Source organism: Pseudomonas sp. NPDC089569 (genome assembly GCF_050280625.1).
Classification (GTDB): Bacteria; Pseudomonadota; Gammaproteobacteria; order Pseudomonadales; family Pseudomonadaceae; genus Aquipseudomonas.
This window is the reverse complement of the sequence record NZ_JBNNVQ010000004.1, coordinates 115,343-173,013: the sequence shown is the minus strand read 5'-3', so window position 1 is coordinate 173,013 and position 57,671 is coordinate 115,343. Positions and strand designations below refer to the sequence as shown.

At 59.2% G+C, this 57,671-nt stretch carries 43 protein-coding genes (2 of these 43 running past the window's edge); 29 read left to right on the top strand and 14 right to left on the bottom strand.

The genetic code is table 11. The features are described 5' to 3' along the window. The 3 genes from ACQKP2_RS03910 to ACQKP2_RS03900 form a co-directional block, all read right to left on the bottom strand. A protein-coding gene (locus ACQKP2_RS03910) for a phospholipase (RefSeq protein WP_427574497.1) crosses the window boundary here: on the bottom strand, window positions 1-214 show its 5' end (the start). Its footprint begins 674 nt before the window's first position; only the first 214 of its 888 coding nucleotides appear in the window; the start codon lies at window positions 212-214; its stop codon lies beyond the left edge, outside the window. A 96-nt stretch (window positions 215-310) separates the two neighbouring features. Beyond that, on the bottom strand, window positions 311-1,603 hold the full coding sequence (locus ACQKP2_RS03905) for a glycosyltransferase (RefSeq protein WP_427574495.1): 1,293 nt from the start codon (window positions 1,601-1,603) through the stop codon (window positions 311-313). Window positions 1,604-1,659: 56 nt separating this feature from the next. Beyond that, window positions 1,660-2,025, bottom strand: a complete 366-nt coding sequence (locus tag ACQKP2_RS03900) for a response regulator (RefSeq protein ID WP_427574494.1) — start codon at window positions 2,023-2,025, stop codon at window positions 1,660-1,662. A gap of 248 nt (window positions 2,026-2,273) precedes the next feature. Here ACQKP2_RS03900 and ACQKP2_RS03895 point away from each other — a divergent pair, with 248 nt between their 5' ends. The 5 genes from ACQKP2_RS03895 to ACQKP2_RS03875 all read left to right on the top strand — a co-directional run bounded on the left by ACQKP2_RS03895 (window position 2,274) and on the right by ACQKP2_RS03875 (window position 8,792). Further along, entirely contained in the window at window positions 2,274-5,756 is a 3,483-nt protein-coding gene (locus ACQKP2_RS03895) for a response regulator (protein ID WP_427574493.1), read from the top strand. Then, window positions 5,757-6,572: a CheR family methyltransferase gene (locus tag ACQKP2_RS03890; protein ID WP_427574492.1), complete on the top strand. Its 816-nt coding sequence runs from the start codon at window positions 5,757-5,759 to the stop codon at window positions 6,570-6,572. It abuts the gene before it with no gap. Beyond that, window positions 6,569-7,162 carry a chemotaxis protein CheB gene (locus ACQKP2_RS03885; RefSeq protein ID WP_427574491.1) on the top strand — a complete coding sequence of 198 codons (594 nt, stop codon included), beginning with the start codon at window positions 6,569-6,571 and terminating at the stop codon, window positions 7,160-7,162. The genes ACQKP2_RS03890 and ACQKP2_RS03885 overlap by 4 nt, the downstream gene beginning before the upstream one ends. After that, entirely contained in the window at window positions 7,156-8,337 is a 1,182-nt protein-coding gene (locus tag ACQKP2_RS03880; RefSeq protein WP_427574489.1) for a hybrid sensor histidine kinase/response regulator, read from the top strand. The genes ACQKP2_RS03885 and ACQKP2_RS03880 overlap by 7 nt, the downstream gene beginning before the upstream one ends. Window positions 8,338-8,414: 77 nt before the next feature. After that, the gene (locus ACQKP2_RS03875) at window positions 8,415-8,792 is read left to right on the top strand and encodes a response regulator (RefSeq protein WP_427574487.1); all 378 of its coding nucleotides are present in this window, start codon (window positions 8,415-8,417) and stop codon (window positions 8,790-8,792) included. A 6-nt stretch (window positions 8,793-8,798) separates the two neighbouring features. Here the strand turns inward: ACQKP2_RS03875 and ACQKP2_RS03870 are convergent, their stop codons facing one another. The 3 genes from ACQKP2_RS03870 to ACQKP2_RS03860 form a co-directional block, all read right to left on the bottom strand. Then, a complete protein-coding gene (locus tag ACQKP2_RS03870) occupies window positions 8,799-10,466 on the bottom strand; it encodes an ATP-binding protein (RefSeq protein ID WP_427574485.1) in 1,668 nt (555 codons plus the stop codon). After that, window positions 10,466-11,968 carry an ATPase domain-containing protein gene (locus tag ACQKP2_RS03865; RefSeq protein WP_427574527.1) on the bottom strand — a complete coding sequence of 501 codons (1,503 nt, stop codon included), beginning with the start codon at window positions 11,966-11,968 and terminating at the stop codon, window positions 10,466-10,468. Before ACQKP2_RS03865 ends, ACQKP2_RS03870 begins: the two co-directional genes overlap by 1 nt. Before the next feature lie 114 nt (window positions 11,969-12,082). Continuing rightward, window positions 12,083-13,138 (bottom strand): tetratricopeptide repeat protein, encoded by a 1,056-nt coding sequence (locus ACQKP2_RS03860; RefSeq protein WP_427574484.1) that lies wholly within the window; start codon window positions 13,136-13,138, stop codon window positions 12,083-12,085. 193 nt (window positions 13,139-13,331) lie between these two features. Here ACQKP2_RS03860 and ACQKP2_RS03855 point away from each other — a divergent pair, with 193 nt between their 5' ends. Genes ACQKP2_RS03855 through ACQKP2_RS03845 form a run of 3 tightly spaced genes read left to right on the top strand, consistent with a single transcriptional unit; the run spans window position 13,332 to window position 16,627 of the window. Further along, a complete protein-coding gene (locus ACQKP2_RS03855) occupies window positions 13,332-15,467 on the top strand; it encodes an FUSC family protein (RefSeq protein ID WP_427574482.1) in 2,136 nt (711 codons plus the stop codon). Then, window positions 15,457-15,657, top strand: coding sequence for a DUF1656 domain-containing protein (locus ACQKP2_RS03850; RefSeq protein WP_427574480.1), 201 nt, complete (start codon window positions 15,457-15,459; stop codon window positions 15,655-15,657). The genes ACQKP2_RS03855 and ACQKP2_RS03850 overlap by 11 nt, the downstream gene beginning before the upstream one ends. Before the next feature lie 4 nt (window positions 15,658-15,661). Further along, window positions 15,662-16,627: a biotin/lipoyl-binding protein gene (locus tag ACQKP2_RS03845; protein WP_427574479.1), complete on the top strand. Its 966-nt coding sequence runs from the start codon at window positions 15,662-15,664 to the stop codon at window positions 16,625-16,627. Window positions 16,628-16,977: 350 nt separating this feature from the next. Here the strand turns inward: ACQKP2_RS03845 and ACQKP2_RS03840 are convergent, their stop codons facing one another. From ACQKP2_RS03840 to mexE, 3 genes are read right to left on the bottom strand one after another with little or no spacing between them, the layout of a single operon-like run. Continuing rightward, window positions 16,978-18,399, bottom strand: a complete 1,422-nt coding sequence (locus ACQKP2_RS03840; protein WP_427574477.1) for an efflux transporter outer membrane subunit — start codon at window positions 18,397-18,399, stop codon at window positions 16,978-16,980. Continuing rightward, the gene (locus tag ACQKP2_RS03835; protein ID WP_427574476.1) at window positions 18,396-21,587 is read right to left on the bottom strand and encodes an efflux RND transporter permease subunit; all 3,192 of its coding nucleotides are present in this window, start codon (window positions 21,585-21,587) and stop codon (window positions 18,396-18,398) included. The genes ACQKP2_RS03840 and ACQKP2_RS03835 overlap by 4 nt, the downstream gene beginning before the upstream one ends. 15 nt (window positions 21,588-21,602) lie before the next feature. Then, the gene (gene mexE / locus ACQKP2_RS03830) at window positions 21,603-22,856 is read right to left on the bottom strand and encodes a multidrug efflux RND transporter periplasmic adaptor subunit MexE (protein ID WP_427574474.1); all 1,254 of its coding nucleotides are present in this window, start codon (window positions 22,854-22,856) and stop codon (window positions 21,603-21,605) included. 593 nt (window positions 22,857-23,449) lie between these two features. Between mexE and ACQKP2_RS03825 the strand changes: the two genes are divergently transcribed. From ACQKP2_RS03825 to ACQKP2_RS03805, 5 genes are all read left to right on the top strand, one after another. Then, window positions 23,450-24,097, top strand: a complete 648-nt coding sequence (locus ACQKP2_RS03825) for a gamma-glutamylcyclotransferase (RefSeq protein WP_427574473.1) — start codon at window positions 23,450-23,452, stop codon at window positions 24,095-24,097. 167 nt (window positions 24,098-24,264) lie between these two features. After that, window positions 24,265-25,449, top strand: coding sequence for an efflux RND transporter periplasmic adaptor subunit (locus ACQKP2_RS03820; RefSeq protein WP_427574471.1), 1,185 nt, complete (start codon window positions 24,265-24,267; stop codon window positions 25,447-25,449). A gap of 15 nt (window positions 25,450-25,464) precedes the next feature. Then, window positions 25,465-28,734: an efflux RND transporter permease subunit gene (locus ACQKP2_RS03815; RefSeq protein WP_427574469.1), complete on the top strand. Its 3,270-nt coding sequence runs from the start codon at window positions 25,465-25,467 to the stop codon at window positions 28,732-28,734. 10 nt (window positions 28,735-28,744) lie between these two features. Next, window positions 28,745-30,253, top strand: a complete 1,509-nt coding sequence (locus tag ACQKP2_RS03810) for an efflux transporter outer membrane subunit (RefSeq protein ID WP_427574467.1) — start codon at window positions 28,745-28,747, stop codon at window positions 30,251-30,253. Between the two features lie 264 nt (window positions 30,254-30,517). Continuing rightward, window positions 30,518-32,065: an MFS transporter gene (locus tag ACQKP2_RS03805; RefSeq protein ID WP_427574466.1), complete on the top strand. Its 1,548-nt coding sequence runs from the start codon at window positions 30,518-30,520 to the stop codon at window positions 32,063-32,065. 144 nt (window positions 32,066-32,209) lie between these two features. Here the strand turns inward: ACQKP2_RS03805 and ACQKP2_RS03800 are convergent, their stop codons facing one another. Next, window positions 32,210-33,106 carry a LysR family transcriptional regulator gene (locus tag ACQKP2_RS03800; protein ID WP_427574465.1) on the bottom strand — a complete coding sequence of 299 codons (897 nt, stop codon included), beginning with the start codon at window positions 33,104-33,106 and terminating at the stop codon, window positions 32,210-32,212. Window positions 33,107-33,798: 692 nt separating this feature from the next. On the opposite strand from ACQKP2_RS03800, the gene ACQKP2_RS03795 reads away from it, so the two are divergent. Both ACQKP2_RS03795 and ACQKP2_RS03790 read left to right on the top strand, forming a co-directional pair. Continuing rightward, on the top strand, window positions 33,799-34,443 hold the full coding sequence (locus tag ACQKP2_RS03795) for a glutathione S-transferase family protein (RefSeq protein ID WP_427574464.1): 645 nt from the start codon (window positions 33,799-33,801) through the stop codon (window positions 34,441-34,443). Window positions 34,444-35,280: 837 nt separating this feature from the next. Beyond that, the gene (locus tag ACQKP2_RS03790) at window positions 35,281-36,186 is read left to right on the top strand and encodes a hypothetical protein (RefSeq protein ID WP_427574463.1); all 906 of its coding nucleotides are present in this window, start codon (window positions 35,281-35,283) and stop codon (window positions 36,184-36,186) included. 225 nt (window positions 36,187-36,411) lie between these two features. Here ACQKP2_RS03790 and ACQKP2_RS03785 read toward each other — a convergent pair whose 3' ends face one another. Next, the gene (locus ACQKP2_RS03785) at window positions 36,412-37,326 is read right to left on the bottom strand and encodes a LysR family transcriptional regulator (protein ID WP_427574462.1); all 915 of its coding nucleotides are present in this window, start codon (window positions 37,324-37,326) and stop codon (window positions 36,412-36,414) included. 270 nt (window positions 37,327-37,596) lie between these two features. Between ACQKP2_RS03785 and ACQKP2_RS03780 the strand changes: the two genes are divergently transcribed. The 4 genes from ACQKP2_RS03780 to pgm all read left to right on the top strand — a co-directional run bounded on the left by ACQKP2_RS03780 (window position 37,597) and on the right by pgm (window position 43,912). Continuing rightward, entirely contained in the window at window positions 37,597-38,619 is a 1,023-nt protein-coding gene (locus ACQKP2_RS03780; protein ID WP_427574461.1) for a zinc-dependent alcohol dehydrogenase family protein, read from the top strand. A 581-nt stretch (window positions 38,620-39,200) separates the two neighbouring features. Beyond that, window positions 39,201-40,685: a hypothetical protein gene (locus tag ACQKP2_RS03775; RefSeq protein WP_427574459.1), complete on the top strand. Its 1,485-nt coding sequence runs from the start codon at window positions 39,201-39,203 to the stop codon at window positions 40,683-40,685. 55 nt (window positions 40,686-40,740) lie between these two features. Further along, a complete protein-coding gene (locus ACQKP2_RS03770; protein ID WP_427574458.1) occupies window positions 40,741-42,141 on the top strand; it encodes a PLP-dependent aminotransferase family protein in 1,401 nt (466 codons plus the stop codon). Window positions 42,142-42,265: 124 nt separating this feature from the next. After that, the gene (gene pgm, locus ACQKP2_RS03765) at window positions 42,266-43,912 is read left to right on the top strand and encodes a phosphoglucomutase (alpha-D-glucose-1,6-bisphosphate-dependent) (protein ID WP_427574456.1); all 1,647 of its coding nucleotides are present in this window, start codon (window positions 42,266-42,268) and stop codon (window positions 43,910-43,912) included. Window positions 43,913-44,119: 207 nt separating this feature from the next. Here pgm and ACQKP2_RS03760 read toward each other — a convergent pair whose 3' ends face one another. Beyond that, window positions 44,120-44,815 (bottom strand): pirin family protein, encoded by a 696-nt coding sequence (locus ACQKP2_RS03760; RefSeq protein WP_427574454.1) that lies wholly within the window; start codon window positions 44,813-44,815, stop codon window positions 44,120-44,122. 278 nt (window positions 44,816-45,093) lie between these two features. Here ACQKP2_RS03760 and ACQKP2_RS03755 point away from each other — a divergent pair, with 278 nt between their 5' ends. After that, window positions 45,094-47,562: a UvrD-helicase domain-containing protein gene (locus ACQKP2_RS03755; RefSeq protein WP_427574452.1), complete on the top strand. Its 2,469-nt coding sequence runs from the start codon at window positions 45,094-45,096 to the stop codon at window positions 47,560-47,562. 65 nt (window positions 47,563-47,627) lie between these two features. On the opposite strand, the gene ACQKP2_RS03750 is transcribed toward ACQKP2_RS03755, so the two are convergent. Beyond that, complete coding sequence (locus tag ACQKP2_RS03750) at window positions 47,628-47,930, bottom strand: DUF1652 domain-containing protein (protein ID WP_427574450.1); 303 nt, start codon at window positions 47,928-47,930, stop codon at window positions 47,628-47,630. A gap of 261 nt (window positions 47,931-48,191) precedes the next feature. Between ACQKP2_RS03750 and ACQKP2_RS03745 the strand changes: the two genes are divergently transcribed. From ACQKP2_RS03745 to ACQKP2_RS03725, 5 genes are all read left to right on the top strand, one after another. After that, a complete protein-coding gene (locus ACQKP2_RS03745; protein ID WP_427574448.1) occupies window positions 48,192-49,007 on the top strand; it encodes a helix-turn-helix domain-containing protein in 816 nt (271 codons plus the stop codon). Window positions 49,008-49,057: 50 nt separating this feature from the next. Then, a complete protein-coding gene (locus ACQKP2_RS03740) occupies window positions 49,058-50,464 on the top strand; it encodes an NAD(P)/FAD-dependent oxidoreductase (protein ID WP_427574446.1) in 1,407 nt (468 codons plus the stop codon). Window positions 50,465-50,509: 45 nt separating this feature from the next. Then, window positions 50,510-50,851 (top strand): cupin domain-containing protein, encoded by a 342-nt coding sequence (locus tag ACQKP2_RS03735; RefSeq protein ID WP_427574444.1) that lies wholly within the window; start codon window positions 50,510-50,512, stop codon window positions 50,849-50,851. A 67-nt stretch (window positions 50,852-50,918) separates the two neighbouring features. After that, the gene (locus ACQKP2_RS03730; protein ID WP_427574442.1) at window positions 50,919-52,004 is read left to right on the top strand and encodes a polyamine ABC transporter substrate-binding protein; all 1,086 of its coding nucleotides are present in this window, start codon (window positions 50,919-50,921) and stop codon (window positions 52,002-52,004) included. Between the two features lie 135 nt (window positions 52,005-52,139). Then, window positions 52,140-52,391: a hypothetical protein gene (locus tag ACQKP2_RS03725; protein ID WP_427574440.1), complete on the top strand. Its 252-nt coding sequence runs from the start codon at window positions 52,140-52,142 to the stop codon at window positions 52,389-52,391. A gap of 109 nt (window positions 52,392-52,500) precedes the next feature. Here ACQKP2_RS03725 and ACQKP2_RS03720 read toward each other — a convergent pair whose 3' ends face one another. After that, a complete protein-coding gene (locus tag ACQKP2_RS03720) occupies window positions 52,501-52,725 on the bottom strand; it encodes a YgdI/YgdR family lipoprotein (RefSeq protein WP_427574439.1) in 225 nt (74 codons plus the stop codon). On the opposite strand from ACQKP2_RS03720, the gene ACQKP2_RS03715 reads away from it, so the two are divergent. The 4 genes from ACQKP2_RS03715 to ACQKP2_RS03700 all read left to right on the top strand — a co-directional run. After that, entirely contained in the window at window positions 52,718-52,936 is a 219-nt protein-coding gene (locus ACQKP2_RS03715) for a hypothetical protein (protein ID WP_427574437.1), read from the top strand. The two genes, ACQKP2_RS03720 and ACQKP2_RS03715, sit on opposite strands and share 8 nt — an antisense overlap. Before the next feature lie 44 nt (window positions 52,937-52,980). Continuing rightward, a complete protein-coding gene (locus tag ACQKP2_RS03710; RefSeq protein WP_427574526.1) occupies window positions 52,981-54,585 on the top strand; it encodes a VRR-NUC domain-containing protein in 1,605 nt (534 codons plus the stop codon). After that, window positions 54,582-56,861 (top strand): ATP-dependent DNA helicase, encoded by a 2,280-nt coding sequence (locus tag ACQKP2_RS03705; protein ID WP_427574436.1) that lies wholly within the window; start codon window positions 54,582-54,584, stop codon window positions 56,859-56,861. The genes ACQKP2_RS03710 and ACQKP2_RS03705 overlap by 4 nt, the downstream gene beginning before the upstream one ends. Window positions 56,862-56,987: 126 nt before the next feature. Further along, window positions 56,988-57,671, top strand: partial view of a zeta toxin family protein gene (locus ACQKP2_RS03700; RefSeq protein WP_427574435.1) — the 5' portion only. It continues 219 nt past the right edge of the window; only the first 684 of its 903 coding nucleotides appear in the window; it begins with the start codon at window positions 56,988-56,990; its stop codon lies beyond the right edge, outside the window.

The window sequence follows — 57,671 nt, the reverse complement described above, 5'->3', positions numbered from 1 at the left end:
AGGCACGTGCACCGTTGGCCAGTTGCCCGCTGAATGAGTCGTTCTGGCAGGCCGTCCAGTTGCCGACGACAAGACCGATATCGGGGCCTTTTTTGTCCATGCCGGCGTTATGTGCACCGGGCCAGACGATATCGGTCAGTTTGAGTGTGTCGATCTCCAGTACCTTGCTCATCCAGGTCCGTTTGTCGAGCGATCCAGCTGCGTTGTCCGTCATGGCTTTTCCCTTGGCAGTCCCCCCATTCCCTGGGTGGGTTCAATAGCTTCAAGGTATCCGGCCAGCTGCATCGAAGGCGGTACATATGTAGTGCAATCAGTTGATCCGGTTCTTGGCCTCGATCCATTGCGCCATGTACTGGGTGCTCTTGTGATGATGATGGCGGAGCATGCCGCCGGTGAAATTCTCTCGTCTGATCTGCGCCAGATGCTGCATGCAATGCTGCAGTTTCTCGACCAGCGCCGGACCGTGAATCGACTGCCGGTAACGGCTGTCCAGCAGCGTCCGGGCTTGTTCCTGGGCCTTGAGCCATAGCGCCTTGTCGTTATGCAAGCGCACGGCATGTTGGGCGAACTCGCGGGCCGTGCGAGTGATCGCCCCGGGCCAGGCTTCGTCGCCATGCATCGCTTCGGCGCCGATCGGGGTGGTGACGTTGGGCGTGCCGCAGAGCATTGCGTCGACAATCTTGCCTTTGATACCCGCACCGAAACGCAATGGTGCCAGGCACACTCGCGTCGCGGACATGACTTGCAGCGCGTCTTCTGCCCAGTTCATCACGTGAAAGCCCTGTGACGGATTGTTCAGCGCGGTGGCCTTGGGGGGCGTGTAAGCACCATAGATGTGCAATTGGGCGCCGGGTATTTGCTCGCGGATCATTGGCCACAGGGTGGTTTTCAGCCAGAGCACCGCGTCCCAGTTGGGCGCATGGCGAAAGTTGCCAATGTGCAGGAAGTGCGCGCGCTCTTCGAATGGCACCGGCGAGGCAGCTGGCGGATCGACCATCAGCGGACACCAGTGCAGCAGGCTGCGGGGCAACTTGAACTGCTCGGTGAGCAATTCGATTTCCACTTCGGAAATCATCAGGTTCAGGTCGCATCGATAGATGGCTGCGATCTCGCGTTTGGCCAGATCGGTATCGGCCATGAAATCGAATGTCTCGTGCAATGCCGGCGCGAATAGTTCGTGAAAATCATTGTTGTCGTCGCTGGCCTTCAAGCGCTCCTTGAGTCGCTGATGGCGGGCATCGCGCAGACTTTGCAGGTCGGACGTCTCCAGAACCCGCAGTGCATCGGGGCAGTGCTGCTCGACGCGCCAGCCGAACTGCTCTTCCATCATGAACCGATCGAACAGCACGATGTCCGGAGCCAACTGGCGGATGAACGTGTCGAAGCTGCTGTTGTTCAACTCGATCGGCACTTCGGCGATGCCCAGTGCCGCCAGGTCTGCCCGGTGTTCACCGGAGCGGGCGGGGCTGCTGAAGGTAATGTCCCATCCCTGCTGCACAAAACTCTCGAGGATTTGCATCATGTGGCCGCCCGCAGCGGAAGAGCGTGGCTCGGGCCAGACGTAACCGATGACCAGGACTTTGGTTGCGCGGGGTTGACTCATGAACGGTGATTCCTTGAGGCGGGAAAAGCGGGGGCGTGATTAAACCACAGCGGGCATCAGGAACTCTCCAGGATTGCCAGGACCTTGTCGCGCAATTGATCGATGGAGAACGGCTTGGCGATCAGATACATGCCCTGCGGCACCTCGATGTTTTCCGCATAGCCGCTGGCAAACAGGACAGGCAGGGCCGGGCGCAAGTCGAGCGCCTTATACGCCAACTCCTTGCCGTCCATGTCAGGCAGGCCGAAGTCAGTCATCATCAAGTCAATGTGCCGGGTCGGGTCCTTGAGTATCGCCAGTGCCTGGTCACCGCCATCGGCCTGCAGTACGGCAAATTCCAGCTCCTCCAGTACATCGACAATCAGCATGCGCACGGTGGCATCGTCTTCGACGACCAGGATGGTGGCGGCATTGGCGGACATGATCGGTCTCTCGAAAAGGGATGGTTAGTAGCCGGTCGATGAATCGCCGACCCTCTTGCATGAGTAAGTGGCGGATCCTCGCAAGTTCCCGACGCGCTATAAAAAGAATGCAGAGAAGGATAACCGCTCTTCTGAAAGGGGGAGCAGCCACATGCAGGACTTTGCGCGAAAACCGCTGAGAAAGTTGGATCGTTGTGTCGGTTTTGGGGCAAACTCCTTGAACTTCATCAGTTGGACAAGGCTTGATTATGACCTCTATGTCTTCGGTTGATGAGCAACGTTTTCGTAAACTCCTGAACCGCAACGTCAGCCTGCCGCTGGGGGTTGGCCTGGTCAGCGCGGTTTTTTTCGTATCGCTGATCACCTACCTGCTGACCACCATCCAGTGGGTCGAGCACACGGACCGGGTGATCAATAACGCCAATGAGGCGGTCAAATTGACGGTAGACCTGGAAACCGGCATGCGCGGTTTCCTGCTCAGCGGCGACGAAAAATTTCTCGAACCCTATGAAACCGCCAAGCCTCGAATCGAGGTGGTGCTCGACACACTGATTGAATTGACCGCCGACAACCCTGCCCAGACCGACCGCCTGCGCCGGTTGCAGTCGTTGCAGCAGGAGTGGGCGGCCTACGCACAAAGCATGATCGACTTGCAGCGATCGAGCGGCGATTACCGAAGCGTGGTCAGGAGCGGGAAAGGCAAACGCCTGACCGATGAGATACGCAAGCAATTCGAAGACGTGATCGACATGGAGCAGCAGTTGCGCGCTTCGCGCAACGAGGAAGTGCGTCGCACCACGATCTGGAGCATCGCCCTTTACCTGTTTTTCATCGCCGTGATCAGCGGATTGCTGGCCTATATCGGCCGCCGCGACCTGATCAATCTTTCGCAGCAATACGGTGCGAACCTGGCCAGACAACAGGCCAGTGCCGCCCGACTGGAGCGTCAGGCCTGGCTGCGTGGTGGCCAGACCGAGCTGGCGGGGCAAGTGCTGGGGCAACTGTCGTTGAATTTGCTCGGGCGCAACATATTGCAGTTTTGCGCGCAGTACCTGGGCAGCGTCGTGGCGGCGATCTATGTTCGCGAGGATCACGGTGGCCTGCGGCGCGTGGCGTCCTACGGCTTGTCCCGTGATCAGCAAGACCTTGAACAACTGGTCTACAGCGAAGAAGGCATTGTCGGCCAGGCGGTGCAACAGGCTCGCCTGATCCGCCTGGACAATGTGCCGCACGACTACTTCAAGGTCAGCTCCGGCCTTGGCGAAGGTTTGCCGCGCAGCGTACTGGTCGCACCGACCAGCGACGACGAACGGGTCAACGGTGTCATTGAACTGGGTTTTCTGCGACCGCTGGAGGAGCGCGACATTGAATTGCTGGAGCTGATAGGCGGCAACATCGGCAGTTCGATCGAAGCAGCGCGCTATCGTCAACGCCTGCAGGAAGTGCTGGCCGAAACCCAGCAGCTCAATGAAGAACTGCAGGTTCAGCAGGAAGAACTCAAGACCGCCAACGAAGAGCTCGAAGAGCAGTCGCGGATTCTCAAGGAGTCCCAGGCCCATCTGGAAACCCAGCAGGTCGAATTGGAACAGACCAATACGCAATTGGCCGAGCAGGCGCAGATTCTGGCCGAGCAACGGGACGCCATGGACCTGAAAAACACCGAACTCAGTCAGGCCCAGGCGCAGCTCCAGGAGCGTGCCGAAGAGTTGCAGCGTTCGAGCAAATACAAGTCCGAGTTCCTTGCCAACATGTCCCACGAACTGCGCACGCCGTTGAACAGCTCGTTGATCCTGGCCAAGTTGCTGGCGGAAAACGCCCAGCAAAACCTCAGCGCCGAACAGGTCCAGTTCGCCGAATCGATCTACTCGGCCGGCAACGATCTGCTCAACCTGATCAACGACATCCTCGACATTTCCAAGGTCGAGGCCGGCAAACTGGAAATACGTCCGGAAACCACCAGCGTGGAGCGCCTGGTGGAGGGTTTGCGCGGGTTGTTCGAACCACTGGCGGCAGACAAGCAACTGCGTTTTCACGTCGAGTTGCAGGACGGGTCGCCGGCCATGATGTTCACCGACCGTCAGCGACTGGAGCAGGTGATCAAGAACCTGTTGTCCAACGCCATCAAGTTTACCGAGCAAGGTGATGTCAGCCTCAGCGTTGCCGCTGCACCGCACGACCGGGTGGCCTTCATCGTCCGGGACTCCGGTATCGGCATCGCCGAGAATCATCAGCAAAGCATTTTCGAAGCCTTCCGCCAGGCCGACGGCACGACCAACCGGCGCTACGGTGGCACCGGCCTGGGATTGTCGATTTCCAGGGACCTGGCAGCGCTGCTTGGCGGCTCGATCAGTGTGTCGAGCACACCAGGGCAGGGCAGTGTGTTCACGCTGGAGTTGCCGCAGCATTACGTCGAGCCCGACCCGAATGCCGCACAACTTCAGCCGGTATCGTCGGTGACGAGTTTCGTCGCCCCTTCAGTGCCAGCTTCGAGCGTCGAGGTTGGCATTGCCCGATTCAATGACGACCGCGACAAGGCCCCCTTCACGACACGCTGCATCCTGGTGGTCGAGGATGAGACGAACTTTGCGCACATCCTCTACGATCTTGCCCACGAATTGGGTTATCAATGCCTGGTCGCGCAGGGCGCCGATGAAGGCTACGACCTGGCTTTGCAATTCATCCCGGACGCCATTCTGCTGGACATGCGCCTGCCGGATCATTCCGGACTGACCGTTTTGCAACGCCTGAAGGAACACCCCGAGACCCGGCATATTCCGGTGCATGTGATTTCCGTCGAAGACCGGGTGGAGGCGGCGATGCACATGGGGGCTATCGGTTATGCAGTCAAGCCGACCACCCGTGAAGAACTCAAGGATGTCTTTGCGCGCCTGGAAGCCAAGCTCAGCCAGAAGGTCAAGCGGGTGCTGCTGGTCGAAGACGACGATCTGCAGCGCGACAGCATTTCCCGGCTGATCGGCGACGATGACATCGAAATCACCGCAGTCGGCTTGGCCCAAGAGGCGCTGGACTTGCTGCGCAGCACAAACTTCGACTGCATGATCATCGACCTCAAATTGCCGGACATGCTCGGCGGTGATCTGCTCAAGCGCATGGCCACCGAAGATATCTGCTCGTTCCCGCCGGTCATTGTCTACACCGGGCGCAACCTGACCCGGGACGAAGAAACCGAACTGCGCAAGTACTCGCGCTCGATCATCATCAAGGGTGCACGTTCACCGGAGCGCTTGCTCGATGAGGTCACGCTTTTTCTGCACAAGGTCGAATCGCACCTGTCCCACGAGCGGCAACGCATGCTCAAGACCGCCCGCAGCCGGGACAAGGTGTTCGAGGGGCGCAAGGTGTTGCTGGTGGACGACGATGTGCGCAACATCTTTGCGCTCACCAGTGCGCTCGAGCAAAAGGGGGCCGTCGTCGTTATCGGTCGAAACGGTCGTGAAGCGATTGAACGCTTGAGTGAGGTGCAGGACATCGACCTGGTGCTGATGGACGTGATGATGCCGGAAATGGATGGTTACGAAGCCACCGTCGAAATCCGCAAGGAGCCGCGCTGGCGCAAGCTGCCGATCATCGCGGTAACGGCCAAGGCCATGAAGGATGATCAGGAGCGTTGCCTGCAGGCGGGCGCCAACGATTACCTGGCCAAACCCATTGATCTGGATCGCCTGTTTTCACTGATTCGTGTGTGGTTGCCGAAAATGGAACGAATTTAAGTGGAGCGAAACAGCGAAATCGAATTGCGCTTGCTGATAGAGGCGATCTACCTCAAGTACAGCTACGATTTTCGCGATTACTCCGGCGCCTCGATCAAGCGCCGGGTGACCCATGCGTTGAGCCAGTTCGATTGCAAGACCATTTCGGCCCTGCAGGAGAAGGTCCTGCACGATCCCGTGGCGTTCATGCAGTTGTTGCAGTTGTTGACGATTCCGGTCAGTGAAATGTTCCGCGACCCCTCGCACTTGCTGGCCATTCGCCGGGAAGTGGTGCCGCTGCTCAAGACCTACCCGTCGATCAAAATCTGGATTGCCGGTTGCAGCACCGGCGAAGAGGTCTATTCGATGGCTATCCTGCTGCGCGAGGAGGGGCTGCTGGAGCGGACCATCATCTATGCCACCGACATCAATCCGCGTTCGCTGGAGAAAGCCAAGCAAGGGATATTTTCGATGGAGAACGTGCGCGCCTACACTTCCAATTACCAGCAGGCCGGTGGCCAGCGTTCGTTTGCCGACTACTACACGGCCGCCTATGGTTACGCGATCTTCGACAAGTCATTGTGTGAAAACGTGACGTTTGCCGATCACAGCCTGGCGACCGATAGCGTATTTTCAGAGACTCAGTTAATTTCGTGTCGTAACGTATTGATTTATTTCAATAAAAAACTTCAGGATCGAGCATTTGGATTGTTTCACGAGTCGCTGTGCCACCGTGGCTTTCTGGTGTTGGGCAGCAAGGAAACCCCGGAATTTTCGGCTTTCGGCAATCAGTTCGAACCGTTGGTCAAACAGGAGCGGATCTACCGTAAATCATGAGTGACGCAACAGGTTTGCCTTCCATAGAAGCAATCGTGATCGGTGCCTCGGCCGGTGGTGTAGAGGCGCTGCTCAACATTCTCGGCCCGTTGCGTGAAGGATTCGTCCTGCCGATCGTCGTCGTGCTGCATTTGCCCAACGAACGGCGCAGCCAATTGGCGGAAGTCTTCGCCCGTCGAGTGGCATTGCCGGTTCTGGAGGCGGGCGACAAGACCCTGATCGAAGCCGGGACCCTGTATTTCGCCGCCCCCGGCTATCACTTGTCGGTGGAGCAGGACCGCAGTTTCTCCCTGAGCCTTGAGGATCGCGTGCATCATTCACGTCCGGCCATCGACTACCTGTTCGAGTCCGCTGCCGATGCCTACGGCCCGGCCCTGGCCGCCGTATTGCTGACCGGCGCCAACCGTGATGGGGCCTTCGGCCTGGCGCAGGTCAAGCGCCATGGCGGTCTGACCATCGTGCAGGACCCGAAGGAGGCCCAGGTGGCGACCATGCCCCAGGCGGCACTGGATGTTCAGCAGCCGGACTACATCCTTCCTGTTGGCGGTATCAGCCGCCTGCTTGTCGAGCTGGAACGAATCGCATGTTGAGTGAAATCCAGGCCAAACTGCTGATCGTCGACGATCTGCCGGAGAATCTGTTGGCACTCGAAGCGCTGATCAAGCGCGAAGACCGTACCGTGTACAAGGCGCAATCGGCCGATGAAGCCTTGTCGCTGTTGCTGCAGCACGAATTCGCCCTGGCCATTCTCGATGTGCAGATGCCGGGCATGAACGGCTTTGAGCTGGCCGAAATGATGCGGGGCACGGAACTGACCAAAAACATTCCCATCGTGTTCGTCAGTGCCGCCGGTCGCGAGATGAATTACGCGTTCAAGGGCTACGAAAGCGGTGCGGTGGACTTCCTGCACAAACCGCTGGATGTCCATGCGGTCAAGAGCAAGGTCAATGTGTTTGTAGAACTGTATCGCCAGAGCAAGGCCATGAAGCAACAGGTTCAGGCGCTGGAGCAGAGCCGTCGCGAGCAGCAGACATTGCTTGAGCGTTTGCAGCGCACGCAACTGGAACTGGAGCAGGCGGTGCGCATGCGCGATGACTTCATGTCCATCGTCGCCCATGAAGTGCGCACGCCGCTCAATGGCCTGATCCTTGAAACCCAGTTGCGCAAGATGCACCTGGCTCGGGACAACGCCGCCGCGTTCACCCTCGACAAAATGCACGCGATGGTCGACCGCGACGAACGGCAGATCAAGAGCCTGATCCGACTGATTGAAGACATGCTCGATGTGTCGCGCATTCGTACCGGTAAACTGTCGATCCGCCCCAGGCGTTTTGATTTGTCGGCGTTGGTACGCGGCGTGTTGCAAAATTTCGCTCCGCAGATCGAAGCCGCCCAGGCGAGCGTTTCCCTCGACGCCGAGCAACCGGTGGTGGGCAACTGGGATGAGTTTCGCATCGAACAGGTGATTTCCAATCTGCTGACCAATGCATTGCGTTATGGCGCCAAGAGCCCGATCAGCGTGAGGGTGTACAGTGACAGCCATGACGCCTGGGTTGAAGTCCGTGATTTCGGCATCGGCATCAGTGAAGAAAACCAGTTGCGGATTTTTCAGCAGTTCGAGCGCGTTTCAACCAAGCAGGCCGCCGCCGGGCTGGGCCTGGGATTGTTTATTTCCGAACAGATTGTCACCGCCCATGGCGGTACCATTACCGTCGACAGCCGGATTGGCGAAGGCGCCCTGTTTCGCGTTTGTCTGCCGCTGTAGGAAAACGGCGCGATGAACGCAACCTCTGATCGACCCCACGGTCGTATCAGCAGCTATTGATCGAACAAAGGCTTCCCATGAGTGAAGATGCACAAGATGTAGTACTCGTCGTCGAGGACGAACCGGTTATCTTGATGGTGCTGACTGACTATTTGTCGGGGCAGGGTTATCGCGTATTGCAGGCGGAAAACGGAGAACAGGCGTTCGATATCCTGTCGAGCAAACCGCATCTGGATATGCTGATCACTGATTTTCGCCTGCCGGGCGGTATCTCCGGCGTGCAGATCGCCGAACCGGCCGTGAAGCTGCGACCGGATCTGAAGGTCATCTTCATCAGCGGTTATCCGCAGGAAATCCGTGAGACGGGCAGCCCGATCACCCGCAAGGCGCCCATCCTGGAAAAACCCTTTGATCTGGATGTGCTGCAGGAAATCATGGAAGACATGCTCTCCTGAGCCCCTTCATGCGCCGATCATCTCGCGTACCTTGGCGGTCAACAGGTCAAAGGTGAACGGCTTGGTGATCATCTGCATGCCCGGGTCGAGGAAGCCGCCGCGCACCGCCGCGTGTTCGGCGTAGCCGGTGATGAACAGCACCTTGAGTCCGGGCCGGTATTGCCGGCCGATTTCCGCCAGTTGCCGGCCGTTCATGCCGGGCAGGCCGACATCGCTGATCATCAGGTCGATGCGTTGCGCCGAGTCCAGGATCGGCATCGCGCCGTCGGCATCACCGGCCTCGACAAAGGCATAGCCCAGCTCGCCCAATACCGTACAGACCAACACCCGCACCGCAGGATCGTCCTCGACGATCAGCACCGTTTCACCGTTTCGCGCCAGCAGCGGTTGCCGGTTGTCGACCGGGTGGTCCTGCGGCGGCTCGCCCCCGAATCGCGGCAGGAACAGGCTCACCGTGGTGCCCTGGCCCACCTCGCTCTGGATCGACACATGGCCGCCGGACTGTTTGCTGAAGCCATAAATCATCGACAAGCCAAGGCCGGTGCCCTGGCCGATCGGCTTGGTGGTAAAGAACGGATCGAATGCACGGTTGATGGTAGCGGGGGGCATGCCGCAGCCATTATCGGCGACACTGAGCACCACGTAGTCGCCGGGCTTGAGGTTGCCGTGCAGCTCGGTCAACTGCCCATTCAGGGATTGATTGCGGGTTCTGACAACGAGGTTGCCGCCATCGGGCATGGCGTCGCGAGCATTGATCACCAGATTGAGCAGGGCGCTTTCCAGCTGATTGGGGTCGACTTCCGCCACCCACAGCTGCTCGTTGAGTTGCATGTCCAGGTGAATGCTTTCGCTGATGCTGTGTTGCAACAGTTCATGCATCGACACCACCAGGTTATTCATTTGTACCGGTTTGGAATCCAGCGATTGCCGGCGGGAAAACGCCAGCAACCGATGAGTCAGGCCAGCAGCACGGTTGGCCGAGGTAACGCCGAGGTCGATCAGGCTTTCCAGATCCTCGGTTCGACCCCGCGCCAGACGTCGCCGCAACAATTCCAGGCTGCCGATGATACCGGTCAACATGTTGTTGAAGTCGTGGGCAATCCCGCCTGTGAGCTGCCCGACCGCTTCCATTTTCTGGGATTGTCGCAACGCTTCTTCGTTGTGGCGCAACTGGGCCGTGCGCTCTTGAACCTGTTGCTCCAGGGTTTCCAGGGTGTTTTGCAGGCGCAACTCACTCTGGCTCAAGTCAATCAACCGGTCCCTGGCTTCATACTGTCGTCGCCGACCACGCAGGGCCGTGGTAACCAGGCTGATCAGGGTTTCCGGGTGAAAAGGTCGCTCAAGAAATGTCACGTTGCCCAGTTGCGAGCTGAAACGGGCAGCGAGGTCCTTCCCGGGTCCGCCGTGGCGGGTCAGCAGCACAATCGGCAGGTCCGACCAGGCCGGCTGTTGCCCGATCAGGTCCGTCAACGGCTGCAGGTCGGTGTCCAGCAAGGCCTCGAAGGCAATCAGCAACAGGCCCGCACCTTGTTCAAGTTCAGCACACAGACCGTGCAGATCCTTACTAACGACCCCGTCGAAGCCCGCCTCATGGAGCAACATCAGGGCGATCTGGCTGTCGCGTCCCAGTGGCGCCAGGATGATCGCCTGTTCAGAAGTTGCCCATTGCGCCATCACGGGGCTTCGTCCTCGAGCAATGGCATGCTTGCGCCCAGATAAGTAGGGACGCCGCGCAATATGCCCTGGAAGGCATCCAGCGGCTGGCCGATGGTGATGCCCCCGGAACCGATGCGATATTCACGAATGGTCGATTCATGGGCACCGGTACGTTTCTTGATGATCGAGATCGCCCGGCGCACCTTGCCCAGCGCTTCGAAATAACGCAGCAGAATGACCGTGTCCGCCAGGTAAGTGATGTCCACCGGCGCTTGCATATCCCCAACCAGGCCATGTTGGGCGACGGTCATGAACGTCGCGGCGCCCTTGCGGTTGACGTACAACAGCAGCTCATGGATGTGCAGCACCAGGGCATTTTCTTCCGGCATTGCCGCTTGATAGCCATTGAGGCTGTCAATCACCACGGTTTTGATGTCACCGTTATCGACGCAACGGCGAACCCGATCAGCAAATTCGCCGGGGGACAATTCGGCGGCATCCACTTGTTCGATCAGCAGATTGCCGGTGTCTTGCAGCACCTGCAGGTCAATGCCGATCTTCTTCATGCGATCGAAGAGCAACCCGAGTTCTTCATCGAAGATGAACAATGCGGCCTTTTCACCACGCGTCACGGCGGCGGCTGCAAAAAGCATCGCCACCAGCGACTTGCCTGTACCGGCCGGGCCAAGAATCAGGCTGCTGGAGCCGGTCTCGATGCCGCCACCGAGCAGTGCGTCCATTTGCGCGATGCCGCTGGTCAATTGTTCTCGCAGATAAGCCCCACGGTGCTCGGCCGCCACCAGCCGCGGAAAAACGTGCACGCCGTCTTCCAGGATAGTGAAGTCATGGAAGCCGCCACGGTACTTCTGGCCGCGGTACTTCATCACGCGGATGCGCCGCCGCTCGGCGCCGTAGTTGGGGGTCAATTCCTCCAGGCGCACCACCCCGTGGGCGACGCTGTGCACGGTTTTGTCCAGGGCTTCGGTGGTCAGGTCATCGAGCAGCAGGACCGTGGCGTCGTAACGCACGAAATAGTGCTTGATCGCCAGGATCTGTCGGCGATAACGCAGGGAACTCTGCGCAAGCAAGCGGATTTCCGACAGGCTGTCGAGGACCACGCGGTTGGGCTTGACCCGTTCGACCGTTTCGAAGATCTGGCGGGTGGCTTCGCCCAGTTCCAGATCCGAGGAATAAAGCAGCGACTGCTGGTGCTCGGTATCGAGCAGGTTTTCCGGCGGCGTCAGTTCGAAGATGCAGACGTTGTCGTCCAGTTCCCACCCATGGGACCTGGCGCCCTGGCGCAACTCGCGCTCGGTTTCCGACAGGGTGATATACAGCGTCCGCTCGCCGGCACGGGCACCAGCCAACAGAAACTGCAAGGCGATGGTGGTCTTGCCGGTTCCCGGTTCACCTTCGAGCAAAAACAGGTGGCTACGGGAAAAACCACCATCGAGTATGTCATCGAGACCCTCGATACCGGTGGAGGCCTTTATGTTGATCGACTCGTTGGACGTAGACAAAGACATGCCCTCGCATGACCAGGGGGACGAGGCAACAGGTGTCCGACCATAATAGACTGCCTGTTCACTTGACCCCGGGCGAGGATGAGCGTTCCACGAAATTGACGGCGAACGTTACAGGCCTTGTTGCAAGGCTGGATCGTCAGGATTGAGTTGCTCCAGTTGCGCCAGCAGAATCTGCACGTTCTGCAACTGGCCGCTTTCCTTCCAGTAATTGATCAGCAGCACCCGCGCCCGACGGTCGTTGGGATGTCGCTGGACGATTTCCTGCAACTGTTTCTGTGCCGCTTCAAGCTCCTGTTCACCGTGCAGGGTCGTGGCCAGGTCGTAGCGGTAGTCCTTGTTATCCGGCTCCAGTTCCACGGCCTTGGAAAGGCCTAGCAGGGCGAATTCGCTTTGGTCGTGATGCAACAGCCACATCCCCAGGGCATGTTGCAGATAGGCTGAATCGGGCTGCGTCTTGAGCTGTGTGGCCAATAGTTGCCGGGCAGCATCGTTCTGGCCGAGCTTGTCCAACACTTCGATCTGCATCACCAGGGCGGGCAGATTGTTCGGCGCCAGCTGCAAGCAATTCTCAAGTGCCTGCTGCGCCTGCTTGAACTCGGCATTGTGCAGATACAGGCGGGCCAGTTGATACTGGTTGTCAGCACTTTGCGGCGCACTGCCCAGCACTTGCTGCCAGGCATCGATCGCTTGTTCCAGCGGTCCGAAATACAGGCCCAGGTCATCGGGCGACAGCCCCAGCAACGCGTTGACCGCGGCAAAACGTACATTCTGGTCGCTGTCCTCGAGCATCGGTCCGAGCAAAAGGCTGCGTTGCCCGCTGGGAACCAGCCCACTGACGCTCTTGATTGCGGCGATACGCACCTGCGGGGACTCGTGCTGCAAATCCGCGTCCGCCAGTTTCAACGCGACGGTACTGGGGTAGTTGGGCAGTTCGGCATGCAGCCAGATACGGCGCTTGGGGGAAATGTCCGGACGACCCAGCTGCTGATAGAGCACCCGCGCGGCGCCCGGTTGACCGTTGCGGGCCGCTTCCAGCGCTTCGCTGTAACCGCGCTTGATCGCTTCGGGCACAACCGGTGTCGTGCTGCGCTGGAATACCCAGGCCAGGGCAATGGCAAACACGATACACAGGCTGATCAGCAGGTAGCGGCGGGACTTGGGCATGCAGGATCCGGGAGCTGGCAAGCTTTGGAAAAGCCATCAGCTTCGGTCAGGCAGGTCGTTGAGTCAAACCCTGCCTCGGTAAAATGCGGGTTTTGACAGCCTGGCCAGACGTGCGGGTGAGCTCGATACTGAAATCCGTCGCGACGGCGCTGCGCTGACTACGCTTTCTGAAGACCCGTCCACGAGCACTTCCATGCAAGCGTTTGTGCAGTATTTCAAAGCCATGCTGAACCCCGGCTTCGGGGTGGTGCTGTTTGCCGTGCGCACCATAACCGCCGGGTTGTTGACCCTTTACCTGGCCTTCCTGTTCGACCTCGAACAACCCAAGTGGTCGATCATGGCCGTGGTCATCGTCAGCCAGCCTCTGGCCGGCATGGCCCTGGCGCGCAGTTTCGGGCAGATCATCGGCACCACCCTGGGCGCGGCGGTGGCGGTGGTGATCATGGCGATTTTCCCGCAGGCACCGGTGCCGTTCCTGATGACCTTGTCCTTGTGGCTGGCTTTATGCACCGCCGGTGGCACCTTGTTGCGCTACACCAGTTCCCAGGCTTTCGTGCTCAGCGGTTATACGGCGGTGGTCGTGGGGTTGCTGGCGGTTCCCGATCAGGACGGCACTTTCCTGCTGGCGGTGACCCGCTTGACCGAGACGCTGCTGGCCGTGGCCTGCGTCTGTGTCGTCAGCCTGTTGACCGCTCGCCCGGAAGCCGTTGCCAAAGATTACTTCGCCAGGATTGATCAGGTGATCAAGCTATTGGCGAGCCATGCCGCCGCAGTCATTCGTACCCAGGAAAGCGAAGCCGAGTTCCACCAGCGGCAAATGCAGCTGCTGGGACAGATCAGCGCGCTGGAAGGGGTACGCCGGCACCTGTATTACGACGCACCCCGTTTGCGCAGTGCCGATGACCTGGTGCAACTGCTTGGCAACCAGCTTGTGTTGTTGACGTCACGCCTTACCGCCTTGCGCCACCAGCGTGAGCTGTTGCTCGAACGGTGGGAAGGCGAGATACCGGCTGAAATCCTGCAGTTATTGTCCGAAGAATTGGTCTTTCTCGATGAGCTGGCCCGCCAGGGGCGCGCATTGTCCGAGGAGCAACGACGTCAGTTCGCGACCCTGCAAAGACGATTCGATGCGTTGGCTTATCGCGCTGAACAATTGATCGAGCCCTTTCAGGCTACCTTGCGTTCGCTGTCCTGGTCTTTGCGCTGGGAGCAGGCGCGGATGCTGCAGCAGCTTGAAACGATTCTGGAATTGAGCGATGTGATCCAGAGCGGGCGCCGGGCCAGCAGCGTCTATCGCGCCCAGGCCAATCCATTGCATCTGGATTTCACGCTGGCGACGATGAACGCCATCCGCGCCTACTGCGCGTTGATGGTGTCCGGCCTGATCTGGATCGAAACCGGTTGGGACGGTGCCCGCGGGGGGATGATCGTGACGGGCATTCTCTGCTCGCTGATGGCAACGTTTCCCAGACCGATCATCGCCGCCCAGAGCTTCGCCAGAGGGCTGGCGCTGGCGCTGGTGGTGTCGGCGCTCCTGCAGTTCATGCTGGTGCCGATGATCAGCAACTTCGAGCTGCTGGCGTTGCTGCTGGCACCGCTGCTCTATGCCGTCGCGGTCGGGCTGGCCAGCCCGCCCACCACCGGTACTGGCATTGGTCTGGGGCTGATTACCCTGCTGATGCTGGGGCCGCAAAACACAGGATTGGGCCAGAACACGGCGATCCAGTGGTTCGAGTTCGCCGGTGCCTATGTATGTGCCGCGACATTGGCATTGAGCGTATACGCGTTGATCTTTCCCTTCAGGCCGATTCTGCGCATTCGTCGCTTGCACCAGGAAAACTGCGAGCAGGTCTACGCCTTGCTGAAAGAGACGCCCACGGACAAAAACCAGTTCGCCTTCGAGAGCCGCATGATCGACCGTCTGACCATGATGCTGGGGCTGTTGCCGGCCATCCAGGACAAGCCCTCGCGGGACCTGTTCGAAGTCAGTCTCGCCTGCCTGGCACTGGGGATCGCCTTGAATCAGCTCAGGCAACAGGGGCAGAACAATGTGTTGCTGAGCCCGCAGACGCAGACCCGGTTATTGGACACCGTGCGCGACACGGGGCGACTGGTCGCCGGGCGGCCCGGCGTCGAAGTGGATCGGCTGCTCGACAACCTGCAAGCCTTGGGTAATGAGCTGGACGCCCTGCATTGCAACGTCCATGAACAGCTGTGGTCGGTGTTCCGCATGCGCGTGGCGCTGCTGATCGTGGTGTCGTTCCTGCGACGCCATCGTGGCCATTTCGAGCCCGTCATCGCAACTGGAGTACCGGCACTTGCCCATTGATCTTGAGATAGGCGGGGTCTACCTGCCGCCGATTGCCCAGGCCCTGTTGCTGGGCCTGCCGGTTTTCCTGGTGCTGGACTGGATTCTGCGGCGTCTTGGCGTGTTGCAGTTCGTCTGGCATGAAGCCTTGTTCGAAGGCGCCCTGTACGCCTGCGTGTGTGCGACCTTGATTCTGCTGATGGGAGCCTGATGCCTTGAAGAAGATCCTTGCGCGTCTCTCGACAATGGCGGTGGTCGTGCTGGCCTTCGTACTGGGCTGGTTTGCCTGGGAGCATTACACCCGCGCACCCTGGACCCGCGATGCGCGGGTGCGGGCCGATGTGGTCACCCTGGCCGCCGATGTCGCGGGGCGCATCGTCAATCTCGGTGTGCAGGATAACCAGCATGTAGAGAAGGGGCAGTTGCTGCTGGAAATCGACCCTTCGCGTTATGCCCTGGCCGTGGACCATGCCAGGCGTTCGGTGGAAGTGGCGAAGGCGTCGCTTGGGCAATCACAGGCGGCCATCGTTGCCAGCGAGGCGCTGCTCAAGCAACGCCAGAGCGAGGAGCGTCGGCGCCGGACCCTCAAGGAGCGTTCGGCGATCTCCGGCGAGGAGTGGGAAAAATCCAGCACCGAAGTCTCGGTGGCCCAGGCTGATTTGCTGCGTAACGAGGCCAACCTGGGGTTCGCCCAGGCCAACGTTCAATTGGCCGTTGCCGCGCTGGCGGAGGCTGAACACGACCTGGAGCGTACCCGTGTGATCTCTCCGGTCACCGGCTACGTCACCAACCTGTTGACCCGCCAGGGCGACTTTGCGACAGCGGGCGGCCCGCTGGTGGCAGTCGTGGACAGCGGTTCGTTTTACGTCAGCGGCTACTTCGAGGAAACCAAACTGCCGCGCATCACAGAGGGCGACCGGGTGGACATCGAGTTGATGAGTGGCGAGCGCTTCGGTGGAACCGTGCAAAGTATCGCTTTCGCCATCGCCGACCGGGAAAACCTGCCGGGCGGGCGGTTGCTGGCCAACATCAACCCCAGCTACACCTGGGTCAAGCTGGCGCAGCGAGTGCCGGTGCGCATACAGATCGACGCCGACTACGCGGGTAAAGACAAGCTGCGGGCGGGAACCACTGCGACGGTGACGGTGCAGGAAAACCACGATTCCCAGGATCGCCGCTGACCCTTGTGGGAGCGAGCCTGCTCGCGATAGCGGTTCATCAGCAAATATCAGTGTTGAATGTACCGCCATCATCGCGAGCAGGCTCGCTCCCACAGGATATGGAGTGTTTCGAGGGCGGTGACGGTGCAGGAAAATCGTTAGTTCCCTGTAGGAGCGAGCATGCTCGCGATGGTCGTCAACGATAACGCTGGAAACCTGACACCCCGCGGCGTTCTTGTTTCCATCGCGAGCATGCTCGCTCCTACAGGGGGGGGGTGTTTCGAGGGGGCAAAAAAAGCCCCGCGACCGAATGAGACGCGGGGCAAGGAAGGGGTTGGTTGCGGCCAACCTCAGGAGAGCTTTGAAACGGACTAGTTGCTGGCGATCGTTTGCGGTTGCCAGCCGCCACCGAGTGCCTTGTAGATCGCGACAATGCCGCGATACAGGTCGACTTCGGCCTGGGCCTGGGTATCTTCCGCCGCCAGGCGTTCACGCTGGGCATCGAGCAACACGAGGAAGTCGGCGGTGCCCTCGCGATAGCGGATCTCGGCCAGGTCGGCGGCCGAACGGCTCGACTCGCTCTGCCGGATCAGCGAAATCAGGCGTTGCTGGCGCTTGTTGTAATCGCTGAAGGCGTTTTCCGATTCTTCCAGGGCCAGCAAGACGCGCTGTTCGTAGGTCGCCAAGGCGCCTTCGGCATCGGCATCGGCGGCGCGCAAACGGGCGTGCACACTGCCCAGGTCGAAGGCCGCCCAGGTGATGCTCGGGCCGAGGGCCCAGGCATTGGCTGCCGAGGAACCGATCTGCGAGCCACGCCCGGCGGTCCAGCCAAGGAAGCCGCTGAGGCTGACCCGCGGGAACAGGTCGGCCTTGGCCACACCGATGCGCGCCGTGGCGGAGGCCAGTTTGCGTTCGGCACTGAGAATGTCCGGCCGGCGTTGCAGCAGCTCGCCCGGATCACCAATCGGCAGGGCCTTGGCAATCGCCGGCAAGTCTTTGGGGGCCAGGTCCACGGTCAGCTTGTCCGGACGCTGGCCCAGCAGGGTAGCGATACGGTTTTTCTGCCGAACCTGCTCGGCCTGCAACTGCGGCACGCTGGCTTCGACCGAGGCCAGGCGGGCGTCGGCACGTTCCACATCGAGCTGATCGCCGACACCGGCATCACGCAGACTGATGGTGATCTTGCGCGACTCTTGCTGGTTTTCCAGGTTGGCCAGGGCGATCTTTTCCCGCAGTTGTGCGCCACGCAATTGACCGTAGGCATCGACCAGTTCGGCAATCATGGTCACTTGCAACTGGTACAGATCGGCCGCGAACGCCTGTTGTTCGGCATCGGCCGACTCCAGGTTGCGCTGGATGCGACCGAACAGGTCAATCTCCCAGGCCATGTCCAGCCCCAGGTCGTAGCGTTCGGTATTGACCCGGTTGGTGGCCTGGCCGGGAATCTGGCCCTTGCCCAGATCGCTGCTGGCCCGGCTGGTGACGGTCGGCATGGCGTCGTTGCTGACGTCGTCGCGAATCGCCCGGGCCGCTTTCCAGCGAGCGAAGGCGACGCGCAAATCACGGTTGCCCTTGAGCGATTCGCTCACCAGCTGGTTGAGCGTCGGGTCGTCGAACTGCTGCCACCAGATGCCTTCGAATCGGGAACGATCAAAATTCTTCTGACCGGCCGCGCCGTCGGTTGCCGTGGTGACATTCGCCGGGGCGGTGGCTGGGGTCTTGTAGTCCGGGCCCACGGCACAGGCGCTGAGCGCCAGTACCAGCAGGCTCGGCAGGAAGGCTTTCAAACTCATTGATGCGACTCCAGTTGCGCTTGCACTTTCAGGGCCCTGGCCGCTTTGCGTGCTTGGCCACGTTCGACAAAGTTGCGAATCAGTACGTAGAACACCGGCGTCAGCAACAGACCGAAGAAGGTCACCCCGAGCATCCCGGAGAACACCGCCACACCCATGGCGTGACGCATCTCGGCACCGGCGCCGCTGGAGAACACCAGTGGCACCACACCCATGATGAACGCGAAGGAGGTCATCAGGATCGGCCGCAGACGCAGGCGGCAGGCTTCCAGCACCGCTGCCAGAGGGTTCAGGCCTTCCTGCTGTTTATCCTTGGCGAACTCGACGATCAGAATCGCGTTCTTGCACGCCAGGCCCACCAGAACGATCAAGCCGATCTGGGTGAAGATGTTGTTGTCGCCACCGGAGGCAATCACCCCGGTAATGGCCGACAGCAGCGTCATCGGCACGATCAGGATCACCGCCAGCGGCAGGCTCCAGCTTTCGTACTGCGCCGCGAGCACCAGGAATGCCAGCAGTACGCAGAGCGGGAACACGAACAGCGCGGTGTTGCCGGCCAGAATCTGCTGGTAGGTCAGGTCGGTCCACTCGTAGGTCATGCCGTTGGGCAGTTCGTCCTTGAGCAGTTTCTCGATGGCTTTTTCAGCCTGGCCGGAACTGTAGCCGGGAGCCGCCGCGCCGTTGATTTCAGCCGTGATGAAGCCGTTGTAGTGCATCACGCGGTCAGGCCCCGAGGTGTCGCTGACCTTGATGAAGGTCGCCAGCGGGATCATCTCGCCCTTGTTGTTGCGCACTTTCAACTGGCCGATCTGGTCGGACTCGAGGCGGAACTGTTGTTCGGCCTGGACGTTGACCTGATAGGTGCGACCAAAGCGGTTGAAGTCGTTGGCATACAGCGAACCCAGGTAAATCTGCAGGGTGTCGAAGATGTCGCTGACCGCCACGCCGTGGCTCTTGGCTTTTTCCCGGTCGATGGCGGCATCGACCTGCGGCACGTTCACGGTGTAGCTGGTGAACAGGCCGGCCAGTTCCGGAACACTGCGGCTCTTGTTGATGATGTTCATGGTTTCCTTGTACAGCTCGTCGTAACCCAGGTTGCCCCGGTCTTCGATCTGCAGGCGGAACCCGCCAATGGTGCCCAGGCCCTGTACCGGCGGCGGTGGGAAAATCGCGATGTAGGCACCCTGGATATCAGCGAACTTGGCGTTCAGGGCTGCCGCGATGGCACCGGCCGACTCGCTCGGGTCCTTGCGCTCATCGAATGGCTTGAGCGGGGTAAAGACGATGCCGGCGTTGGGGCTGTTGGTGAAACCGTTGATCGAAAGGCCGGGGAACGCTACCGAGTTGGCGACGCCGGGTTGCTTGAGGGCAATCTCGGACATCTGCTTGATGATTTCTTCGGTGCGATCCAGGCTGGCGGCATCCGGCAACTGCGCGAACGCTACCAGGTACTGCTTGTCCTGGGCCGGTACGAAACCGGTCGGCGTGCTGGAGAAACCGAAGAACGTCAGTACCATCAGGCCTGCATACAGCAGCAGGGCGATGCCGCTGCTGCGGATCACGCGGCGCACGGTGCCGACATAGCCATGGCTGGCACGTTCGAAGAAGCGGTTGAACGGGCGGAACAGCCAGCCACCGAAAATCTTGTCCAGCGCCCTGGAGAAACGGTCCTTGGGTGCGTCATGACCTTTGAGCAGTACCGCCGCCAGCGCAGGCGAAAGGGTCAGCGAGTTGAAGGCCGAGATCACCGTGGAGATGGCAATGGTCAGGGCGAACTGTTTGTAGAACTGCCCGGTCAGCCCGGAAATGAACGCAGCCGGAACGAACACCGCGCACAGCACCAGTGCCGTGGCGATGATGGGGCCTGTCACCTCGCTCATGGCGCGCTTGGTCGCGTCAAACGGGTTGAGGCCCAGTTCGATGTTGCGCTCGACGTTTTCCACCACCACGATCGCGTCGTCGACCACGATGCCGATGGCCAGTACCAGGCCGAACAGCGACAGGGCGTTCAGCGAGAAGCCGAACAGGTGCATCACCGCGAACGTACCAATCAGCGATACCGGTACTGCTACCAGTGGAATGATCGACGCGCGCCAGGTCTGCAGGAACAGGATCACCACCAGGACCACGAGGATCAGCGCTTCGAAGAGGGTGTGAACCACCGCCTCGATGGAGCCGCGCACGAAGATCGTCGGGTCATAGACGATGCTGTAGTCCATGCCTTCGGGGAAGCTCTTCTTCAGCTCGGCCATTTTCGAGCGTACTTCGTTGGAGATCTCGATGGCATTGGAACCTGGGCGCTGGAAGATCGGGATCGCCACGGCCGGCTGGTTGTTGAGCAACGAACGCAAGGCGTACTGGCTGGAACCCAGCTCCACGCGAGCGATGTCCTTCAGACGGGTGATTTCGCCGTTGTCACCTGCGCGAATGATGATGTTCTCGAATTCCTCCTCGGACACCAGGCGGCCCTGGGTGTTGACCGAGAGCTGGAACGCGGTGGCATTCGGTGCAGGGGGAGCGCCCAGTGCGCCGGCGGCGACCTGGCGGTTCTGTTCACGAATCGCGGTGACCACGTCGGTCGCCGTCAGATTGCGCGAGGCCGTCTTGTTCGGATCGAGCCAGACCCGCAGCGAGTAATCGCCCATGCCGAACAGCTGCACATCGCCGACACCGCCCAGGCGCGCCAGCTCGTCCTTGATGTTGAGCAAGGCGTAGTTGGACAGATAGAGCATGTCGTAGCGTTTGTCCGGCGAGGTCAGGTGCACGACCATGGTCAGGTCGGGCGAGGCCTTGTCGACCGTGATGCCGATGCGCGTCACTTCTTCGGGCAGCTTGGGCTCGGTGCGGGTCACGCGGTTCTGCACCTGCACCTGAGCGTTGTCCAGGTCGGTACCCAGGGCAAAGGTGATGGTCAGGGTGATCTTGCCGTCGGCAGTGGACTGCGAGGACATGTACAGCATGTTCTCGACGCCGGTGATCGCCTGCTCCAGCGGAGCGGCTACGGTTTCACCGATGACCTTGGGGTTGGCACCGGGGAAGTTGGCGCGCACGACCACGGTCGGCGGCACCACTTCCGGGTATTCGCTGATCGGCAACTGGAACAGCGAGATGGCACCGGCGATCAGGATCAGCAGCGATAGCACTGCGGCGAAGATCGGCCGTGAAATGAAGAATTTGGAGAAATTCATCGGAGTCGTTATCCCTTAACCGCGTGGAGTCGCTGCAGCCAGTTTCACAGCCGTGCCCGGCGCGACCTTGGCAGGTGCGACTTGTGGCAGGTTGCTGGCTTCCAGCGCTTGTCGTTGTTGTGCCAGGGCCGCGAGGGTCTGCTCGCTGGCCATGGGGACCACTTCAGGGGTGACCGGCGAACCCGGACGAACCCGCTGCAGTCCCTTGACGATGATGGTGTCGCCCGTGTTCAGGCCGTTGCGCACGATGCGCAGCCCTTCGATCTTCGGACCCAGCTCGACCGCGCGATAGGCCGTCTTGTTGTCGGCATCCATCACCAGGACGAATTTCTTGCCCAGGTCGGTGCCCACCGCTTCATCGTTGATAAGCATGGCGTTGTAGGTGCCGCTGCCCACCAGTTTCAGGCGCGCATAAAGGCCGGGGGTGTAGCTGCCGTCGCTGTTGTCGAACACCGCCCGACCACGGATGGTGCCGGTCTTGGGGTTGACCTGGTTATCGACGAAGTTCATCTGGCCCAGGTGCGGGTTGCCGTCTTCGTTGGACAGACCCATGTAAACCGGTGTGGTGGCGCCGCGTTTGCCCTGGCGCGCGAGCTGGGAGTACTTGAGGAACACACGCTCGTCGGCATCGAAGTAGGCATAGACCTTGTCGGTGGACACCACGCTGGTCAAGGCGGTGGTATCGGCGGTCACCAGGTTGCCGGCGGTGATTTCCGCGCGGCTGACGCGTCCGCTGATGGGCGCAGTCACGCGGGTGAAACTCAGGTTGAGCTTGGCCAGGTCCAGTTGCGCCTGAAGGGCGCCCACGGCGGCGCGGGCTTCCTGGGCGGCGCTGGTACGCGAGTCGGCCAGTTCGGCGGAAATGGCGTTGCTGGTGCGCAGACGCTCACCGCGTTGTGCTTCGTTTTCACTGCGGGTGGCGGTGGCGCGGGCCTGGGCAACCAGGGCTTCGAGACGGCGGACCTCGGCCTGGAACGGACGCGGGTCGATCTGGAACAGCACATCGCCTTTCTTCACCAGCGCGCCTTCAGTGAAGGCCACTTCATCGATCTGGCCCGAGACCCGTGGACGGATCTCCACGGTTTCCGGTGCTTCCAGGCGCCCGGTAAATTCATCCCATTCGTTGACCGGTTGCTCCAGCACCTTGGCCACGCTGACCTTGGCTGCAGGCATAGTGGCGGTGGTTTGCGGAGCCTTGCCGCAGGCGCTCATCACCACAACGGCCAACACGGCCAACGGGAAGCGCAAATGTTTGAGTGACTGTTCCATGGATGCATCCGCCAATGTATTGAGATTGGCGAATGATGCGCGGCGGGTAGATACCGCACGAATCGAACGAGGCGAAGGTAACTATCATTCGGAATGATATGAGAGCGATGCCAGCCCTCTAGATTGCGCCTTTGGTCAAAGGCTGATCAATCGGGGTGATGACAATTCTGTGTTGCGCAAATCACATCAATCCGATCAATCCGTAGGAGCGAGCAGTGCGGCGACCCGACTTGCCCGCGAAGGCCCTCTGATGTCGTGCGACGCCATTGAAAATGCCTTCGCCGGCAAGCCTGGCTCCTACAGGTAGCCACGGTCCCATGCTGGATGCCTTTGAGTGATGCACGGCAGTGCAGCAGGCGGCTTCTTTTCCGTCAGGTGGTGAAAGGATGCCATTTGGGGTGATTGTCTCCCTGGCGGCGACTAACAGTAGAACCCCACGTTATTTATCAGCCAGCGACGCTCCTGCATTATTCAGCCATGGACAGTTTATTACATGACCATCAGTCAGGTTGTCGCTGTCCTATTTAGTACTCCAGGCGTCGATCTGAACCGTATCTACTTGCAGAGTGGGCGCAGAATCAGAGGCAGCGGCAATGTTGACGAAACACCATATTACCTCCGGTGCTTACCTCGAAGATTTCGGTGAGGTACCCAAAGAATTATTGTGGACGCTCGAACAAATTGAGCAGTCGATGCATGAGACATTGGCCAGTCGCCCTGATAATGGCGATATTTTGGTCTTTGGCTATGGCTCTTTGCTGTGGAATCCGCTGCTGAACTTCGCGGACCAGCAACGAGCAACTTTATACGGCTGGCACAGAAGTTTCTGCATGCGGATCATCGCCGGTCGAGCCACCGTAACAACACCGGGTCGGATGTTGGCGCTGGAGCCGGGCGGCTCTACCCAGGGCGTTGCCTTCAGATTGACTGAGCAAGTGGCGCAGCAAGAGTTGATTTTGTTGTGGGTGCGTGAAATGCCCACCGGTGCCTACCAGCCCGTTTGGGCACCGATATTCCTGGAAGATGGAACACAAGCCATGGCACTTGTGTTTGTGGCCAGGCAAGACCACCCGTTTTATGAGCAAGATGCAAGCGTTGAATCCGTTGTACGGCATATTTCCGAAGCGAGCGGCCCTATGGGTAGCAACGCTGAATATGTGCACAAGTTAAATAGCGCGTTATGTGAAAGCGGTTTTGTCGATGAATATATCGGTGCGCTGTCGGCTGGAATCATGCCGTGAATTAATACGGTTGTAATCGCTGTTGTTTTCCAGGAAGTCCATTGGCGGGCGTGAGCCTTTTTGCGCCGCAAATATATAAGCGCCGCTGTTGGAAGATTAGCGATAAAGCAAACTTATCACTTTGTCGATGATCCTCCAGGGTAATTTAACTGAGCAGGAGAAAAGAAATGTTCGCCCATCACAAACGACTTTCCGTTGCGTTGAGTGCGCTCTTGGTGGCCGGCACAGCCGGAGTTGCCGTGAAGTACGGCGATCATTTTTCACCGATAGAGTCGGCCCGCGCAGTAGAAGCAGCGGCCACCCCCAAAACCGAAGTCGATGTGGCGACGGTCGTCTTCAAACAAGTCAGTGAATGGCAGAGCTATTCGGGGCGTCTGGAAGCGGTGGGCAAGGTCGATATTCGCCCGTTGGTCCCGGGCACTATCGTTGCCGTGCATTTCAAGGACGGGTCATTGGTCAATAAAGGTGATCGTCTGTTCACCCTTGATCAGCGTCCGTATCTGGCCGAGGTGGATCGTGCTGCCGGTCAATTGGCCGCCGCGCAATCGCGCGCCGTTTATGCAGCAACAGACGCCGCGCGCGCCGGGCGGCTGATCGAGTCGAACGCCATTTCCAAACGCGATCTGGACGAGAAGCAGAATGCCTCTCGCGAAGCGACGGCCAACGTCAAGGTCGCGATGGCTGCGCTTGACGCCGCCAGGGTCAATCTCTCCTACACCGAAATCGTCGCACCTATCGCCGGTCGGGTATCGCGGGCGGAACTGACCGTCGGCAACGTAGTGTCCGCAGGCCCGGCAGCTCCGCTGTTGACCAGCCTGGTCTCAGTCACCCCCATCTACGCATCGTTCGATGTCGATGAGCAGACTTACCTGCGCTACCTGAACCAGGCCTCGGCCAGACCCGCTCCCGTTGCTCTCGGCCTGGCGGACGAAACCGGCTATTCACGTAGCGGCGTGGTCGATTCCATCGACAACCAGCTCGACACCCAATCGGGAACCATCCGCGTGCGGGCGCGTATCGACAACGCCAATGGTGCGTTGATGCCCGGCCTGTACGCCCGCATCAAGGTCGGCGGCGGCAAGCCGACGGACACGGTGCTAATCGATGATGGCGCGATCGGAACCGACCAGGCGAAGAAGTTCGTGTTGTTGGTTGGCCAGGGTGATGTCGTCGAATACCGCGAGGTCACCCTCGGCAACCTGCACGAGGGGTTGCGCATCATCACCTCCGGTTTGAAGGCGGGGGACCGTGTGGTGGTCAGCGGTGTGCAGCGTGTGCGTCCCAACGACACCGTGCACGCCAACGCCGTGGAAATGGCCAACATCGGCCGTGCTGCGAAGCCTTCGGCTTAACGAGAGACCCTCATCATGAATATCTCCAAATTCTTCATTGACCGGCCGATCTTCGCCGGCGTGTTGTCGGTGCTGGTGGTGTTGGCGGGGCTGATTGCCCTGACCAGGCTGCCGACCGCCGAGTACCCGGAAGTGGTGCCGCCTTCGGTGGTGGTGCACGCCGAGTACCCTGGCGCCAACCCGAAAGTCATCGCCGAAACCGTTGCCTCGCCGATTGAAGAACAGATCAACGGGGTGGAAAACATGCTCTACATGCAGTCGCTCGCCAACAGCGATGGCAAGTTGACGACCACCGTGACCTTCAAGCTCGGCACCGACCCGGACAAGGCGCAGCAGTTCGTGCAGAACCGCGTCGCTCAGGCGTTGCCACGGTTGCCCGAAGACGTGCAGCGCCTGGGCGTGACGACGGTCAAGTCATCGCCGACGCTGACCATGGGCGTGAGTATTCTGTCGCCCAATCAACGTTACGACCTTACTTACCTGCGCAACTACGCGCTGATCAACGTCAAGGATCGTCTGGCGCGGATTCCTGGCGTGGGTGAAGTGGTGATGTGGGGCGCTGGCGATTACTCGATGCGCATATGGCTCGACCCGCAAAAGGTCTCGCGATTGAACATGACTGCACTCGACGTGGTGAAAGCTATTCGCGAGCAGAACGTACAGGTTGCGGCCGGTATTGTCGGGGGGGCACCGATGCTGACCGACGTGCCGATGCAATTGAGTGTCAACGCCCAGGGGCGCCTGAAAACCGAGCAGGAATTTCGCGACATTATTCTGAAGTCTTCCGGTGGTGCGATCACTCGGCTGTCGGATGTCGCTCGCGTGGAAATGGCCGCGTCCGAATACACCCTGCGAGCGTTGCTCGACAACAAGCCTGCCGTGCAAATGATCATCTTCCAGCAACCGGGGGCCAACTCGTTGCAAATCTCCGATGACGTGCGCAGCGTCATGGAGGAAATCAAGCAAGACATGCCCGAGGGCGTCGATTACGGCATCAAGTACGACCCGACCCAGTTCGTGCGTGACAGCATCCATGCCGTGATCCAGACCCTGCTGGAGGCAATTGCCCTGGTGGTGCTGGTGGTCATCGTGTTCCTGCAAACCTGGCGCGCCTCGCTGATCCCATTGCTGGCGGTTCCGGTGTCGATCATCGGCACCTTTGCGCTGCTGCTGGGCTTTGGCTACACCATCAATGCCTTGTCACTGTTCGGCATGGTACTGGCCATCGGTATCGTGGTGGACGACGCCATCGTGGTGGTGGAGAACGTCGAGCGCAACATTGCTCACGGGCTGTCGCCTCGCGACGCGACCTATAAGGCCATGCAGGAAGTGAGTGGGCCGATCATTGCCATCGCGCTGACGCTGGTCGCGGTGTTTGTGCCTCTGGCCTTCATGTCCGGTCTGACCGGTCAGTTCTACCAACAGTTCGCGATGACCATTGCGATTTCCACGGTGATCTCGGCGTTCAACTCGCTGACCCTGTCGCCAGCGCTGTCGGCAATCCTGCTCAAAGGGCATGACGAGCCGAAAGACCGGTTGACCCGGGCCATGGATGCGCTGTTCGGGGGCTTCTTCAAGGTCTTCAACCGCGTCTTCAACCGTGGTTCGCAAGGCTACGGCAAGGGTGTTCGTCGCGTGGTCAACCACAAGATGATGATGCTGGTGACCTACGGCATCCTGCTGGGTGGTGCTGTATGGATGGGCAAAATCGTGCCCGGCGGTTTTGTGCCGGCGCAGGACAAGGACTACGTGGTCGCCATCGCGCAGTTGCCCAGTGGTGCCACGCTGGATCGAACCGAGAAGGTCGTGCGTGAAATGGGCGATATTGCCCTGGGCATTCCCGGCGTGAAGAACTTGCCGCAGTTCCCGGGGCTGTCGGTCAGCCTGGCCAACTCTCCGAGCAGTGCGTTGGTCTTCCCGGTGCTGGAACCTTCCAAGTTCCGCTCCAAAGAACAATCGGCTTCGATGATCGTCGCGCAGTTGAACGCCAGATATGCCGGCATCAAGGGCGCGGCGATCGCCGTGTTTCCGCCGCCGCCAGTGGCCGGGCTTGGCACCGTCGGTGGTTTCAAACTGATGATCGAGGACCGCGGCGCGCTGGGCTACGAAACGCTGAACAAGGCAACTCAGGACTTCCTCGCTGCCGCCGCAAAAGCCCCTGAACTGGGTCCTGCGTTTTCGACGTTCCAGATCAACATGCCGCAGTTGAACGTTGAACTGGACCGGGTCAAGGCCAAGCAGTCGGGCGTGTCGGTGACGGATGTGTTCGACACCCTGCAGATCTATCTGGGCTCGATGTACGTCAACGACTTCAACGCCTTCGGCCGTGTGTACCAGGTGCGTGCGCAAGCGGATGCGCCGTTCCGCGCCACCGCGGAAAACATTGGTCTGCTGAAAACCCGCAACGACAAAGGTGAAATGGTGCCGCTGTCGTCGCTGGTCAAAGTGACCACCACCTACGGCCCGGAAATGGTCGTGCGCTACAACGGCTACACCGCTGCTGATATCAACGGTGGCCCGGCGCCTGGCTATTCGTCCGGCCAGGCACAGGCCGCCGTTGATCGCATCGCCAGGGAGGTGTTCCCGCGCGGGATCAAATACGAATGGACTGACCTGACCTACCAACAAGTGCTGGCCGGCAACTCCGCGATGTGGGTGTTCCCGATCAGTGTACTGCTGGTGTTCCTGGTGCTGGCCGCGCTGTACGAAAGCCTGACCTTGCCAATGGCAATCATCCTGATCGTGCCGATGAGCATTCTGTCGGCTCTGGTGGGGGTGTGGTTGACCAAGGGCGACAACAATATCTTCACCCAGATCGGCTTGATGGTACTGGTAGGGTTGTCTGCGAAGAACGCGATCCTGATCGTCGAGTTCGCCCGTGAACTGGAAATGCAGGGGCGCTCCATCGTGCAAGCCGCCATCGAAGCCAGCCGCCTGCGACTGCGCCCGATTCTGATGACGTCGATCGCCTTCATCATGGGGGTTGTGCCTCTGGTGTTTTCCACTGGCGCCGGTGCCGAGATGCGCCAGGCCATGGGTATCGCAGTGTTCTTCGGCATGCTCGGCGTGACCCTGTTCGGACTCCTGCTGACCCCGGTGTTCTATGTGTTGCTGCGCAAACTGTCGGGTGTCGAGCACCTGGTGGACAAGCACGGTAAACATCCGCACCTGGGCGCTGACTTTGACGCCGGTTTCGACGTCCGCGCGGGTCAGGCCTCCCGGTCCGCCGATGGTCACCACACTCAAGCATCAGCCCGTGTGCCTGAAGCGGCGTCGCTGAAGTAAGGAGAACGACATGAAAGTGTTTGTAATGAATCGGATGCTTTTCGGATCAGTGTGGCTGGCGACGATGTTGGTGACGGCAGGCTGTTCTCTGGCGCCGAACTACGAGAAACCTGAGGTGACGACACCTCAGGCGTACAAGGAGCAAAAGGCCCCGACACCGCTGGGGTCTGTGGAGGCGGGCAACTGGAAAACCGCTGAGCCGTCGGAAGCGTTTGCCAGGGGCGAATGGTGGCGGGTATTCAATGACACTACCCTGGATCACCTCGAAAGCCAGGCTCGGGATGCTAACCAGAATCTGGTTGCCGCGGCCGCTCGATTGAAAGAAGCACGGGCTCTGAATCAGTCTGCTCGCTCGGCGTTGTTCCCGACTGTGGATGCAGGTTTTGGCCCGACTCGGCAACGAGTGTCGCCGGCCTCGCAGTTCCAGTCCGACAGTGGACAGGGGGCGAGTCAAACGATGTGGCGCGCCCAGGGCGGCGTCTCCTACGAGGTCGATATGTTCGGTCGGGTGGCCAGTTCGGTCGATGCGGCGGATGCCGAAACTCAACGCAGTGAAGCTTTGTTCCAGTCGGTGCTGTTGGCCCTGCAGGCGGACGTTGCACAGAACTATTTCGCGTTACGTGAACTGGACGCCGAGGTTCTGGTGTACAACCGTGCGATCGAGTTGCGCGAACAAGCGCTGAAGTTGGTGCAGCAGCAATACTCGCTGGGTGATACCAGCGAGTTGGATGTAGCTCGCGCCGAGTCCGAGTTGGCCACTGCACAGTCTGACGCCATGACGATACAGCGCCTGCGCGCTGCGTCGGAACATAGCCTCGCCGTACTGTTGGGTAAAGCGCCTGCGGAGTTCTCGATGGCGGCCAGTCCCTTGCAGCCCGTGAATCTCCGGATTCCGCCAGGATTGCCATCGTCGCTGTTGGAGCGCCGTCCTGACATCGCTGCCGCGGAGCGTTCCATGGCCGCAGCCAACGCCCGGATCGGTGTGGCGAAAGCGGCGTTTTTCCCTTCGTTGACACTGACTGGCACGGCTGGCTTTGAATCCGGTTCGCTGAGCAACCTGTTCAAATGGAGCAGTCGTACCTTCCTGCTCGGTCCATTGGCCGGAACGGCGCTTGACCTGCCGATCTTTGACGGAGGGCTGCGCGAGGGCAACCTGGCCAAGGCACGGGCCGATTACGAGGAAGATGTCGCCAATTATCGGCAGCAGGTGCTGGTCGCATTCCGTGAAGTGGAGGACAACCTCTCTGATTTACGTGTGCTGGAAGAGCAGACCCTGACCCAGTCACGAGCCGTGGAGGCGTCGAGTCGAGCCGCGAAGGTGGCGCGGGCACAGTACACCGAAGGGGATGTCATTTATCTCTCGGTGATTGATGCCGAACGCACGGCTTTGCAGTCTCGTCGAGCTGCGGTGCAGTTGCAGGGTGCACAGGTCGCGGCCACCGTGAACCTGATTCGCGCTTTGGGAGGTGGCTGGGGGAGTGCTTCGGCAGTGAAAAACCAGGAGGTCACTCAACGATAACGTCGGCCTGACGCTGCTTATGAAAACAGAAAAGCATGCCCGCGGGCATGCTTTTTTATGCTCGTGGGATGGTCTTCCGATTGTCTCTTTGCCAGCGACGAAGCGTCTCCCACAGGTGCGTTTAAGGACTTCGTAGCGTACGTGACAATGGCTCTGAAGTGCAGGCAACACCTGCGTTTCCCAGAGGCGGCAATCCTTCCGGCAAGGGTGCCGAGCCTCAAAGGCTGTGCACGCAGCGCTGCTCAATCCATTTACGGTGAATCAATGAAATCAACAAACCAAGACACCAGGGCGAGGGACAAACTGCTTATTCTTGCGGCGATTTGTCTTTCCGCTCTGGTACTACCGCTGAGCTTTACCGGAGGGGCGGTTGCGACGCCCGCGATCGGCCGGGACCTGGGAGGGAGCCCCGTCGCGCTGACCTGGATCACCAACGCCTTCATGCTGTCCTTCGGCAGCCTGCTGATGGCGGCAGGCGCATTGGCTGACGTCTATGGGCGCAAGCGCCTTTTCACCCTCGGCATGATGTTGTTTACCGCTGCGTCCGCGGCGCAGAGTCTGGCCCCGTCAGTGCTCTGGCTCGATAGCCTGCGCGCCATTCAGGGGGTTGCCGGTGCGGCTGCACTGGCCAGCGGTTCCGCTGCTCTGGCTCAAGAGTTTGAGGGTCATGCCCGTACTCGCGCCTACAGCATGTTGGGAACGACCTTCGGTATCGGACTGGCATTCGGTCCACTGGTGGCCGGGGTGTTGATCGAAGCTTTCAGCTGGCGCGCGATCTTCCTCTTCACCGCGTTAATCGGCGTTATCGCCATGGTCTTTGGCCTGCCACGGATGCGTGAAACCCGCGACCCAGGGGCCACGGGCCTGGACTGGCCAGGCACCATCACTTTCAGTGCGGTTCTGGCGTTGTTCACCTTTGGGGTGATCCAGGCACCTGACAGCGGTTGGGACAGCCCGCTCGTGGCCGGACTGTTGGGTGCATCGGTGGTGTTGCTGGCGGTCTTTGTGATGATCGAAATGCGCGTCAAGCGCCCGATGCTGGATTTGACGCTGTTTCGCTTCCCGCGTTTTGTCGGTGTGCAGATGCTGCCGATCGGCACCTGCTACTGCTACATCGTATTGGTCGTGATGCTGCCATTGCGATTCATTGGCGTAGAAGGCTTGAGTGAGATCGATGCGGGCCTGCTGTTGCTGGCACTGTCCGCGCCAATGCTGGTGGTGCCGATACTGGCCGCTTCGATGAACCGCTTTATCTCGGCCGGTGTTCTTTCTGGCGCGGGCTTTCTGATCGCCGCCGTGGGCCTGCACTGGTTGAGCCTGTACAACGTGGGCGAACCGAAGTCCGGTCTTGTTTGCCCCATGCTGTTGATCGGTATTGGCGCAGGTTTGCCTTGGGGCTTGATGGATGGGCTGTCCGTGAGTGTCGTGCCGAAGGAGCGTGCGGGCATGGCGGCCGGAATCTTCAATACGGTTCGTGTGGCCGGAGAGGGGATTGCCCTGGCGAGCGTGGCGGCCATGCTGGCTTCACTGCTGCACGCGAACCTGTCCGACGCGGTACAGGTGGTTGCAGGCAGCACCGATGCGGCACTGATTGCACAAACTGCGCATCGCGTCACCACGGGCGACATGGCGCATGCCATTAACACCGTCCCGGGTCTGGCCAATGAACGTCTGGTGCAAGGCTATGCCTCGGCGTTCCAGTATCTGTTGCACATCCTGACATTCATCACGCTGGCGTCTGCGGCAGTGGTACTGGGACTGCTGAGCAAGGATCGTACAGTTGCTGCCGAGGGTGTCAGCGAGACGGCTTGATAGCGGGGAAGATTGCCTGCGGTGAAGTTGCTGCAGGCAATATCTTTGAGTGGCCAGGCGATCGGGGCAGGTACCGCTTTGTGCTTCGAGCGTTTGTAATTCTGGTCCTTCAGGAGACAACCAGGGCGATGAACCACGTTCAAATCAGCGCAAACGATCCGCCAGGTAATTGAGCACCGCTCGCGTCTTTGCCGGCATCCGACGGCCCAGGGGAATCAGGGCATGAACGGGGGGGCCTGGCGAGTCGACGGTTGTGAGTATGCGTACCAGTTTTCCGCTATCGACGTAGGACTGAGCCACTTTGTCATAGATCTGGGCAATTCCGAGTCCTACGACGGTCGCATCGATGACGGCCTGTCCGTCCGAAACGATCAGAACCGGAGGTGGAGCAAACTCCCGAACGTGGCCGCCTTCGGACAGCGACCAGGGGCGCAACCGGCCAGTAAAGCCACGGAAAATCACCGCCTCATGATTGACCAGATCGGCTGCGGTTTCTATCGGCCGATGGCGGGCCAGATAGTCAGGAGATGCGTAAAGACTCAGTGTGATGTCGCACAGCTTGCGGACAGTCATCTCGCTATCCTGGGGTAATTGACCCGCTCGAACGACGATATCCCAACCTTCACCTACGGCATCCGACATGCGATCGGTCATGGACAACTCCAGCGTTACCTGTGGGTACCGTTGACGCAGCTCGGAGATGGTTGGAAGAAATAGCTGACGAAAGCCCGAAGGGATGTCCAATCGAACCCGTCCGATGGGCTCATCTTTTCTTGATGCCAGCTCATTTGCGGCGTCTCGCAGGCCATCGAGTGCCGCGATGGCAGCGTTCAGGTAGGTTTCACCGTCCTCGGTAAGGCGGACGGCGCGAGTCGTGCGCTGGAAAAGCTTTGTACCGAGCCTCGTCTCCAGACGCTGAACTGCCTTGCCCACATTCGATTTGCTGGTTGAGAGGTTTTCAGCGGCTCGGGTGAAGCTACCGGTCTGCGCTACGCCTACGAAGGCGGCGATGTCGGGAAATGAAGTGTCGGCTCGTTCCATTACGGTTTCTCTTCTAACGGTCAATATCGTCTTGACGTGGCGCACAGAGTTCGCTGAGTCAACTATGGCTCATATTTCGGAAGCAGTAACAAATTTCCGGGAAAGTCCAGCGGCGAGTTGAAAATCGCTCTCGGTGCAAAGGGGTTATCAAGTAAATGCGCTGTGATAATCAAATTGAGGGTGGGTTTGACGTGCAAGAGCATCACTCTGATGGCGTTATTAAATATTGCATGAAGCTGCAATGGCAGTGATCGGCCGGTACGGCACTACTGATATTTATGTGGGGGTGGACTTCTATCATATTTATTCATGTATTGGAATTGTGAGGTTTCCGTGGTTGCTGAATTAAATTTGATAGTCAGTATTGTTGTAAGTGATTTTTATGAGAGGGTGCAATCAGTAGAATTCGTTCCCTGTGAATAGCGGTTCAGAGTTCGATGTTTCGTTGTTCCAGTTGCTTTGGTTTATTTTTCAGACCCGCCCGCACGCGGGTCTTTTTTTGTTCTTTTTTTGGGAAGTTTTCGGCTTGGTCGAACTTTTCCAGGACCAGCCAGAGGTCGGAAGATTGTATCCGTACGAGCTACAGAGCGTAGCTTTTGGCGCTGTTTATCATTCCCCGGTGGAAGCACAGACTTCGTTCACCAGCCCTGACAAGGGCGCGGATAAACGACTCAGTCCCGAGGAATGCAACCATGACCAAGCTGTACATCGCCGATCAAACCTGCTCTCAAGCCGTCCAGATCATCGCCAATGAGATCGGTCTGAATCCAGAACTGGTTCACTACAATGTGTTCGACAAGAGCACGTCCAATGGCGACTCTTTTGTCGACGTCAATCCGCTTGGCTATGTGCCTGTTCTGGCGCTCGAAAACACTGACCAGGACACGATCACCGAGACGATCGTAATCATTTCCTATCTGGCCGACCAACATCCCGAAGCCGCTTTGATTCCCGCCCGCGGCACGCTGGAACGCGTCAAAATCGATCAGTTCCTGACCATCACAGCAACTGAAATTGCTCAGAAACATATCCCTCTGATGCGTAAGCTGCTGAGCGAAGAGGGGACGCAGTGGACTCGCGCCAAGTTGGTAAGTGCTTACTCAACCCTCGATGCGCGCCTTGCCGATGGCCGGACTTACCTTACCGGTGATCATTTCTCCGTTGCTGACGCCTACGTGTGGGCAACCATGTGGCACGAACGCTCGGGAGCCGAGATTGGCCATCTGGAAAACCTGATGGCGTGGAAAGCTCGCGTAGATGCTCGCCCATCCGTGCAAAAAGCACTGAAGGATGAGGCCGAGATCGTGGCTTTCCATCGCGCGCAGGCAACTGCCTGATCATTGACCTCCAGTGAATGGGCCGGGGTGAGAACCGCGGCCTTTTTTATGCGCACCCCGGAATGAGAATAGAGAGGCCATTGTCGTGCTCGTTTTCAATTGTCTTTGCGTGCCAAAAGTATTGAGTCGCCGTGTTCTCCGGAACATTTTTACTTTGGTGACGCTGGCGACAATCATGCACGACGCCATGGCGTTCAATCGAGGGTTGCCGTCTCTATCGATGCCTCCCACCTATAAAGAAGAAAAGACAGAGCCAGCGCTCAGTCGCGCCGACCTGAGGTTTCTGATTTCAAAACGTCCAGCCTGCCCACTTGCCTGACAAATACTTGAACCGCAGCCGATAGGCACATTTTCTTTAAGTACGAAATATAACGCTTACAGTCATTGTGAGATTTTTTATTAAAACAATCGAAGTGGTTTTTCAGGAATTTAAAAGATTCAGAGAGTGGGAAGACAGCTATGGTGATCAATGAAGGTAACTTTCATGAAATTGATCTGCACCTGATGGTGACGTTTCTGGTGTTGTTCAGGGAGGAGCAGGTGCAGGGCTGAATACTGCGGATCATACGAGCTACTTTGGCTAGTAATGTTCAGTTTTCCCTATGGGGAATGTTGAAGGCTGCCGATGACAATCTCGCCGCCATGATCTGTAGCGACTGCCTGCTTTTGGCCGTTAACTGCCTGCCAGGAACTGCCATAAACACCCATTCATGGCTTGAAGATCGCCAGTTGCTCACGTCCCCGGGCCTGATCCGCGCTTTTTCGCCCCACCTGCCACTTTCGCCATCATCGGCGTGGATCTAAAGTCAGGGACGCACCTTCAGGGGAATTCCCGTCATGTACAGCTCGCTTGCCATACCGAGCACCGCTCGCCAATTGCATGACCGGATCTATGCCGGCGAGATCATTCGCTTCACTGGCCTGCAGCCCATGGCGGCGCTGGTGGAATATACGCGTGCGTTCCTCGAAGACGCGCTGCATCCCTGGTCGCCGCAACAGATCCATCGGCATTTGAGCCACCCTGAGCAGACTGAGCGTTTTGCGAAAATTCAGAACGACTTCGCAGGCTCGGCTGAGGTTCGGCAGCGCTGGCAGGACGTCGTGCTAAGCCTTGGCCTTGCCCCCGATACCCTGGCGTGCGATCGCCTGCATTTGCGTTTTCAGCCGCATTGCGAGCCGGGGCAGTCGACGCCGCGTGCCCGCACGACGGCCACCATCGCGTTTCACCGCGATACCTGGGGGTCGAATATCTATGCACAAACCAACTGGTGGGCGCCTATCTATCCCATCTCGGCAGGGCGTACCGTCGCCTTGTATCCAGGCCTCTGGCAGCGTCCGCTGAGTAATTCGAGCGCAGATTTCGATATGCACACCATTTTGCAACGATCCCATCGAGACGGCCGCAATGCTGTGGATGCCGACGAAGCCATTCCGCATCTGCTAGAAGCGATCGACCCGCAGGAGGGAATTGCCGTCGATATCGCTCCGGGGAGCCTGATCGCCTTTTCCGGGGCTCATGCCCATACCGGCGTCGGCAATAGCACCGGGCTGACACGCATCTCTTTCGAGACCCGATCAATACTGATCGCCGATCTGTTGGCCGGATTGGGCGCGCCCAATGTCGATGGTCATGCGCCGTGGAAGACTATTGGACTGTTTCGCCGAATGAGCGATGCACAACGCCTGAACGAGATCCTTGGCTGCGGCTTTATCGAGCCCTATCTGCGGCCGGCAGAGCCCTAACGCGCAAGATAAAGCCCAGGTACTTCACTGTCAGTGTATTTGCCTGGCCCTGTCAGCGACCTTGTGCGTGCGTCACTGAGTTTGGCAGCACTCTCAGCTTCCTTGATCATGACTGGGGGCATCCTTTTCTTTGGTGGAAAAAGTAGCCCTGATGGTGCCCCCGGAAAGCGGAAACCTGCTAATTCCAGATATTTCGGGCCCTTGGGAGGTGTTTGTCAGACCTCGTCAAAGACTGTCCGGATCCCCAAAGAACATCTGAATCCGCGAGCGCAGCCAGCGCTCGCCCGGATCGTTATCCTGGGAGCCACGCCAGGCCATGTGCAGCTCAAAGCTGCGCACCGGTAATGGCGGGTCTTCGGCGCGTACGCCGCCTGCTGCGGTCAGTGCATCGGCCGTATAGTCCGGCACCGTCGCGACAATGTCGGTACCGGAGAGCAGGGTGCTCAAGCCGTTGAACTGCGGCACCGCGAGCACCACGTGACGCTTGCGTCCCAGTTTTTCCAGCTCTTCATCTATAAAGCCGCTCAGGTCACCGGCGAACGACACCAGGGCATGGGGGCGTGCGCAGAAGTCATCCAGGCTCAACGGCCCCGGCACGGTATCGGCACGCAGCAGCTTGGGCGAGCTGCGGCGCAATACTTTGCGCTTGGCGTTGGCCGGCAAATCGGTGGTGTAGCTGACACCAATGGAAATTTCCCCGGACGCCAGCAATCCCGGCATCAGGATGTAGTTGACACGCCTGACCACCAGCACGATGCCCGGAGACTCGGCACGCAGGCGCTTGAGCAGCATCGGCAGCAGAGCGAACTCGACGTCGTCCGACAGGCCGATGCGAAACACCGCTGTACTGGTGGCCGGGTCGAAGTCGGCCGCACGGCTGACCGCGGTGGAAATGGAGTCCAGCGCCGGAGAGAGCAGGGCGAAGATCTCCATGGCCCGGGCAGACGGCTCCATGCTGCGCCCGGTGCGCACGAACAAGGGGTCATCGAAAAGTCCACGCAGGCGCGAGAGCGCCGCGCTGATGGCGGGTTGGCCAAGGAACAGCTTTTCCGCAGCGCGGGTCACGCTGCGCTCGTGCATCAGGGTTTCAAATACGATCAACAGGTTCAGGTCGACACGACGCAGGTCATTACGATTCATCTGGAGTCCTGGCAGAGTCAGCAAACTTGACGTGAGCGGCCATATGAGAACAATGGCCAGCAGGAATATTAAGGGCAAAGGCTGGTACTCTGCACCGGGTAATTCAGTTTTCCCACAAAGGCCGCGTCGGTTTCCTTACGACTCTTGATGAAATTTGCGCTGCTGCGGAATCAATGACAGGCATGTCGACTATTAATAGCCACTGATAGTGTTGGGTTAAAAGCCCAGCTAGAGTTCATGGCATTAGAGGTTTATTTGGCGAGGTTTGCGATGTCCCGCACGATCCGTTTTCACAAATTTGGTCCAGCCGAGGTGCTCAAATGCGAAGAGCATGCGGCGGCTCTGCCTGCACCCGGTGAAGTGCAGGTTCGCGTCGAAGCCATTGGCATCAGTTGGTACGACATTCTCTGGCGTCAAAACCTGGCGTCGTCGCACGCTCGCCTGCCTTCGGGCCTTGGCCATGAAATGGCCGGTATCGTCACCGCTGTCGGAGAAGGCGTCGACGATCTGGCGGTCGGTGACAAGGTCGCCAGTTTTCCGGCCGAGAGCCCGAATGACTATCCGGTTTACGGTGAGCAGATCGTATTGCCGCGCTCGGCATTGACCCGGTATCCGGATGTACTCAGCCCTGTCCAGGCCAGCGTGCATTACACGCCACTGCTGGTCGCCTATTTCGCCTATGTGGATCTGGCGCGGGTCAAGCCCGGGCAATTTGCGCTGGTGACCGACGCCAGCCATTGTGCCGGTCCTTCCTTCGTGCAATTGGGCAAGGCCCTGGGCGTGCGAGTGATTGCCGCCACCAAGACAGCCGAGGAACGTGAATACCTGCTATCGCTGGGTGCCGAGAAGGTCATTGTCACCGAGGAAGAAGATCTGCTGATGCGGATCAACAAGATCACCGACAACCGCGGTGTGGATGTGGTGTTCGATGGTCTGGGCGGGCCACAGATGTCAATGCTCGGCGATGTGCTGGCACCGCGTGGCAGCCTGGTACTGTACGGTCTGCAAGGTGGCAACCAGACGCCATTTCCGGCCTGCGCAGCGTTCCAGAAGAACATTCAGTTTTTCGTGCACTGCATCGGCAACTTCACCGGCAAGCCGGAGCTGGGCATCATCCAGGACCAGGTTGCACTGCAACGAGCCCTGCGCGACATCAACCAGTTGACTGCCGATCGCGTTCTGCTGCCGCTCAAGACCCGGATCTTCCCGTTTGCCGAGTTTATTGAAGCTCATCGTTATATGGACGAATGCCCATGCCGCGAGAGAGTCGCCTTGCAGGTCGAGCCGGCCTGAGCCCCGCAAACAGCGCCTAAAACCATGAAAGAGTCCGTACCCACGGACTCTTTTGTTTTCAGCCCTGCTCATGGGCGACTTCTCGCCAGCTCCGGGAAAGGGCCGCCCGCAAACTGAACTGGTTTTTGCTCTCGATCTGTAGCTTCTAATCAGCAACTAAGCCCTGATAATTGAATGATTACTTTCATCTCAAGGAATGAGTCATGGGCGGGTATCAGGCCGATACTTTTCAATTCGCATTATCTTTATATCAACGGCAAACAGTGAATCGTCCGAACGTTGTCGGTCAGAGTTGGGCCGTTTATTTCTTTATTTTCTGTCTTAAGTGTCTGTGGGATGTTGTCGGACATTTCCTAGGATGTCGATGGCTATCGCTACAACCCCCGAGGACCGGGCCTTTCCGGCCTTTCGTGCATGCGCCACACATTGCCGTTGGCACGCTTGGGCAAATGTAGCGCTGAAAACTTAAGTGCTAGTCTTTGGCAATACATCCAACTTCCAGATCCGATTCAGGCCACTTCCTGCGCTGTGCGTGCAGATGCTTGTGCATTATCGAACATACGAATATCAGGTAAACAAAGATGACCAGCATTCACGATCAAGCGATGAACAATGTCTATCAGCAAGTGCTGCAGCGATTGCTGGGTTTCTTTTCCCGTGCCGAACGCACGGCGCTGCAATTATTGATTCAACGCCTGGGCGTGGCCGCCGGCGGCATGGATTTGATCGGCAACTACAAAGTGCTGGCGATCCAGTCAGGCTCCCGTGACAGCTGTTACACCCTGGCATTGTTGCGAGCCGCGCAATTGACCATCGCCAGCCGCTGGCCAACGACCTTTCGCTTGCGGGTGGCAACCCTGCGTCTTAATGGCAGTCTCCCGGGTGCGTTGCAGAACATCCATCGCAGCTACAGCGCCTTGTTTCTCTATGACGACCCCAGGGTTGAAGTCCTGATGGTCGATAACAGGGAGGTGCTGGCGTTTGACCCTGTCGCGCCGATTTCCGCGGCCGGGTACGAATGCAATCGGACGAATCTGCTGATGCTGGGGCATCGCCGGGTCTGGGACGGGCCGCTGGACCCATGGGACGATGGCTACCTGGCTACCGGTGAATTCCATGGACAAATCACCCGTTGGAATCATGGTGTCGATGCCCTTGTCACCAGTGATACACCTCGCCAGCAGAATCATTTCATCGAAAGGTTGAAGCGCGCGGCCAGCAAGGCAGGACTCAAGTTCGCGAACCACCATGAACCGGGATATGCGGGATTGTTCACGTTGCTCGACGAGTTGGGCAGTGGCAGTTTTCAACGGTTTTACACCGAGGAGGCGTCGTCGCCATGGCGCCCGGCCGGACAATTTGAAACCTGTCGTCGCACAACGCTGATCGATGTCCACGACATACTGGTTTGCCCGTTGGAGGAACGTTGGCCGTTGCTGACCGAATTTCTTGGTTTTCAGGCCGAGGAGTTGGCGACACTGTTCAGTGAGAACGACTATGTCAGCCTCCCGGTTTCGGCGCATCTATGGGGCCTGCAAGCCTGTTTCGTACAGGGGCTCGCCTACGAGGCCGGCGTTTGCCAATACCTGCAGCGTGTCCTGGTGATGATGCGCCGCAAGCAGGTTCCCGAGCGCCTGTGCGTACAGGCTGCAGAGATTCTTGGCGACCAGGCACTGCTCGCCGGCCATCGTGAACGGGCAGCGAGCGAAGCACAGCGCTGCCTTGGCCTGAGCGAGGCCCAGTTGGTATGCCTGCTGTTTGCACCTTTCGGCGACAAGGCCGCGAACCTTGAGCATTTCCTGCGCCAATGCCACCCGGGCATGCTCGTGGCAATGCCGGAATTGCACCGGGCGTTGCAAGGGCATCCGGTTGCGGATCAGATCGTGCAATGGATGGTCGAGGTCAGCGGACTGCCGGTGAGTCTCATGGGCAGGCTATACAGCATGGCGCCGCTAACGACGGAGGAGGGGGCACAGGCCTTCTCGGCGCTGGAAGAGCCGGGGCTGGCAACTGAAGTCGCAGGCCACGACTCTTCCCTTGCAGATGAATGGTCGACAGGGCGCTGACAGTGATTGCCCGGGATGCAAGTGGTCAGAGTTGTCACACCCACGGTTCTTTGCCATGAAGGCCACACGCGAAACCGATTTTGCCTACCGGGCGGTCTACCGCTATCTGATCAGCCTGATCGGAGAAGCCACCAGCGACAAGCGCGTGCGCCTGCCGTCGTTGCGCCAGTTGGCCGAACGCCTGAACGTGTCGATCTCGACCATTCAGTACGCTTATTCATTACTGGAGAAAGAAGGGCGTGTGTATTCGGTGGCCAAGTCCGGTTACTACGCCGTGCCATCGCCGGCCAGTGGTGCGCTCTACCATGGCAAGGACCTGCTCGAAAGCGTCTGCATCAATGCGCGCCGCCCGGGCATGCTGGTTCTGAGCAGCGATGAGCCAGCATTGTTGCAATCGATCGACAGTCCGTTGTTGCTGCTCGAGAGGGAATTGCTGCGTCAGTATCCACGCCCACCGCAACCCGATTCACAGCCTTGTGGCGAGCTGGAATTGCGTATGGCGCTGGCGGCGCGTTACACCACGTCACCGGTGCGCTGTTGGAACGCCGAAGACGTCTATATAGGTGCTGATCTTCGCAGTGTCCTGGAAATACTGATCGCGGTCTTGAATCTCAAGGACGCGACGGTTGTGCTCGAATCGCCTTGCGACTGGGCCATACTGCGCCTGTTGCAGGCAGCGAACGTTCGGGTGATTGAGTGGCCGCTCACAGCCGATGGCAGCCTGGACCAGGAGCATCTGAAGGTGTTGCTGGAAACCGAACGGGTGCGGCTGGTGATGGTCTCTTCCGATCTGAACATGCCCCGCGGCAGCCGGGCGCCGGACGATAATCGGCAAAGCGTTGCAACGTTGCTGCAGCGGTATGACTGCTGGGTGCTGGAAAACGACTGCTACGGTGAACTGGGTTTCGAACCCGACGGCCTCCGGTTCCGCAGCCTGCTCGCCCCGGAAAGGCTGATAGTGTTTTCCTCATTCGAGAAAATCATCGGCTCGGAAGCGCCCTATGGTTACCTGCTTGCGCGCCAACTGAGCAATGAATGGCAGCGACACTTCTTGTTGCGTGCCTTTCGCCTGTCGCCGATTCGCCAGAAGGCCATCGCCCGTTTTTACAGCAATGGCCGCATGGACCAGCACTTGCTGTTACTAAGGCGCAAGCTCAGGGATGGCAAGCTGCGAATGACCCGGTTGCTGGGCGAGCGGCTTGGCGATGCCTTGCAGTTCGTCGAGCCGCAAGGAGGGGGGACTGTCTGGGTGCGCCCATTGCGCCGGGTCGATGTGCGGCGGGTGTACCAGTTGCTGCTCAAACAGCAAGTGGTGATCGCACCTGGAGAGCTGTTCAGTCTCCAGGGCCTTCATTCCCGGCACCTGCGCCTGAGTCACAGCATTGGCGGGGATCCTGATCTGGCCAGTGCCGTGGCCTTGTTGGGGGATGCGTTGCGTCAGGAATCGATGGCCTGAGCAACGTTGCCCCAGGTGTCAAAAATCGTGCGGATACCCGAAGGGATCGATAACGTCGCATTGCGGTCAAACTGCCAGTAAACTGCGTTCCAACTCCTGAACCACTCTATTCCAGAGGTTTTGCATGACACTCAGTCATTTTGCGGGCAAACCGGCACCGGCAGAATTGTTGGTCGATATCCCGCGACTGGTAACGGCCTATTACACCGGCCAGCCTGATGCCGCTATCCCGACCCAGCGCGTGGCCTTTGGCACGTCCGGGCACCGAGGCAGCTCCTTCGAACTGAGTTTCAATGAATGGCATGTGCTGGCGATCAGCCAGGCCATCTGCCTGTACCGCGAGGCCCAGGGCATCGACGGTCCGCTGTTCGTCGGTATCGACACCCATGCGTTGTCCACGCCGGCCGGCGCCAGCGCCCTGGAAGTACTGGCCGCCAACGGTGTGACGGTCATGATTGCCGAGGGCGACGAATACACCCCGACCCCGGCCGTTTCCCATGCGATTCTCTGCTACAACCGCGGACGTACCTCGGGCCTGGCGGACGGCATCGTCATTACGCCATCCCACAACCCACCGCAGAGCGGTGGCTACAAATACAACCCGACCAACGGTGGCCCAGCCGACACCCACATCACCAAGTGGATCGAAGCCAAGGCCAACGAACTGCTGGCCAACAAACTGGCCGGCGTCAAGCGCATCAGCTATGAGCAGGCTCTGAAGGCCGGCACGACTCATCGCCATGATTACGTGAACACCTATGTCGCGGACTTGATCAACGTGATCGACTTCGACGCGATCCGCAACGCCAAACTGCGCCTGGGCGTCGATCCGCTGGGCGGAGCAGGGGTTCGCTACTGGTCGGCGATTGCCGAGCATTACCGCCTCGACCTGGACGTGGTGAACAAGGAAGTGGATTCGACCTTCCGTTTCATGACCGTCGATTGGGATGGCCAGATTCGCATGGACCCGTCGTCCACCCATGCCATGCAGGGCCTGATCGGACTCAAGGAGCGGTTCGACGTGGCGTTTGCCTGCGACCCGGACCATGACCGCCATGGCATTGTTACGCCGTCCGGCGGTCTTCTGGCGCCTAACAATTATCTGGCGGTATCGATCGACTACCTGTTCCAGAACCGCCCGCACTGGCGCGCCGATGCGGCCGTGGGCAAGACCGTGGTCAGCAGCGGCCTGATCGATCGCGTGGCCAGGCGCCTGGGTCGTCGCCTGTACGAAGTGCCGGTCGGCTTCAAGTGGTTCGCCGACGGCCTGTTCGACGGTTCCCTGGGCTTTGGCGGTGAGGAAAGCGCCGGTGCATCGTTCCTGCGCAAGGACGGCGGTGTATGGAGTACCGACAAGGATGGCCTGATCCCGGCGCTGTTGGCAGCCGAAATGACGGCCCGTACAGGGCGCGATCCAAGCCAGGCGTATCGTGCATTGACCGATGAGCTGGGCGAGCCGTTCTCGGTACGCGTCGACGCCAAGGCGAATCCGCAACAGAAAGCCCTGTTGAGCAAGCTGTCCCCGGCACAAGTCACCTCGACTGAGCTGGCGGGGGAAACGATCCAGAGCATCCTCAGTCATGCGCCGGGCAACGACCAGGCCATTGGCGGCCTGAAGGTCATGACCGAGAACGGCTGGTTCGCGGCGCGTCCATCCGGCACCGAGGACATCTACAAGATCTACGCCGAGAGCTTCGTCAGCGACGCGCACTTGAAGCAATTGGTGGCAGAGGCCCAGACGTTGGTGGATGGTGCCATTTCCGGCAAATGATAGGCGGGGTTTGCCGGCAACCGGCTCCTTGAGGACTGGTGTCGCGTACCTGTGGGAGCTGGCTTGCCAGCGATGACGGCCTGACGTCGTGTGGCATCTTCGAGAACGCCTTCGCCGGCAAGCCTGGCTCCTACGAAATCGAGGGGCCTGAGAATCAAAAAAGGGGCGACCATCATGGTCGCCCCTTTTTTTGTCCCGCTCAGGTGGTCAAGCCAGATCCACCAGGACGATTTCGCTGTCCTCGATGGCGGTCACGCGCAATACCTGTTCCTGCGCCACCGCAATACCGTCTCGAGCTTGTGCGCGCAAGCCATTGACTTCAATCACACCTGTAGCTGGCACCAGATACGCACGACGACCGCTGTCCAGATGGTATTCAGCGCTTTCGCCAGCCTTGAGGTTCGCCGCCACCAGCCGGGCATCGGCCCGGATGCGCAGACTTTGGTCGTCGCCCGCCTTGCCGCTGGCCAGGGTCACGAACCCTTCGCGCTCGCCTTTGGGGAAAGGCTTCGCACCCCAGGACGGGGCCAGACCGGACTGGTTGGGGATGATCCAGATCTGGAAGATCTTGGTCGGCGTGGCTTCCAGGTTGTATTCACTGTGAGCGATGCCGGTGCCGGCACTCATGACCTGAACATCACCGGCTTCGGTGCGGCCCTTGTTGCCCAGGTTGTCCTGGTGGGAAATGGCACCTTCACGCACATAGGTGATGATCTCCATGTCTCGATGCGGGTGCTGCGGGAAACCGGTGCCGGGGGCGATCACGTCATCGTTCCACACCCTCAGGTTGCCCCAGTTCATGCGTTTGGGATCGTGGTATTCGGCGAACGAAAAATGGTGATGGGCATCCAACCAGCCATGGTGAGCACCACCGAGCGATTTGAAAGGTCTGAGTTCTAGCATGATCGTCTCCTCGATTGGTTCGTCATGGGGCGCAGCGCCGGGGCCACGAAGCGAGACCGTTGGTTGATGACGGTCATCATCCTTGAGCCAACAATCGATAAAAAGCGTAAAAAATGCCTCATCATTATCGAAATTCTTGATGTCGATCTTGTCTCCATATTCTCATCCAACCTTCACTTTCATGCATAAGCCAATGAGTCATAAGCATTTCACTAGAACTCGGCAGTAAATGAAGCCACCATAGTCCTCAACAGCCTCACACTCTGGAGTCCGTTCGCGTGTCGCAACACACCCCTGATCTTCCCCCGGAACTTCGCCCACTGGCCGAGATGCCGCTGCTCAAGCGCCTGGCCGCCCGCTTCTTCGGCCATGGCCTGACGCGACTACGGGCACAGCACCGCGCGTCCTGGCTGCACGGTCAGGCCGACGGCTTTCGTAGCGGGCATACGGCCGGAGTCGAGTACGGCTATAACGAAGGCCGGCTCGAAGGGCTGGAAGAAGGCCGGCAAGTCCTGCTGATCCGCGATTGCCGCAGTACCGAGCATCGACCGCCGGGTATCGACGATCATCTGTTCGATGACTGGCGCCTGCCTCTGAGTGCCGAACTGAAAAAACGCATGAAGGCCGACGTTGCAAGGTTGCTGCCGGCGCATGCGCAACCCAGCGCAGCGCAATGGAAGATGATTTTCAGCGACACACCTTCGACATCGGTGGTTGCCGGCGCCGGTGCTGGCAAATCGACGACGCTCGTCCTGCGTATCCTGCTGATGACGCAATACCTGGGTTTCGAATTGAGCTCCATGACCGTGGTGACGTTCACCCGTGAGTCGCGCAAGGACTTCATCAACAAGCTGATGGAGTTGTTCACGCTTTGGGGGCGACCGCTGAGCCAGAAGGAAGCCCAGGATCTGGTACGCACCTTCCATTCGCGAATTCTGCCGATGGTTCGCAGTCTGCCGGGATTCGAACGCTTGCAGGCGTTCGAGAACCTCAGCCTGCGCCCACAGGACATCGAAGGGGACAGCAACCCGTTCGACTTGCGTATAAACGACGCCCAGCGCCAGCAGCTCAACGCCTGTTACCACGCCTTGCACACCCGCGATGAACGCTTTCGCGAACTGATCAAGCCATTGTCGCGCCACGCCTTGCAGCTCAAGGAGCTGGAACGCGACCATCCGGACGTGCAAAAGCGCATGGCCGTGACGGAATTGGCCGCCAGGCGCGATGAGGAATTGTGTGACGCCATCGAGGACCTGTGGGTTCGCGCCGGAGCATGGCCGATCAAAGGCATCGAGCCCAAGCGCCAGGCCTTCGATATCAACGGCTCGACGTTCCATTGCCATGGCTACATTGCGTCACTGGACGCCTGGGTGATGCTGGGCTTCGATTCCAGGGAAAATTCGCAGGTCACACGTGCCAATGCGAAACTTACTGTGCGCGCCGAGTGGGCCGTAAAACGCACCCTGTTTCAAGCTTTCTGTCGTAAGTCATTGATATGGTTGGATAATTACGAACAGTCGAAGCGTGTTTTGGCGTCATTGGCTGGCGATGCCAGTGCAGGTCCCGGTTTCGATTACAAGGTCAAGGGCGAGTTGGCCTCGGCCCCCTTGCTGGACTGTTTTGTGGCGGCGGCAGGTTTTATCGAGAACCTGGGCCTGGATGTACCTGACGCCGTCAGCCGCATGAGCTTTGCCAAAGATGATCCGGACCGCTTTTTTTTCGAAGCCCTGAGTCTGTATTGGCGGGCTCTGGAAGATCATCTGCTGGATCAGAAACCACCGATCATGACCTACAACCGGATGTTTGCCTTGTTCAGCGAACACTCACCGGAAAATCTCAAGCTGCTCAGCGATGAATTGCTTCGACCGCTTTCGCACTTGATGATCGACGAATTTCAGGATGTTTCGCCGCAGATTGTCTCCTGGATCCGCGCAAGCCTGACCGAGATCCGCAGTCGCGGCCCAGCCATGCATGTGGGGCGGGGTGCCCAGCGTTCGTCATTGCTGTGCGTCGGGGATGACTGGCAATCGATATACGGCTGGCGCGGCAGTTCTCCAAGCTATTTCATGGAGTTCAACAAGGAGTTCTCGTCGCCAAGCACCACCAGGGTCATGCTCAGTGATAACTATCGCAGTCACCAGCACATTATCGACGCCGCCGAGCACATCGTCCGCGCCGCCCCGGCCATTGCCGGTAAAAAGGCCAGGGCCAGTGGCGAGCCGAAGGATTTGCAGCCGGTCCAGGTGTTGGACCGGGATGATCAAGGGATGGCCCGGCGCCTGATCGAACACTACCGTCGGGGTGATTCGATCTTGATGCTGTATCGAAAAAGTAGCGATAAGTCATTGATAGAAGAGCATATTCAGTCAGTAATTAATGTAGATTCGAGCTTGCCGCACGAGGCTCGACGCCTGAAACAACTGACCTATCACAGTGCCAAGGGCCTGCAAGCCGATGCGGTGTTCCTGCTTGGCGATTGTCAGCACCTGACCAGTTCGCCCTACAAGAACCAGGTGTACCGCATGGCGGGTCTGGGCAAGGCTGGAGACAGCGAGCCGTACGACAACGCGCAAAAAGATGAAATCCTGCGTCTGGCTTATGTGGGGATCACTCGCGCCGTGCATCATTGCTACTGGTATGTCGATGGCCAGGATACCCAGGCACCGGGCATGCCCAAGGCGTCCGATCGCATCATCAAGGGCAAGGCATTCTTCGCCGATCACCGGCAGGCCAGGGCCTCGGTGTGATGCACGGATTGCACCCATGAAAAAGCCCACATCGCGTGGGCTTTTTCATGGGTGTGTACTTTCTTTCAGGCATAACTTCTCAGGGCCAACGGGGGAATGAACGCTTCCAGTTCATCCTCCACGGCTTCGATGATTCGTTCGACGTCGGCGGCATTCATGACTGTCGCACAAGGAATACCCGCGATGGCGATCATGGTCTCGCCCGTGGCCCGGTCGAACAGTCGGGCAATCATGCTGTCCGGGGCATCCATGCTGGCCTCGAAACCCATGGGATGAAAATGCCAGCGCATCAATTGGCAGGCGTTTGGAAAGGTGACCTTGGTGAACTCTCTATTGCTGAAGGCTCTATTACTGAACTCACTATTCATATGTTGCCCGCCTGCTTCAATGAGCGCTTCCTTTAGCTCAGGGTAGGAGGGAGGAACCTTCAATGGTTCCACCGATGACAGTTTTTAAAAGTAGCATCTGAATGTGAAAAGAATGTTTTTTTCTCAGGCTGTTTGGCGATTGCCGGGCTTTTTTTGATTCAGGTCGCGGGGGCCGGGGTGTCATCCGGCAGACCTGCACCGGTCAAGCATTGAAGCCGGGGACAAACTTGGGCAAGCTCGGTTTTTTTCGTCGAGACACCTATGTACGCCGAGGATGATGGACCGCTGCAAACCCAGGCCACGGGCGAGACGGTCATGCGTTATCACTTGCGCTGGAAACATCGTGACCTGGACGGGGTCATGGCGTTGTACCACCCCGATGTCCAGTACAACGATTTCTTCCAGAATCGCGTAATGGGCCTTGAAGAGCTGCGCGAGTATGTGCGCAGCAGCATGCCCCGCGATCCGGATGAAGCACTTGAGCATTCCGACCGCATTCGTCTGGACGGCGACACTGCATTCATTCAGTACCGCATCACGTTGCGTGGTGGAGAGGGCCTGGTGTCGTTTCGCGCCAGTGAAGCGATCACGGTACGTGACGGGTTGATCTGGCGAGTCAACGAGTATGCCTCGCTGGTGCACGAGCAGCCGGTCCGCAAAACCGGGACAGCCCAACGCCCGGCTGTCAGTCGGCTCGGCCTGTCACCGCGCCAGTTGGGTTTCATGGCCGACGACCTGCAGCAGTATTTTCAACGCCAGCAACCCTATCTCGATCCTGAGCTGGACTTGCAGCGGGTGGCGAAAGAGTGTGGCTACAGCCGCAATCAGATTTCCTATTTGCTCAATCAGGTGCTGGGCCAGAGCTTCTATCGCTATGTCAACCAGGCGCGCCTGCAACACTTGCTGGCTGCGTTGGACAAGGCCGCGACGCCGCTGCGCATCGACGAGCTGGCGTTTGCCGCCGGTTTCAACTCCCTGTCGGCGTTTTACAGCTGTTTCCGTCAGCACACCGGCCTTTCGCCAAAGGCATATGCCAAGCAAATTTCTTTGCGTGCACGCGCGCAAGACAACCTCTGAGCCCTCGCACTAGGATCGACGCCACTGAAATTTGAGTGGCGGAGTCTTGCATGTCGGCGTGGCGCACTATCAGCTTGTGGATGGACCAACTCGACGAGCCGTTACTGGCGCGCCCGGCGCTGGAACAGGATCTGGATGTGGACGTGGCAATCATCGGTGCCGGCTATACCGGGCTGTGGACCGCGTACTACCTCAAGCTTGAGGCGCCGCAGCTTAATATCGCCGTCATCGAGGCACAGACTGCCGGTTTTGGTGCGTCCGGCCGCAATGGCGGCTGGTTGATGGGCAATCTGTTGGGAGAGGATCGGCTCCTGGCCGACCTGTCACCCGTGCAGCGCCGGGCGTCCTATGACTTGTTGCACAACATCCCCGATGACGTGCGGATGGTCCTTGAACGTGAGGGCATCGACTGCGATTACCGCAAGGGCGGGGTCTTGTACTGCGCTGCCCGTTATCCGGAACAGGAAGCCAGCCTGCGCCATTACCTGGACAAGCTGTACAGCCAGGGTCTGGACGAAAACGATTACCGCTGGCTCAGTCCACAGCAACTGACGCAACAGATCCGCATCGCCAAGCCCTACGGCGGTATCTATGCGCCGCACGTGGCGACCGTGCACCCGGCCAAACTGGTCCGTGGCCTGGCGCGTACGGTGGAGCGGATGGGCGTCAGGATATACGAAAACAGCCCGGTCACCCATTGGCAGTCCGGCAGTCTGCGCACGACGCAGGCTTCGGTGCGCAGTCGCTGGATAGTGCCTGCCGTCGAGGGTTACGGGGTCTCGCTGCCGCCGCTGGGACGTTATCAGCTGCCGGTACAAAGCCTGATCGTCGCCACCGAACCATTGTCCGCAGCCACTTGGGACGAGATCGGTCTCGATGGCGGCCAGGCCTTCGGCGAAAGCAGTCGCCAGGTGACATACGGTCAGCGCACGGCGGATAACCGGCTGATTTTTGGCGCACGGGGTGGCTACCGGTTCGCCGGACGGTTGCGGCACGCGTTCGACCTGACCGCCAGCGAAGTCGAGCTGCGGCGATACCTGTTCGGTGAGCTTTTCCCGCAGCTCAAACATGTGCAGATCACCCATGGCTGGGGTGGCAACCTGGGCATGTCCCGGCGATTCAAACCGCACATGCTTTGCGACCGGGCCAGCGGCATCGCCTTGTCCGGCGGTTATGGCGGGGAGGGTGTCGGTGCCAGCCACCTCGGCGGACGAACCCTGGCCGACCTGATCCTTGCGCGCGACACCGAGCGCGTACACCAGCCCTGGGTTATCCCTCAGGGGCAGATCAATGCGCTCAAAGCCTGGGAGCCCGAACCCTGCCGCTGGTTGGGCTACAACGCGATCATCCGCAGCTTCGTCCATGAAGACCAGACCCTGGCCAACCCGGCCACCGCGCCCTGGCGGCGCAAACTCGCCAGCGGGGTGGCCGGATTCATGGAAGGTTTCATGCAGTAAACAACGCGTTTTTTATCAAAAAAGCATCCGCAACAGGAATTTCCCATGAGCATCACGCAATTCAAGAACACAGCCACCTTGCAACTGCAAGAGTCGAACCCGGTCGCCGTGCCGTTGGGGTCACCGGTGGCAGTGGCTTCAACCACCAGTGTCGAGCGCGACGACGGCGTCGAAACCGGCGTTTGGGAGTGCACGCCTGGCCGCTGGCGGCGACAGATCGTCGCCCAGGAGTTCTGTCACTTCATCCAGGGTCGCTGCACCTTCACCCCGGACGACGGCGAAACATTGCACATCCAGGCCGGCGACGCACTGATGCTGCCGGCAAATACCCTCGGCATCTGGGATATCCAGGAAACCGTGCGCAAGAGCTACGTCCTGATTTTCTGATGCCGCACCTTTGATTACCTGCCAGTACGCCAACAAAAAAGAAAACAGCCCAAACAGGAATCGCCTCATGCTCCGAAAGACACTGACACTTGCGCCCCTGATGCTGGTCGCTTCCATCAGTCAGGCGGCCGACACCGTCAAGATCTACAACTGGTCGGACTACATCGCGCCGGACACTGCGAAGAACTTTCAGAAACAGACGGGCATCGCCTTCACCTACGACGTCTACGACAGCAACGAAACCCTCGATGGCAAGCTCATGACCGGAAAATCCGGTTACGACGTGGTGTTCCCCTCCAACCACTTCATGGCGCGGCAGATCGAAGGCGGGGCGTTGAAAAAGCTCGACAAGAGCCAATTGCCCAACTGGAAGAATCTCAATCCGGTACTGCTCAAGGCCTTGCAAACCAACGATCCGGGCAACGAGCATGGCTTTCCGTACCTGTGGGGCAGCACCGGCATCGGCTACAACATTGCCAAGGTCAAGGCCGTGCTCGGCGATAACGCACCCGTGGACTCCTGGGACCTGATCTTCAAACCCGAGAATATGCAGAAACTGCAAAAATGCGGCGTGGCGATCCTCGACAATGGACCGGAGCTGCTGCCCGCCGCACTGAACTACCTGGGGCTGCCGCACCACAGCAAGAACCCGCAGGATTACAAAAAGGCCGAAGAACTGCTGATGAAAGTGCGGCCGTACGTCAGCTATTTCCATTCATCCAAATACACCAGCGACCTGGCCAACGGCGACATTTGCGTGGCCGTCGGGTTCTCCGGCGACATCCTGCAAGCGGAAAACCGTGCCAAGGAAGCCAACAACGGCATCGAAATCGGCTATGCGATCCCCAGGGAAGGTGCTGCGATCTGGTTCGACATGGTCGCCATGCCCGCCGATGCCCCGGACGAAAAGGCCGGCTATGCCTTCATGAACTACCTGTTGAGCCCGGATGTGATGGCCGGCATCAGCAATTACGTGCATTACGCCAACGGCAACGAGCAGGCCGACAGCCTGATCGATCCGGCGATCAAGAACGACACCAAGGTGTACCCGAGCCCGGAAATGATGGGCAAATTGTTCGCCCTGGAAGCGATGCCACTGAACATCGATCGGGTTCGCACGCGGGTTTGGAACAAGATTCGTACGGGTAGCTAGCGATCAACCTCATGTATTCCCAGGTTTCAGCTGTTTGTTTGTGCTTGGTGGGACTGTCATGTTTGACAGTAGCCGGATATTGACGACCTTTGTAAGGTAAAGCCTCCAAACACCACGTTTCGAGGGAGAGTCAACGTGAACAAATCAGACCTGCGTGCGTACGTTGAGGAACAGACCAATATTGCCGCCCAGCGCATCATTGACAAAGGAACGACCTCAGATGAGCTGGCGGTGAGTCGATTGAATGTGCTGCTTTCACTGCGTCGAAGCCTGGATGGCAAGACAACGGCACAAGATCTCGGAATGTGGGGCACCATCAATGACGCCTTACAGCAAATCGGGATCCTCAATAGCCAGGAAACAATTTTCTCAAGGCTGCAATCATAATTAACGTGCCCCAATAACAAGCGATGACTTGCTTTTTATTGGGGCACAATCGGCCGGAGCGTGCTTGCCATGTTGGCGCATGATTTGTGGCAGCGCTGACACGGCTGTTTCAGTCTTCCTTGCGAATCGTCGCCACGTCGTCGGCCCTGACTTTCACCTTCGCCCCGGAAATATCCTCGAACTCGAAGAAGCCGTCTTTCGTTCTGGTTTTCGGCATGTCCCTGGTCAAATACTGGGTGCCGTTGTGCAGGGTCACCACCGTGGGTGTCGAGCAGCCTGCCAATGCCACACAGGCCGCCAGTGCCACAGGCAATCCCAGAGTCTTGATGTTCATCACCACCTCACTTGTTGAAAACAATGCTGCTATCGCTGCCGCGACAGCTCGTCTATCGAGGTTGATGCCCTGGATCACCGGAAAGTTCGATGCGCCGGCGAAAATGGCTGCGGGGCGGTCCCGCCCATCCTTTTCCGATTGCGCCGGGCAGGGGGTTGCTGGTATCTGTACGCATAACCAGTACTCGCTCGCCATGGCCAATTTCCAGTGACTGCAAACCCCCTCGACGATCCTTTCTATTACCTCAACAACTTCATGCAAGTCATTGACTGGCTTGAGCTTCGTTATGCCGATGTGCTGAGCGTCGAAGAGCAGCGATTCATCCATGACTTCAAGGGCCTGCCACGGCCCTCCCAGGGACTGCTGATCAGGATGGTCATGCGCAAGGGGATTCACTTCAGGGTCGCCAAGCTGCATTACGCTGAAATCGGTGACATTGCCCAAGCTGCCGAACCGCTTCTGGCACTGGGCTGGATCAACGAACAACAGCCGCTGTCGATCGAAACCCTGTTCGAGGTCCTGCTCAAGGCCGAAATCGTTCAATGCCTGGGGGGCTCCATCGATCAACCCAAGGGGAAAAAGTCCGATTGGCTGCCTGCCCTGAGCGAGCAATTTCCCCTGGCCCGCCGTTTCAATGACTGGTGTCCGTCGCTCGAAGACCGTTTGTTCAGCCTGACCATCATGGACTTGTGTGATCGGCTGCGCCTGATGTTTTTCGGCAACCTGTATCAGGATTGGTCGGAGTTCGTCTTGGCCGATCTCGGCATCTATACCTACGAAAAAGTCGACTTGCAGGCTGATTCCCGAGGCCTGTGCTGCCGTGAGGACGTCGATGCCTGCCTGTTCCTTCACCAATGCCAGCAGCGCTTCGAAATGGGTGAGCCGGTGGCCGGGATCGTCGATCAGATCAACGGGGTGACGCTGATCAATCCCTGGCTGCAACGACGCCGGGAAAAGCTGCTGTACCAGATGGCCCAGTTCTGCGAACGCATCGCGGACTTCTCTACGGCGCTGAGCCTTTATCGCCAGTGTGCCTACCCCGGCGCACGGATGCGCTTGATACGCGTGCTGGAACGTTGCGGGGACTATGAGCAGGCCCTGGACATGGCCACCCGGGTCGAGCAATCGCCACAGAGTGCCGCCGAGCAACAACAACTATTGCGCATATTGCCCAGGCTTCGGCGCAAAATGGGTGGCCCGCCGCTCAAGCGTTTGTCACCGCGGCCAATGATGCGCCTGGACCTGCAACTGCCCCGAAGCGAACCACTGATGTCGGTGGAGCAATACGTTCAGGCGCACCTGTCAGACGCCTCAGCGCCGGTGCATTACGTCGAAAACGGCCTGATCAACTCACTGTTCGGCCTGCTCTGCTGGCCGGCCATCTTCGCACCGCTGCCCGGGGCGTTCTTTCACCCGTTCCAGCGCGGCCCGATGGACTTGTACAACGAAGATTTCCATGAGCGTCGGGCAGACCTGTTCAAGCATTGTCTGACGCAACTGGACGACGGCCGTTATCGTCAGACGATCCGTGAACGCTACGTCGAGAAATGGGGTGTGCAATCGCCCTTCGTTTTCTGGAATGTGCTCGATGAGGCGTTGCTTGAGCAGGCGCTGGACTGCTTGCCGGCCGAACACCTCAAGCACTGGTTCGATCGCCTGCTGCTGGACATCAAGGCCAACCGCGCCGGCATGCCGGACCTTATCCAGTTCTGGCCCGAGCAAAAGACCTATCGCATGATCGAGGTCAAGGGGCCGGGAGACCGCCTGCAGGATAACCAGTTGCGCTGGCTGGAGTTCTGTCATGAGCACGGCATGCCGGTTGCCGTGTGCTACGTACAATGGGCGGAGCAGGGGGCATGAGTTACAGCATCGCGGTACGGGCGTTGTGTGAATTCACCGCCAAGACCGGCGACCTCGACTTGCGCTTCACACCGTCGCCGACCGCGCTTGAGGGGATCGTCGGGCACCGTACGGTGGCCTCCCGGCGCAGTGAGGGCTACCAGAGTGAAGTCGCCCTCGAAGGCTCCCATGGCAAGCTGACCGTCAAGGGGCGGGCCGATGGCTACGATCCGGCGCAAAACTGCCTGGAGGAAGTCAAGACCTACCGGGGCGACCTGAGCAAACAGCCGGCCAATCACCGGCAACTGCACTGGGCACAGGCCAAAATCTACGGTTGGCTGATGTGCCGCAAGCTGAACCTGGCGCAGATCAATCTGGCGCTGGTGTACTTCGACATTGTCAGCGAAAAGGAAACCTGCCTGGTCGAGTGCTTCAGCGCCATGCAATTGCAGCGGTTCTTCGAGCAGCAGTGCGCGCACTTTCTGCAATGGGCCGAGCAGGAAATGGCCCATCGTCAAACGCGCAACCGCGCCGCAGAGCATCTGGCGTTTCCCCACAGCGCTTTTCGACCGGGACAACGGCACCTGGCCGAGTCGGTGTACAAGGCCGTCAGCACGGGCCGTTGCCTGATGGCCCAGGCACCGACGGGCATCGGCAAGACCGTGGGCACCCTGTTTCCGATGCTCAAGGCATTGGCGCCGCAGCAGCTGGACAAGGTGTTTTTCCTCACGGCCAAGACGCCAGGTCGCCAACTGGCGCTGGACGCGGCACAGGTCATTGTCCGGCAGGCCGATGCGCCGCCCTTGCGGGTGCTGGAAATGATTGCCCGGGACAAGGCCTGCGAACATCCGGACAAGGCTTGCCACGGCGAGTCCTGCCCGCTGGCCAAGGGCTTCTACGACCGTTTGCCGGCGGCCCGCCAGGCCGCCAGCGAGCTGACCTTGCTGAACCAGCAGACGCTGCGCCGGGTCGCGCAGGAGCATGGGGTGTGTCCGTACTACCTGAGCCAGGAAATGGCGCGTTGGGCCGATGTCGTGGTCGCCGATTACAACTACTACTTCGACTTCGGTGCATTGCTTTTCGGCCTGGCCCAGGCCAATCAGTGGAACGTCGCGGTACTGGTGGACGAAGCGCACAATCTGGTGGAGCGTGGCCGGCAGATGTACAGCGCCAGCGTCGACCAGGCGTCTGTGCAAGCGGTACGAAAAACGGCGCCCGATGTATTGAAAAAGCAGCTTCAGCGGATCAACCGTGAATGGAACACCTTGCACAATCAGCAACAAAGCGACTATCAGGCTTACGACAAAGCGCCGCAAAAGTTGCTGCAGGCTTTTTCCTCCACCTGCGCCAGTATCGGTGACTACCTCAATGACCATCCTCAAGGGCTGGATAACGCGCTGCAAAACCTTTATTTCGACTTGCTGCATTTTTGCCGCGTGGCCGAAAGCTTCGACGAGCATTTCCTGTTCGATATCAGCAAGCGCGAAGTGGGTCGAAAACGAAACCTCTCGCAGCTGTGCCTGCGCAACGTAGTACCTGCCGGTTTCATCGGGCCGCGCCTGGCGGCGGCACGCAGTACGGTGCTGTTTTCGGCGACCCTTAGCCCGCGGCATTACTACGCCGATCTGTTGGGAACGCCGGCGAACACCGTGTTCATCGATGTCGAATCGCCCTTTGATCCCGGGCAGTTGCAAGTGCATATCGTCGACCGGATTTCCACGCGCTTTGCCCATCGCCAGGCGTCCGTAGCGCCGATTGTCGAATTGATGGCCGGCCAGTTCCGCCAACGTCCCGGCAACTACCTGGCGTTCTTCAGCAGCTTCGAATACCTGCAGCAGGTGGCGCAGTCGCTCGGCGAACGCCATCCGCAGATCGATCTCTGGACGCAATCGCGGGGCATGGGCGAAGAGCAACGCCAGCAATTTCTCGATCGGTTTTGCGAAAGCGGCAAGGGCATCGGCTTTGCCGTACTGGGCGGCGTATTCGGCGAAGGCATCGACCTGCCCGGCGCCAGGCTTATCGGCGCATTCATCGCGACCCTGGGCCTGGCGCAACTCAATCCGGTCAATGAGCAATTGAAACGGCGCATGGGGGCGATTTTCGGCGCCGGTTATGACTACACCTACCTGTTTCCCGGTGTGCAAAAAGTGGTGCAGGCCGCAGGGCGGGTGATTCGTACCCAGCAGGACCAAGGGGTGGTGATGCTGATCGATGACCGCTTCGGTGAACACAAGGTCAGGCAGTTGTTACCTGGCTGGTGGTCCATTTCGGCGATGCATTCTCCTTGCGCGGTGTAGGTTCTTTTACCTTGGGCAACTTCGATATGCCTTGAAGCAATCGCCTGATTGAAAGCCTGGCGAAAACACCTTTTATTGAGGAGGCCGGTTACCGGTTCAAGCCCTCTTTGATAAGGACATCAAGGCATGCCAGAAACAGTGCAATATCCCTACACCGAAGCGGACGTGAGCAAGGCGTTCGAAGAAATCACGGCCTCGCTGTTGAGCGGAAAAACCGCCGAAACCCCACCCAAGCTACTGGTTACTGCCGGGTTGCAAGGCAGCGGCAAAACCTATCTGCTGGAAAAACATCTGTTGCCTTCAGGGCGTTTCTCAAACCATGTTCGCCTGTACTTGCCCGAATACCGGAAAAAACACCCAAAGTACGACGAGATGATCCAGTTTGGCGTCTTGCACGCCTACGAGCACACCGAAGCGTTTGTCCGGGAACTCAGTGCAAGAATCTTCACCGAGGTGCTAGGCCGTCGACTCAACATCATCATGGAGTGCGCATTCGACAGCATTGAGTTTGCCGGGATTGCGACGTTCGCTTCCGGCTACCAGCTCGAGGCCCATGTCGTGGCATGCAACTTGCCATTCGCACACCTGTCGAGTATCAAAAGAGGCTTGAAAAGCCTCGAACACCAGGAACTGGAGCGATTTGTCAGTTATTCGGCACTGCAATCGAGCATGAACAATGCGATGGCCATTGTTCGCGCTTTCCAGACCCTTGCCGAGACCTGCGCCGGCTCACGACTTTCCCTCTACGAGCGCGGCCTGGGTGTCTTGAAGGAGCGCACCTTGCGGGCCCATAGCAGCTACAAACCGGAC

Coding starts and splice junctions, on each gene's coding strand:
- ACQKP2_RS03905 (WP_427574495.1), bottom strand. CDS start 1,603: ATGAGTCAACCCCGCGCAACCAAAGTCCTGGTCATCGGTTACGTCTGG.
- ACQKP2_RS03900 (WP_427574494.1), bottom strand. CDS start 2,025: ATGTCCGCCAATGCCGCCACCATCCTGGTCGTCGAAGACGATGCCACC.
- ACQKP2_RS03895 (WP_427574493.1), top strand. CDS start 2,274: ATGACCTCTATGTCTTCGGTTGATGAGCAACGTTTTCGTAAACTCCTG.
- ACQKP2_RS03885 (WP_427574491.1), top strand. CDS start 6,569: ATGAGTGACGCAACAGGTTTGCCTTCCATAGAAGCAATCGTGATCGGT.
- ACQKP2_RS03880 (WP_427574489.1), top strand. CDS start 7,156: ATGTTGAGTGAAATCCAGGCCAAACTGCTGATCGTCGACGATCTGCCG.
- ACQKP2_RS03875 (WP_427574487.1), top strand. CDS start 8,415: ATGAGTGAAGATGCACAAGATGTAGTACTCGTCGTCGAGGACGAACCG.
- ACQKP2_RS03870 (WP_427574485.1), bottom strand. CDS start 10,466: ATGGCGCAATGGGCAACTTCTGAACAGGCGATCATCCTGGCGCCACTG.
- ACQKP2_RS03860 (WP_427574484.1), bottom strand. CDS start 13,138: ATGCCCAAGTCCCGCCGCTACCTGCTGATCAGCCTGTGTATCGTGTTT.
- ACQKP2_RS03855 (WP_427574482.1), top strand. CDS start 13,332: ATGCAAGCGTTTGTGCAGTATTTCAAAGCCATGCTGAACCCCGGCTTC.
- ACQKP2_RS03840 (WP_427574477.1), bottom strand. CDS start 18,399: ATGAGTTTGAAAGCCTTCCTGCCGAGCCTGCTGGTACTGGCGCTCAGC.
- ACQKP2_RS03835 (WP_427574476.1), bottom strand. CDS start 21,587: ATGAATTTCTCCAAATTCTTCATTTCACGGCCGATCTTCGCCGCAGTG.
- mexE (WP_427574474.1), bottom strand. CDS start 22,856: ATGGAACAGTCACTCAAACATTTGCGCTTCCCGTTGGCCGTGTTGGCC.
- ACQKP2_RS03825 (WP_427574473.1), top strand. CDS start 23,450: ATGTTGACGAAACACCATATTACCTCCGGTGCTTACCTCGAAGATTTC.
- ACQKP2_RS03820 (WP_427574471.1), top strand. CDS start 24,265: ATGTTCGCCCATCACAAACGACTTTCCGTTGCGTTGAGTGCGCTCTTG.
- ACQKP2_RS03815 (WP_427574469.1), top strand. CDS start 25,465: ATGAATATCTCCAAATTCTTCATTGACCGGCCGATCTTCGCCGGCGTG.
- ACQKP2_RS03810 (WP_427574467.1), top strand. CDS start 28,745: ATGAAAGTGTTTGTAATGAATCGGATGCTTTTCGGATCAGTGTGGCTG.
- ACQKP2_RS03805 (WP_427574466.1), top strand. CDS start 30,518: ATGAAATCAACAAACCAAGACACCAGGGCGAGGGACAAACTGCTTATT.
- ACQKP2_RS03800 (WP_427574465.1), bottom strand. CDS start 33,106: ATGGAACGAGCCGACACTTCATTTCCCGACATCGCCGCCTTCGTAGGC.
- ACQKP2_RS03795 (WP_427574464.1), top strand. CDS start 33,799: ATGACCAAGCTGTACATCGCCGATCAAACCTGCTCTCAAGCCGTCCAG.
- ACQKP2_RS03790 (WP_427574463.1), top strand. CDS start 35,281: ATGTACAGCTCGCTTGCCATACCGAGCACCGCTCGCCAATTGCATGAC.
- ACQKP2_RS03785 (WP_427574462.1), bottom strand. CDS start 37,326: ATGAATCGTAATGACCTGCGTCGTGTCGACCTGAACCTGTTGATCGTA.
- ACQKP2_RS03780 (WP_427574461.1), top strand. CDS start 37,597: ATGTCCCGCACGATCCGTTTTCACAAATTTGGTCCAGCCGAGGTGCTC.
- ACQKP2_RS03775 (WP_427574459.1), top strand. CDS start 39,201: ATGACCAGCATTCACGATCAAGCGATGAACAATGTCTATCAGCAAGTG.
- ACQKP2_RS03770 (WP_427574458.1), top strand. CDS start 40,741: ATGAAGGCCACACGCGAAACCGATTTTGCCTACCGGGCGGTCTACCGC.
- pgm (WP_427574456.1), top strand. CDS start 42,266: ATGACACTCAGTCATTTTGCGGGCAAACCGGCACCGGCAGAATTGTTG.
- ACQKP2_RS03760 (WP_427574454.1), bottom strand. CDS start 44,815: ATGCTAGAACTCAGACCTTTCAAATCGCTCGGTGGTGCTCACCATGGC.
- ACQKP2_RS03750 (WP_427574450.1), bottom strand. CDS start 47,930: ATGAATAGTGAGTTCAGTAATAGAGCCTTCAGCAATAGAGAGTTCACC.
- ACQKP2_RS03745 (WP_427574448.1), top strand. CDS start 48,192: ATGTACGCCGAGGATGATGGACCGCTGCAAACCCAGGCCACGGGCGAG.
- ACQKP2_RS03740 (WP_427574446.1), top strand. CDS start 49,058: ATGTCGGCGTGGCGCACTATCAGCTTGTGGATGGACCAACTCGACGAG.
- ACQKP2_RS03735 (WP_427574444.1), top strand. CDS start 50,510: ATGAGCATCACGCAATTCAAGAACACAGCCACCTTGCAACTGCAAGAG.
- ACQKP2_RS03730 (WP_427574442.1), top strand. CDS start 50,919: ATGCTCCGAAAGACACTGACACTTGCGCCCCTGATGCTGGTCGCTTCC.
- ACQKP2_RS03715 (WP_427574437.1), top strand. CDS start 52,718: ATGTTCATCACCACCTCACTTGTTGAAAACAATGCTGCTATCGCTGCC.
- ACQKP2_RS03720 (WP_427574439.1), bottom strand. CDS start 52,725: ATGAACATCAAGACTCTGGGATTGCCTGTGGCACTGGCGGCCTGTGTG.
- ACQKP2_RS03710 (WP_427574526.1), top strand. CDS start 52,981: ATGCAAGTCATTGACTGGCTTGAGCTTCGTTATGCCGATGTGCTGAGC.
- ACQKP2_RS03705 (WP_427574436.1), top strand. CDS start 54,582: ATGAGTTACAGCATCGCGGTACGGGCGTTGTGTGAATTCACCGCCAAG.